Source organism: Algoriphagus vanfongensis DSM 17529 (assembly GCF_000429465.1).
Lineage (GTDB): Bacteria > Bacteroidota > Bacteroidia > Cytophagales > Cyclobacteriaceae > Algoriphagus > Algoriphagus vanfongensis.
This window is the reverse complement of sequence record NZ_AUBX01000011.1, coordinates 115,344-172,671: the sequence shown is the minus strand read 5'-3', so window position 1 is coordinate 172,671 and position 57,328 is coordinate 115,344. Positions and strand designations below refer to the sequence as shown.

Sequence of the window (57,328 nt, the reverse complement as noted above, 5' to 3'; positions counted from 1 at the left end):
GTCTGCTTTTGAAGCGAGGTCTATCTTCCATCACATTCAGGTCATCTTCGGACACTCTTTTGACACTTTCGATTGTATAAAATGCCCGCTCGTCTACTTCTTTGACTTTGGTGACAAACTCCTTCAGGTTCTCTCTTTTCATTACCGTGAAAAGCAAATTCACCTTACCATAGCGTCCTTCCGCACCCACATTGGTGAAGCGGTAGTTTTTCTCTTTCATAAAATCCAAGAGCTCAACCTGTGGCTTGGGAGTGATCACGCGGACCAAAACCCGACCCAAAGCAAGCTTTTCTTCGAAATACATCCCGACATAAGTGCCCGTCCCAAAGCCCGCCGCATAAGCGATGTAGCTGAGAGGATTGTCTATATTTTGAAAAATCTGTCCTATCGCCATCAGCCAGATCAAGGCCTCAAAGAAGCCCAGAATCGGAGCGATATTTCGCTTGCCATTCATCATGAGCATGATCCGCAGGGTATTGATGGAGACATCACCTATCCTGGCAAAGAAAATCAATGCCGGCATGATCACATAGTTGAAAAGCTGGGGAGAAACCCCTAACTCTAAGAGGAAATCTTGCATTTTCTTCAGGTCAAATTTTCACTGCAAAGGTAAGCCAAAGCTCTGAGTTCTGCGGTATCTAATTCAACACTCTCAAATCTTCTTGTCTCTACCAGCAGGGATTCCAAAAATCAAAAACATTCCCGCCATAAGAATTAAAAACCAGATCAATAAATCCCAGTTTCCGATCAGATCCAATGAAATCCCAAAAAGCAATGGCCCTATTGCAGCAAGGATATATCCAGCGGACTGAACCATCCCAGATAGCCGGGCAGTGGTCTGATCATCTGCAGTCCGTAGCGAAATCAGCATGTACGCCATACTAAGACTCGCTCCACTACCTATTCCGATGATCGTCAGCGCTACGAAGGCGGCAGTGTCCAACTGGACAAAAAGCAACCCAAAACCCAAAAAATAGGATAATCCAATAACTAGTATGACTCCTGATTGGCTCCTGAGTTTTTCGAGAAATCCCGGGATGAAAAACGTCCCCAGCAAAGAAATAAGCTGCATATAGGATAGTGCCAACCCTGCCAAAACTGGACTCATCCCTCTAGAGATAAGCAAGTCAGGAATCCAAGTAATCATCGTAAAATACATCACTGACTGAGAGCCCATGAATAGAGTCACCTGCCAGGCCAAAGGAGATTTCCAGACATTTTCACCTCGACCCATCGCCCTCTGAGCAGCAGTTGGCCGAGGTCCCATCTGGGGAATCCATACGAGTAAGGCTAATATCATGACACTGGCCCAAGAGAGTAAGGAGCCCCTCCAGCCAAGTCCAAGATCCACTGCCAGCGGCACACTCAGGCCCGAAGCAATAGCCGCAAATAGGGACATGCCCGTTGACAATATCGCCGTCATAAGTCCCAAACGCTCTGGAATCCTTGCTTTGAAAAAAGGAATCATCAACACATTGGCGATGACAATCCCTACTCCTGTCAGCGCCGTCCCTACAAAGAGTAGTTCGACTCCACCCAAAACTCGGATCACAACACCTGCGATCAAGAGTACTATCCCGAGAAAAATCGCTCTTCCAGTCCCCAAATTTCTCCCAATAGTAGGAGCAAAAAGAGAAAAACACGCAAAAGTCAATAAGGTCAAAGTGGTCAGGAATCCGGCAAGTCCGTTGGAAATACCCAAGTCTTCCCGAATAAACGGAATCAAAGGTCCGACAGAAGCAATGGAAGTCCGGAGATTGACCGAAATCAAAATCACTCCCAAAATCAGCCAAAAATGTGTATCCTTTTTCAATCGACTTATATTCTCTTGGTAACAAAATCAAAAAAGGAAGAGAATTCCCCTCTTCCTTTTAGTCAAATCGGGTCGTCTCTATCAGGAATGGCTCACTACCAAATCCTCCACACAGGAGACCCAGGTATCATTGGAGTTTAAGCTGGGCACCAAGTCCCATTGCTCTCCTCCCAACTCCATAAATACTTCCTTGTACTCTTCGCCTACCTCTACCGTGGTTTCCAAACAGTCGGCCACAAATGCCGGAGAAAAAGCCAAAACCTTTTTGGCACCCTGAGCTGCCAGTTCTTTGATCACATCTTCTGTGTAAGGCCTCACCCAAGGATCATTGCCAAGTCTGGACTGAAAGCATGTTTTTACTTTCTCCTCAGGTAAATTCATTTTTTCGGCCAGCAGTCTCGTTGTCTGGTAGCATTGGGCACGATAGCAAAACTGATTCTTGCTGTGATATTTGTTGCAGCAGGCGCCTAGCTGGCAATAATGATCGACTGCGCCTTTCATGATTTGCCGCTCGGGCAAGCCATGGTAGGAAAAAATGTAGTAATCATAATCCGCCTTTTTGATCATTTCTTGCCCCATCTCAACCCAAGCCTTGATAAATAGCGGGTGCTCTATGAAATTGGAAATGAAAGACATCTCCGGGATAATCTGCCATTCGCGGACGATCTCCATGACCCTATCGATAACAGATCCATTGGTCGCTGATGCATATTGAGGAAAAAGCGGCAGCACGATGATTTTACTGACATTGGCTTTTTGCAACTTCTCAAGACCCGACTGAATACTGGGACTCTGATACCGCATCCCGATAGCCACTTCATAGCTGGAGGAATCCAGTTTTTCGGCTAGTTTTTGTTCCAAATCCTGGGTATGAAAAAGCAAGGGAGATCCTCGGTCCGTCCAAAGTTTCTGATATTCATGCGCTGATTTGGGAGCTCTAAACGGGGCTATGATCAGATTGACCAGCATCCACCTGGAAAACCAAGGGATGTCAATCACCCTTCCATCCATTAGAAATTCCCGCAGGTATTTTCTTACATCCGCAGTTTTGGTGCTATCGGGTGTACCCAAATTGACCAGCAAAACGCCAATTTTTCCGGTTTTCGCCATCTTTTACCTTTTCGTTGATTTGGTTGAATTTTCAATCACAACTCAAAATTAACCCAGAAAGTTAACTTCAGCCAATTGATCTATTGGATGAGTGATTGATAAAATCATTCATAGCTTCAATTTCCCAGCCCATCCCATCAAAGGTCCTGAGGCAATAGACGACACCAAGGCCAAGATAACCAAGCCAATAAAGAGCGAATCAGAGACCAGCCCATACTCCAGTGCGATCAAGCCCAAAATAATATCCATACTCCCTCTAGTACTCAGTCCAAAACCAGTAATTATCGATTCTTTTCGTCCCACGTTGGCAAGTCGTCCACCCAGATAGGCTCCATAAAACTTGGTAAGCAATCCCACTATCACTACTACTCCCGTGACTCCCAAGTCAAAGCTTTCGATAAAATTGACTTTCAAGCCTATCGAAACAAAAAATATGGGAGCAAAGATATTATTGATAAACTGATGCAAAATCTCTTTGGCCTTCTCCGTCAGGTACTCCGAATCTCCCAGAGCCACACCAATGATAAATGCTCCAAAAATAGCGTGGATGCCTATAAACTCAGTAAAGGAAGCCGCCAGAAAGCAAGTCGCCAAAGAGAGGGAAAGCAAGCCTCCAGGCCAGGCCATTTTCTTGTTGACCCAGGGAAGGGTACGATTGATCAGCCCCTTGCCGGCTGTGAGCATGATCAGGGTAAATGCCAGTGTCAAGCCTATCGTCGGCCATACTCCCAGCCCTCCACTTCCAGACTCCGAAAGAGACAGTATCACAGAGAAAACAATCCAACCCAACACATCTACAATCATTGCTGCAGCGATGATGAGAAGGCCCGTTTGCGTCTTGAAAAGATTCAGGTCCATTAAGACTCTCGCCACTACTGCCAAAGCGGTAATACTGATCGCCAAACCGAAAAAGGTAGAAGCCACTATCCGGTCATTGATATTGACTCCCAAAAATTCGGGAAAGGCATAAGCGACTACGAAACCGGCAATAATTGGCAGCACCATCGAAGCCACTGCTATCCTCAGTGCATTTTTGCCCTGACTCCAGACAATCTGTAGCTCCACTTCCAGTCCTGCTATGAACAGCAGCAAAACCACTGAAATCTGCACAAATCCATCCAACGCAATATTGGACATCTCATGAGATCCAAATAGATACTCATGAAATCCGGGCATGAGTGAGCCCAAAATAGTAGGCCCCAAAACTATCCCTGCAAGGATCTCTCCCACGACTGCAGGCTGTTTGAGCTTTCTCGCTATTTCCGCAAAAATTCTGGCCATGATCAGCATGGCCGCAAGCTGGAGGAGGAGATTGATGACCTCCTTATGGTTGAGCGTTTCCATGGAGGTTTATTTTTTTACGATTAAAAGATTGCAAGGAAGTGTACTGAGCAACTCTTCCAAGTCATGAGGGAAAATGCGGTCAAAGAAATTCAATTTCCTTTCATCTCCTACCACCAAAAGTTTGGCATCCGTTTTTTCACAGAAGCGGGCCAATTCCACCGCCCATTTCCCTCCGGTCACTTTGATATTTATTTTCAAATTTCCTTTGTCAAGTTTATCTAAAATCTGCTCCACATAGTCTATCTCATTCTGCACAAGCTGCCTTCTGGTCTGCGCTATCTCCTCCTCCGAATCCTCACTGGCAGTCCCCATCTGAAGACCATACATTTTTATTTCATTCAGGATAGACACCTGATCTGCCAGGATGACCTGCGAAAACTTCAGCCCATGACGGATCACATCCGGTGTGATTTCCAGCTGCGTACCATTGATGACTACCCTGACAAACTCCGAAGTCTCCACTTTTGGTTCAATCAAGGTCAGTACCGAGCAGGGAGCTTTTCGAATGATCTTCCTCCCCACAGAGCCCATGTAGTATTTGAACAGTCCCTCTCGCTTGAGTGCGCCAGCCACAAGCAGATCCACTTTTTCCTCACGACAGGCTTGCAGGATCATTTTCACAGGTTTCCCTTCTTTCCAGAGTACCTTGACGCGTGGCTGATCGCAGTCATGCTTTGCCAGCAACTCAGCTAATTTTTTTTCCAATTCCGGGGTTTTGATCCCGACATGGATCAGCACCAATTCCGAATCAAAGGCCGTCACCAGTCGTTTGACCTCCGAAATGAGCGCTTCTATCCTCGGGGAAAAAGCAATGGCCAGGGCTATTTTAGTATACATAGGACTTCTTGGGTTCCCCTGAAATAAGTGAAATTTCGTAAGCTGTCCAACTAAAATTTTGTCCGGGCCACTTATCCAAGCTGGCCTCCATTTAAGCACAAATTGTACTTTCAGAAAAACAGACGCTCTATTTCTGCAGAAATTTTAATAAAATTCATGTATCCGATTTTGAAAAAAATCAACGAATCACAATTTCATAAAAACCAACCACCTATGAAAAAAACCTTACTTGGCTTTCTGTTGACAGCGAGTATGGGATGGTCGACGGCGGGATTTGCCCAGTCTGACTACCCTACACTCAGTCAACTCAATCAGCGACTCCAGCGAGTCAGTTCCGATGCATCGGCCACCCTCACCTCCCTCACCAAAACTGCCGGAGGAAAGGATATCTGGGCACTCAAAATCGGCACCGGAAATCTCGATTATAAACCAGCCATCGCCGTGGTAGGTGGAGTCGAGGGCTACGACGTGCTCAGCGTAGAGCTGGCCACACAGTTTGCAGAAAAACTCATCGCTGACCATTCGGAGGCATTGGAAAACACCACTTTTTACATTTTCCCCAATATGTCACCCGATGCATACGAGCAGTACCATGCATCTCTCAAATATGAAAGAAGAGGAAATGCTATCTCCGTGGATCATGACCGTGATGGAAGCCCGGGAGACAATGGCTATACTGACCTGAATGGCGACGGATTTATCACCCTCATGCGAGTAGAAGATCCCATGGGAGCATACACTATCTCCAAAGAAGACGAGCGGGTATTGGTCAAAGCAGACAGATCCAAAGGTGAAGCGGGACAGTATAGTCTCTATCCAGAAAGCCGGGACGATGACAAGGACGGCAAGTTTGCAGAAGACCTCAAAGAAGGCATCGCCTTCAATAAATCCCTAACTTATAAATTTCCGGTTTTTGAGCCTTTGGCAGGAGATATCCCAGTTTCTCAGCTAGAATCAAGGGCTCTATTGGACTATCTATTTGAGCAGTGGAACATCTTTGCTTTTGTCACTTTCTCTCCGGCAAACAACCTCTCATCTCCCCTAAAGTACAATGCTGGCAACGCCAGAAAACGGGTGGTCACTTCTATTCTGGAGCAAGATCAAGCGATCAATGCCATGGTCTCTGACATCTATAATGAGACGATCTCAGCCAAAGCCTACGAACAAACCAATCAGGGCACAGACGGGGACTTTTTCCAGTGGGCTTATTTCCATTTTGCTAGGTTGAGCTTCAGCACACCGGGCTACTGGACACCTGATTTCAAAGGAAAAACAGACAGTCAAGCTAATTTCTTGGCATGGGCAGACTCTTTGGGACAAGAAGATGTATTCATTCCTTGGACAGAGGTTTCCCATCCAGACTTTCCCGGGAAAAAAGTGGAAGTAGGCGGCATCAAGCCTTTTGCCATGAGCAATCCTCCCTATGAGCAAGTGGCGGAAATCGCCAACGAACATACCGAGTTCATTCTCAAACTGGCAGCTATCCAACCTTCACTGGAAGTTCAAAATCTAAAAATCGAATCAATAGGCAATGGCTTGACCCGCATTAGCTTGGATCTATTCAACAATTCCCCGCTACCGACTCATTCGGAAATGGGAGAGAGATCCAGATGGCTACGCAAAATCAGAGTCGATCTGGATGCTTCGGAAGATCGCCTGATCTCAGGTGAAAAAATCCAATTGATCGACGTGATTCCTGCCTATGGCAAAGAAAGCCTCAGCTGGATCATCAAAGGAAAAGGAGATGTGAAGCTAAAAGCAGGTGCATCTCATGCAGGTATCATCAATGCAACCTTTAAACTCTAAGCCAACGCCATGAAACTATTGACAAAAAAGAAAACCGTGCTAGCCTTGGCGATCAGTGCATTGAGCTTGGGTAGCCTCGAGACAAATGCCCAAGACAAGTTTTTCAAAGCGGTCGGCACACCGCATCTACCCAAAGTAGAAACAGCCTGGAATCGTTATCATACGTATGAAGGAATCGTCGATGTGATGCAAAAAATCGCAAAGGCATACCCTGAACTCACCAAAATCGAATCTATCGGTAAATCCTATGAAGGAAGAGACATCATGACTCTGACGATTACGGATTTCTCTACGGGTAAAGATACCGACAAACCAGGAATGTGGATCGATGGAAACATCCATTCCAATGAAGTACAAGGAGGAGAATTTGCACTCTACACGGCTTGGTACTTGACCGAAATGCACGCAGATACCAAATTCATCCAAGAACTACTCCGTGACAAAGCTTTCTATATCACTCCAACCATCAATCCAGATGCGCGGAATGATTTTTTCTTGGAGCCCAACACCGCCAATACTCCACGATCCGGCATGATCAAACTGGATAACGATGGGGATGGACTGGCCGGAGAGGATGAAATGGACGATCTAGACGGAGACGGACATATCACCATGATGATCCGCAAGTCGCCTACAGGTAGATTTATCAAAAATCCATTGGACCCGAGAAGGCTGATGCCTGTAGGACCTGATCAAGTCGGCGAATACGAAATGCTCGGGCAGGAAGGAACCGATCTAGACGGAGACGGTAGAGTCAATGACGATGACGTTGGCTACTATGATCCCAATAGAGACTGGGGCTGGAACTGGCAGCCAGATTACATTCAGCGAGGAGCGATGCGCTATCCATTTACACTACCGGAAAACCGTTCTGTCATGGAGTTTGTCGTCAAGCATCCAAATATCGCAGGAGCTCAAAGCTATCACAACAGTGGCGGAATGATCCTCAGAGGACCTGGCGCAGAAGAGGATGCCGACACCTACAATCGGGATGATATTCGCATCTATGACGCCATCGCCAAAACTGGCGAAGAGATGATGCCGGGCTATCGCTACCTGACTGTTTACAAAGACATGTATTCTGTCTTTGGAGGCGAACTGGATTGGTTCTATGGAAATAGAGGGATCTTTACTTACTCCAATGAACTGATGACTCCCTATTTGTATTTCCATCAAAATAGTGGCGGAAGAGGTCAGGACGATATGTACAAAGTCGATCAGCTTCTGACATTTGGAGATGCATTTGTCGAGTGGCACACCTATGATCACCCACAATACGGAGAAGTCGAAATCGGAGGGTTCAAAAAGACATTTGGACGGGCTCACCCTGGATTCCTCTTGGAGCAGGATGCGCATCGCAATGCCGCTTTCACGATCTATCATGCTTATCACACACCGAAGCTTTCTATCATTGACGTCAAAGAGGAAGATCTAGGAGGTGGTCTTAAAGCTATCACAGCCACCATTTTCAATGAACGCTTGATGCCTACTCACTCCTCTCAAGATGTAAAGCACAAAATAGAGCGACCAGACTACGTTTCTATTTCCGGAGCCAATGTGGTCGCTGGTTTTATCGTGGAAGACGAAGACTTCAAAAGATATGAGGAGCAAGTTCACTCTCCTGAGAAGATGGCTCTATCTAATATCCCAGGTATGGAAGGCGTGAAAGTACGCTGGATCGTCTCTGGCGGCAACAACTACAGCATCACCGTAGACTCTGCCAAAGGAGGCAAAGCCAGCTGGAAAAAGTAAAATCACCTCACTCAGACACATCAAAACCGACTCTTCTTTCAGGGTCGGTTTTATTTTTACCCATCACGTTTATACCTTTTCCTTATGAAAAAGAACTTCCTGATAGTCGCTTTCCTACTCCTCAGCTCCAGTATCTTAGCACAGCAGCCTAAAACAATATTGGTCGTCTACTATTCTTCATCTGGCAATACGCAACTCATGGCAGAGGCTATTGCAGAAGGGGCAACATCAGTTGAGGACGTGAAGGTCAAACTCTTAAGGACGGATGAAGCCTCAGAAAAAGACATTCTGGATGCGGATGCGATCATCATCGGATCCCCGGTTTACAATGCCTCCGTAGCTCCAGCTGTGATGGAGTATATCAACTCCTGGCCATTTGAGGGAAAACCACTCAAAAACAAGCTTGGAGCGGCATTTTCAACCGGAGGAGGCATTTCCATTGGTGAAGAATTAGTGCTGCAGCAATTGATCCAAGCGATGTTAATTCAAGGCATGATCATCGTCGGAGGAGATCAAACTGAGTCTGCATTCGGTGCTTCCGGCATTACTGGCGAAGCTCCATTTGACAAGGGAAAGCTTGCTCCCATTTTTTTGGAAAAGGGATTCGGTCTTGGGAAGAGAGTCGCCGAAGTGACTAAAAAATTCAATCCTTAGGATCTATTCAAAAAAGGCAAAAAAATAACCCCGCCTCAGACCAAGCGGGGTTACATTTTATAATTGGTTTAGTCTCAAAGGGCAGTGACAAATCTGTCGAAACCTTCAGCAGTAGAAACCTTGAAGCTGATGTTTGCTCCTGGCTTTTTGATGCTGTAGATTTTATGAAGTCCTTGAGGATTGTTTACTTTCTCAGTATGGATCAAGTGGTCTCCGTCAAAAATAGAAACTGTGATGTCTTTTGCATCTAGGTTGCTTACTAGCAATCTATATTGATTGTCGGAGATTTTAGATACTCTAGAGTATACAGTTGGAGCTTCAGCCACATAGTTTTCGAAAGTAGCTGTTCTCAATACACCAGACTGATCCAAAACTTCTACAGAATAAGTTCCTTTAGGAAGAGCAGTCAAATCATATCTTTTAGCAAAAGCTTCTTCTTTGACGATTCTGTCTCTTAGGACCAATCTGTTTTCATTGTCCGTGATTTTGACAATCACAGTACCTTGTGGCGCTTCAGATACAGCCACAGTTACTTTGGTAGGCTCAGACTGTCTGATTTCTACAGTCTTCTCTGTTCCTGTTGCAAAAGCTCCAGCTGCCATCCCGGCAACGAAAAGCAATGTCAATAATTTTTTCATAATAAATTGGTTTAATAGGTTCTTAGCAATTTGAAAGTGTAACCCAAAAAGGCATTTCCTTTTTTGGGGATATTTTGGGCTACAGGGTCCATCGGGTCTGATGGATTAGGTATTAATTACATTACAAAGGTAGCTTACGGAAGCTGAATTGCAAATGTTTCAATGAAATAATTGATTTATTTGATAATCATCAATGATAACGAGTATTTATTGAAAATATAACAATTTACTTCCGCTATCGATTGCGAAACACTAGTTATTATGCATACAATCGATTGATCAAAATATTATTTTGTAGAAAAAGCAAGCGCAGAATATTAAAAATATGAACTAGATTTTTATCCAGAGATCGCAATCGATTGTATGGGTGAAAAAAATTTTAAAATTTTTCAAAAAAATCAGAATGAGGGTTCAAAAAATACCTCAAAAACAAAAAAAGCGACCATTACAGCCGCTTCCAGTTCAAATATCCCCCGATTAATTCCTGCCCTTATCAATTGCTTTGGCTACCACCTGCTGATCAAAGGCACCCTTGAGCTCTACCACCATCAAGTCACCATCTTTGCCCCCTACCATGACTACAAGATCTGATATTTTCTTTCCTCCTTTGGAGAAAACCAGAATATCTCCTTCATCACTCATCTCCATCAAGAGATCATAGCGCTCTTTTTCCAAGCCCTTCTGCAAAGCCTTAAACTCCAACCGCCCCTCGTCCGCATGATCAGGTAATGTAAAAAAATTCAGACGCTCAATAGACTTGGCTACTGTGGCCATATCATCCTCGTCAATATCGATCTTAAACCCCTCAGCAAAATTCATGAAGTTGCCACCCAATTCAAGATGGAAGAAATCATCATCCCCTTTGTATTTCTCATAGAGTGTTTTCACGGATTTACTTTGTGCCTGGGCCGTGAATACAAAACCCAACATGGCAATCACAAACAATAGCTTTTTCATTTCTTTTATGGTTTAGTTTATTTATTTCTTCCCTTTTGGACCTTTCGACCCCTTACCGTACTGCTCCATCCCCGGAATCTCGGTATGCTCTGCCAGGAGATTTAAATCGTCATAGGTAAAGCTCCCGAGCATAGATAAGAGTGTAAAGTCCCTTGACTCTCCCGATATCATAAGGAGTTCCTTGACCAAGCCTCCCTCCTCTCTCACCAAAAACTTGAGCTTTGTACCCTTATCTTGGACATCCATCAGCTCTTCATATTTATTTTTAGTCAAAGTACCATAAGCTTCATTGTAAAGCTTCATGCCATCGACCTCTTCCGAGGAGAGTATTCGTATTCCCTTCACCTTTTGCAAGAGCACTCCCAAATCCTCAGACTCCTGCTCTTCTGCATTGCTTTTGAGGAAACCTCCCGCCATCTGCATCATTTTGGACGAGATATAAACTCGGCTAAACCTATCATCATCCATGTAGTTGGAGAAAAACTTCTGGATCGCATCATCTTGTGCCTGCACCTTTATTATAAAGGCGAACAACACCATCGGTATCAGGATTAACTTTTTCATAGCTCTTACTTTTCTTTCTTTTCAAATAAATCACCCGGAGTGCTGAGATACTTAAAATCACTCATCTTATCCATTTCTTGCTGCCCCTTGGACCAATTCTCCTGAATCAGAGAAAGCGCAGCCACTACTTCTTGGTATGCTTGCTCCTGCTGATGTCTTTCGTAAGCCCTCCAGCCCACAAAAGTGCCGATCAAAATTGCAACGGAAGCAGCCCAATTGAGCCAGGCAAACTTTCTCACCTTGGCAGATCTTCGAGGCATTTTCATCTGAGTTTCCTCGGAGGCATAGGCATCTATGACCCCAAACAGTTTCTTTTCAGCCTCAAAGCCCTCTGTCTGACTGAGCAAACCTCTCAACTCCTTCTCTTCCTCCAGGCTACTTTCAGCCTCCCAGTATTTATCCAATAATTGGTTCAATCTCGACTTCATGCTGTTGTTTGGTTGATTAATTGGTTGCGAATAGACTTCCTCGCCCGGTGCAAATTGACTTTTACCTGCTCCAGGCTGATCTCCAGATAGTCGGCTATTTCCTCATAGCTCAATCCTTCTACTTCTCTCAACTGAAATATTTCCTGCTGTTTCAGAGGAAGATTCTTCAAGAGCAGAAAGACTTGCGAAACGCGATCCTCCACTTCCTCAGAGACAGTTTCCGGGACCGGCACTGCCTCGAGACCATCCAACGTCAAGGTCTGACCCGACTTTCTGAAATACATCATGGCCTCGTTTTTCAGGCTTTTGACTAGCCACCCTACCAGATTGGGATGCTGCTGAAGCTCAGTTTCTCTTTCAAAAGAACGCTCGAAGACATTTTGGAGCACATCCTCCGCTATATCGCGGTCTTTGACCCAAAGCAATACCATCCGGTACATTTTGTTTCTGAGAGGCCAGATATGTCCTTCGAAAAATGACTTCATTCAGGTAGATGATGCAGTGACAAACGGAATGTTACACAATCTTGAGTTTTTTTTCAATTAATTAAAAAATCAGAAGCCGTGAGCCAGCCAGAGCGATTGCTTTCAAGCACTTAGGGTGGGGAACGATAAAATTCGAGAGAAAAATAGTATGCATGCAGACTATTTCTTACTTTGCATCAAGTAATTTTGAAATCAATGAAAGCAATCGAAATAAAAATAGAACGCATAAAAAAAGCCCTGAATTTCTTCAGGGCTTGTGGTGATGAGTGGACTCGAACCACCGACTCACGGATTTTCAGTCCGATGCTCTACCAACTGAGCTACATCACCGTTTCGTAAAGTGATGCAAAGGTAGGTATTAGACGTTTCGAACCAAATCATTTGCAGAAAAAAAATTCAATAAAATAGAAACAATTCGCTAATCTCATCACTATGAGCTTTTTACCTCAACTCGTATTTTTGATCATTTTAGGAGCGGCGAGCTACATATTGACCAAAAGGGTCATATTCCTGAAAAGAAATATTCTATTGGGAAAAGCCGAAACCCGAAATGACCAACCTGACAACCGGTGGAAGACCATGCTACTGGTGGCCTTTGGGCAAAAGAAGATGTTCAAAAGACTGATTCCGGCCGTGCTCCACCTCTTCATTTATGTGGGCTTTGTCGTGATCAATCTGGAAGTCTTGGAGTTTGTTTTAGACGGACTCTTTGGATCCCACAGATTGTTTGCGCCTATCTTGGGATCTGCCTATACCCTAGCGATGAACGTATTTGAGTTTCTTGCTGTGGCAGTTTTACTTGCCTGCCTCGTATTCCTAATCAGAAGAAACATCCTAAAAGTCGAACGATTCCAAAAGCCCGAAATGAAAGGATGGCCAGCGATGGACGGGAACCTGATCTTGGTCATCGAGTGCATTCTGATGGCAGCGATTTTGACTATGAATGCCACAGACCAAATCTTAGCTGCCAGGGGAATCGAGCATTACACGCTTTTAGGAACCCTGGCATTCAGCGCTCCGCTCCATGGGATATTTGACGGCATGTCCGACGGAACCTTGATTTTCATAGAGCGATTTGCATGGTGGTTTCATATCATTGGCATCCTAGCTTTTGCTATCTATGTCACCTATTCAAAGCACCTGCACATCTTCTTAGCCTTCCCAAACACGTGGTATACCAACCTCAAGCCTAAGGGTGAAATGGCCAACATGCCGGAAGTAACCAATGAAGTCAATATGATGCTGGGAATCCCATCGGAGACTTCTACTGATCCTCCCGCAGAGATCGGAAGATTTGGAGCCAAAGACATCAATGACCTCTCCTGGGTCAATGTCCTCAATGCCTACTCCTGTACAGAATGTGGCAGATGTACGGCAGAATGCCCTGCCAACCTGACCGGAAAACAGCTTTCTCCACGGAAAATCATGATGGACGTAAGGGACCGTGCGGAAGAGGTAGGTAAAAGTATGGATGCCGGTGGTCCTGGATTGGAAGACGGCAAATCACTTTTGGGAGACTATATTTCAAAAGAGGAAATCAATGCCTGTACCTCTTGCAACGCCTGCGTAGAAGCCTGCCCTGTCAATATCGACCCCTTGTCCATCATCTTGCAGATGCGCCGATATGTAGCCATGGAGGAATCCGGCTCACCAGCACAATGGAATGCCATGTTCCAAAATATGGAGACGAGCTTCTCCCCTTGGAAATTCAGTCCACAGGATCGCTTCAACTGGGCAGAATCTGTCAAAGAAGAAGAAATGAAGTGATTTCAGATAAAGAGCCTGACTCCACACATCAGGTTTCAATTTGATGAAAAAAAATAGTTAATAATATGTCAAGCTATACAGTCCCAACAATGGCCGAAATGGCCTCAAAAGGTGAAAGTCCAGAAGTTTTATTTTGGGTAGGTTGTGCAGGGTCTTTTGATGAGCGATACAAAGCTGTCACCCAAGCTTTCGTTAAAATATTGAACAAGGTCGGCGTTTCATTTGCCGTATTAGGACCAGAAGAAACCTGCACCGGTGATCCTGCGCGAAGAGCCGGGAATGAATTCCTCTTTCAGATGCAGGCTGTCGCCAATATCCAAGTCATGAATGGCTACGAGGTAAAAAAGGTCGTCACGGCTTGCCCTCACTGCTTCAATACCATAAAAAATGAATACCCAGCCCTAGGCGGAAACTACGAGGTGATTCACCATTCACAGTTCCTTCAGCAGCTGATCAACGAGGGCAAAGTAGCTCTCCAAGGTGGTGGTGAATTCAAAGGCAAGAAAATCACCTTTCATGATTCCTGCTATCTCGGCCGAGCCAACAATGTCTATGAAGCTCCCCGTGAGGTGATCAAAGCCCTCGATGTAGAATTGGTAGAAATGAAGCGCTGCCGTACCAAGGGACTATGCTGTGGGGCCGGTGGAGCCCAGATGTTCAAAGAACCAGAGCCCGGCAAAAAAGACATCAATGTAGAAAGAACTGAAGAGGCCCTGTCTACTGGCGCTTCAGCGATTGCGGTGGGGTGCCCTTTCTGTCTCACCATGATGACTGACGGAGTCAAAAACAAAGAAAAAGAAAACGAGGTCAAAGTCTATGATTTGGCAGAAATGATCGCCAAAGACATGGGAATTTGATCAAAATAAATTGAATCAATTAGACCCTTTTTGCCGTTAGGTAGAAAGGGTTTTTCTTTACCTAAAATTTCATTCATGTTTGTACCCTTTTCCTCAATGCCCGAATCCAGCCGAGTTTGGCTGTATCAATCCGAAAGAAAATTTCGTCCTGACGAAGTCGATTTCATCGTTGACAAATTGACTAGATTCTGCGAAGGCTGGAATGTACACGGCAATCCCCTTCCCACATCCTTTGATGTACTGGATGGACAGTTGATTGTACTTGCAGTGGACGAAACGCAGGCAGGAGCCTCTGGCTGCTCGATCGACAGCTCCGTCAGAACTCTCCGCGAAATCGAGAGTCAGCTTCAGATCGACTTGACCAATAGTGGAAAAGTCAGCTTCAAATCTTCAGAAGGATCCATTGAGGTCACTCCTGCTCTAGGGATCAAGTCAAAAGTGTTAGCGGGTGAAATTCAGGCAGAAACACCAATCATCAATCCGATGATACAGACCAAAGCGGATCTTTCAACCATTTGGATTTCCGCCGGAAATAGTTGGTTAAACAAATTCTTTCCAAATTAATTAGTAATATTCAGGATAGATCATTTCAGCGACCCGATGAAAAACAATTTTTTATGGACCATCATTTCAGTCACCTTTCTTTTAGGCTCATGCAAAAGCCTACAAGAGAAAGGAAATGACCAGTTTCTCTCAGGCCAATACCAGTATGCGATCGGCACCTTCTCTCAAATTCTGGATGAGGATCCAGAAAATCAGGAAGCCAATCGGATCGTTGCAGAAAGTTATCGCCTCTCCAATCGGGTCGAGCTCGCTTCTCCCTATTACGAAAAACTAGTTGAGGAAAGCCCTTCCTTTCAAAATTACTTCCACCTAGGCCAAAGCTTAAAAGCCCAGCAAAAAGACGAAGAAGCTAGAGCTGCTTTTGAAAAAGCCAAAGACTATACGCAAGATGAAAGCCTCCTTGCACAAACTCAGCGACAAATCGAGGCAATCAATCTTGCAGCAGGAATCGAAGAATACTGGCCCTATCATGAGCTAGTCAATTACAAAGATCTTAATACTGCTGGAGATGACTATGCTCCCATCGTCAGCGAAAATTTCTTCTATTTCACGAGTGCCAGACAAGCCTCAGGAATCTACGCAGCCACGGGCACTCCCTATACCAAGCTGTTCCGCGCCAGAGCTGAAGACCTCCGTGTGGATGTGAGTGGGATATCCGCTCTTCCGGAATTCCAAAACGAAGAAGGACTAAATCAAGCCGCAATGGCAATCAGTCCTGACGGCAATACGATTATCTATTCCAGAGGAAATTCCACTTCCCCCAAAGATTTGCCAGAAACAGCCCTGTTTGTCTCCTATTTCAGAGGAGGCGGATTTACGCAGCCTATCTGGATGCCAGTGAATGAAGATGAGTTTTGGTGGAACTCCACCCCTGCTTTCAGTCCAGATGGGGAAGCTCTGTATTTTGCATCCAACAGACCTGGGGGATACGGCGGAATCGACCTCTACAAAGCTACCAAACTTGCGAATGGAGACTTTGGAAATGCAGTCAACCTTGGCCCTACCATCAATACCCCAGGCAATGAATTATTCCCAAGAATGGCTCCTGATGGCAAATTTTTCTTCGCTTCGGATGGACATCCGGGCTATGGTAAGTTGGATATTTTCGTGGCTGAATCTGGAGAAAATGGTCAGCAAAAAATCATCAACCTGGGAGAGAATATCAATAGCATGGCAGATGATTTTGGAATTTTCTTCACCAATTACCCAAAAGAAGGATTTCTATCTTCCAACCGGGAAGGTGGTCAGGGAAATGATGATATTTACTCATTTGAGGACAAAACTCCCAAGCCGAAAATCATCAACGTATTGCTGACAGTGACTACCAAAGAGCGGGTAGCAGGCGAGCCAGATCAGATTTTGGAACAAGCCAGAGTGGTGCTTTATGATGGAAACAACAAACAAATCGGAGGTGATTTCTCCAACTCTACCGGGCGTGTCCGATTCACCATGGAGCCTCAGGCAGATTATACGATTATCGCTTCCAAAAACGGTTATTTCTCCAAATCCATTCCTTACACCACACGTGGCAAGACTCCTGATCCAGCGACTTTGGTGCAGGATGTGACCAATGTGTCTCTGGACACTACCTTGGTCTTGGATCAATTGATTTTAGACAAATCCATCATTTTGGAAAACATCTACTACGATCTAGACAAAGCGGATATCCGAGCTGATGCAGCGGTAGAACTGGACAAACTAGTCCAAATCCTAAAAGACAATCCGGCCATTCGCATCGAGTTGAGCTCCCATACGGACGATAGGTCTTCCGACGAATACAATCAAAACTTGTCCCAAAGAAGGGCTCAATCTGCGGTAGATTACATAGTCTCTCAAGGTATCGCTGCCGATCGTTTGGTAGCCAAAGGCTACGGCGAGTCTCAGCTGATCATCCAAAATGCCACTACAGAAGAGGAGCACCAAGTCAATCGTAGAACCGAGTTTAAGGTGATTGAGATTAAGGAGTAGTAGTTATGCCCCATGTCCGATGCTTGGGCACTAAATTTTGGACGGAAGCCCGGAGACGGGAGACTGAAGAGATTGTGCTTGATTCCCGTTGACCGAAGTCGGATGCTTGGTACTTTGTACATTGTACCTGGTACTATTTCCTAGACGGAAGACCGAAGCGGGGACCAATATCAAAGGTTGGTAAACAAAAATATCAGGAATACTTCCTCCTCGTTTCAATCTTCTGTTTTTGACGATCCCAAAGTGCTCGAGCGAGGTCGGAAGAGACCATTTCTGGATCAGACTCATTTAGGATTTTCTTTAGCTTTCCTTCTCCCAAGTCTATGCGATAGCAGATCTGAAGCAACCGCTCAAAATCCCGATTGAGCATCATTTCTATTGCTTTGGAAAGTATACGGACATAGTCATCCTCTGAAGTACCTACGTCCACTTGCGGCAATTCTACTTCCTTTTGAAACAACTCAAACGCCGCCTGGGATACTGGCGTCACTTCCTTCTTTTCTTCCATAAGATCAAAAAAGCCCCGAATCAGTCGGGGCTTTCATTTTAAGATTCTTTTTCTTCTGATTCTTCAGAAGACTCATCTGACTCCTGCAAGACTTCCGGAGCCTGAACGCGGATGATTTTGTACCAAGAGATCAGCTTCTTGATATCTGAGGTGTATACTCTATCCTCATCTACATCAGGTAGGACGTGCTTCATAAATGCCCGAAGCTCGGTATCATCTGGATTGGCATCTAGCCCCAAGTCACCTTCAAATTCCGTTTCAATTTTCTGCATTACCGCTTCCAAAGGCTCTGCTCCCTCTTCAGTCAGCGTGTAGATCGAAATATCGCTTAAGATGGAAACCCGATGAGACATCCCCGCCACCAATTTGGCTTTTTTGGAATCCATGCTCTCTAGGATCACGCCTGTTCTCGAAGGCTTCAATACTTTGTACAATCCGGGCTTGCCGGATACTGTCGCTATGTCTTTAAAATTCATTCTACTTTAATTTTCAGCTTGCAAATATAGAATTTGAGATCAAATTCGCTCTTCATTTTCATATTCATTCACCAGCCCTTCCAAGAAGGCCAGCAACTCCTCCTTCCCTTCACCTGTCTCAGAGCTGGTTATGAAAAAGTCCGGAGTCTCCTCAAATACCTCCCGCATCTTTTTGAGAAATTTCTGGATATTCTGCTGGGTCTTATTCTTGGACTGCTTATCTGCTTTGGTAAAAACAATCGCAGTGGGCACTCCCTCGGTCCCGCACCACAGCAAAAATTCCAAATCAATGCGCTGAGGCTCCAGACGGCTGTCGATCAGGACAAAGACACCGCAGAGATTTTCACGTTTGGTCAGGTACGTACTGATCATCTGCTCCCAACCCTGCTTGACTTTGACATTTACTTTGGCGAAGCCATAGCCTGGCAAATCCACCAAAAACCAACGGTCATCTATTTTGAAATGATTGATCAATTGAGTTTTTCCAGGCTTTTGAGAGGTCTTGGCCAATTCCTTTTTGTTGCACAGCATATTGATCAGGGAGCTTTTGCCGACATTGGATCTGCCGATGAAGGCGATCTCTGCCCGATCAGGTTTGGGGCAATTTCCTGGATTGGTATTGGAGACTACAAATTCTGCTTTGTGGATCATGATTTTTGAGTTCGGCACAAAAATAAGGCTTTATTCTTTGACATTCGACTAGGGAAGCTTCCCAACATTTTTCGATTCCTCGGGTTTCTTGAGTAATATTGCATCCCATTAGATCGAAAAGTGATGTCTGTCGTCCCCTACAAAGATAAAGAAGACCCTAAAAAAGCCCAGGTGGCTGAGATGTTCAATAACATCAGCCCGAAGTATGATTTGCTCAATCATGTACTCAGCATGGGCATCGATATCATCTGGAGAAAAAAAGCGATCAAGATGCTTCAAAAGCATCAGCCTAAGCTGATTTTAGATATCGCAACTGGAACAGGTGACTTTGCAATCGAAGCTTTGGCGCTGAATCCTGACAAAATCATCGGTGTAGATATTTCCGAAGGGATGCTTTCCGAAGGCAGAAAAAAAATGGAAAAACGAGGTCTCCAGGACAAAATCGAAATGCAGCTTGGAGATTCCGAAGGATTGCTTTTTGAGGATAATAAGTTTGATGCAGTCATCGTTTCTTTTGGTGTCAGAAACTTCGAAAATTTGGAAAAAGGCCTTGCGGATATGTACCGAGTCCTGAAGCCAGGAGGTAAGACTGTCATTCTGGAATTCAGCAAACCCAAAGCCTTCCCGATGAAGCAAGCTTACTCCTTTTATTCCAACACCATTTTGCCTCAAGTAGGAAAGATTGTATCCAAGGACAATTCTGCGTATACTTATCTTCCCGAATCCGTACAGGCATTTCCAGATGGACAGGATTTTCTGGCGGTATTGAAAAAGGTAGGATTTCACAGCACTGTATGCAAACCACTCACTTTTGGAATCAGCTCGATCTATGTAGGGGAAAAATAATCCCCCTACTCTTCGTAGCTTTTCTTGGCACTTCCAGCTATTCTTTTGGACAGGGACTTTTTGGGCTGACCAGTACTTCTGGCTCGGACCATAAGACGATTTCCTACGGTTTCTTTTTAGCAGGACACAATAGCACCTACCGCATCGAATACACCGATGCCTTCATGGATGCCAATAATCCTGCATCCCCAAATGTCCGAGCGATTTTCCCCAAATATTCTCCGGGGTTTTCACTAGGTTTCATCGGTATGCTCCGCTTTCACGACCAGATGCAATTGCTCTTCACTCCGAAAATCGGATTCTATGAGTTCAATACGGAAGTGGAGTATTTCAATGATCAGATAGATTTAGAAATAGTAGGTGGAGATCTCGTAGTAGGTCAGGAAAACCTAGGTAAAACCATTAATTACACCTCTGAGGCGACGCTAATCGAGCTCCCGCTACTTTTCAAATATCGCTCAGTCCGATTCAACAATACCCGGATGTATTTGTTGGGGGGAGGTAGCTATCAGTTTCGCACCAAAACCCAAGAGGAAGCCAATCTGGAAGACATAGTGACCACCGGACAGGATTTCACTATTGAGATGGGGATGGGATTTGAGATCTATTTCAAGTTTTTCAAGTTTGCTCCAGAGATTCGTTTTTCACATGGGCTCAACAACCTCTACCAGGCTGAAAACACCCATCCGGACATCCAAAACGCAATCGAATCTATCCGAAGAAAAACAATCACCATCTACCTGAATTTCCAGTAAGCGGGATTTTTGAAGGGAATTAGATTCACCCGAACTTCCGTCTTCTTTCTTCTCTCCCTCAAAACAAAGGGAAGAGGGATTGTGGGACAAAAACACTCAATTCTGTTTAAGTTTTCTCTTTTCCTGTAACTTCAACACATGGAAAGAAAAATAGCAATGGTCACCGGAGCGACTTCAGGAATAGGAAAAGCCTGTGCGCTTATCTTGGCCAAGAATGGATATCATATCATCGCCACGGGGAGAAGGTCCGATCGCCTCGACGGACTGAAGAGTGAGGTTCCTGATGGAATCGAAGTTCTTCCCCTTGTGTTTGATGTGAGAGACAAAGAAGCCGTTTTCAAGTTGATCGAAAACCTTCCTGATTCGTGGAAAAATATTGACCTCCTCATCAATAATGCAGGAAATGCACACGGCATGGACCCGATCCAAACGGGAAGTCTGGACGATTGGGATGCTATGATGGACATCAATGTCAAAGGTCTTCTGTATGTTTCCAAAGCGGTGATCCCCGGTATGACAGCCCGCAAATCTGGCATGATCATCAATATAGGCTCTATTGCCGGCAAGGAAGTCTATCCCAACGGAAATGTGTATTGCGGCTCCAAACATGCTGTAGACGCGATCACCAAAGGCATGCGGATTGACCTCAATCCTTACGGGATCAAAGTCATCGGAATCCACCCTGGCTTAGTAGAGACTGAGTTTTCTGTGGTAAGATTCAAAGGAGATGAAGAACGTGCCGAAAAAGTCTATCAAGGCTTTGAGCCACTGCTTGCGCAAGACATAGCGGAAATCGTAGAGTTCTGCGTCAATCGGCCTTCTCACGTAGTATTGGCAGACATTCTCGTACTTCCTACCGCTCAAGCGACTGCTACTACAGTCCATAAAAATCTGTAAAATGAAAAATTTACTGTTCCCCGCCCTCCTTCTGACCCTAGCTTGTTCTTCCCCCAAAAGCGAACAAGAGATTTTTTCAGAACAGCAACGCGAAGTATTGGACCCTATCAAAAAACCAGATCTCGAGCCGACACTTTCTGCCTTAGAGCAGCAATTGATCGATCAAGGGATGACAAATGTAAAAGACGCCATCCCAGGGATCATGGTTGAGCTCAAATACTCCACTACTGACAATTTTTTTGGCATGGATGTCTATGGTGATCTCACCGAGGCTTATCTGCAGCCCATCGTAGTGGAGCAGCTCAAAAAAGCCCAGGAAATGCTTCAATCAGAACATCCAACCTACACCTTACTCATCTACGACGGAGTCAGACCCCGATCTGTGCAGCAGATCCTTTGGGACAACCTCGACAAGCCAGATAGTCTCAAGCCTCTCTATGTCGCCAACCCAGAAGAAGGAAGTCTTCACAATTTCGGAGTTGCCATCGATTTGACTATCTATGACACAGCGGCAGATAGCACACTGGATATGGGGACGACTTATGACTTCTTTGGATATCCGGCCTATCCTGACCGGGAGGAGCAGATGCTTTTGGAGAAAAAGCTGCAACTAAAGCACATCGCCAATAGAAGCATTCTTCGCAAAGTCATGAAAGCGAATGGTTTTTCCGGAATCGGCTCGGAATGGTGGCATTTCAATGCCTATTCCCGAAAAGAAGCCGGTGAGAAATTTAAAATTGTAGAATAGAGGCAGGAAGTTGGAGCTTTGGAAGCTGGAAGATGAAAAAGCCTAAACGACTCTAAATGAAAAAACCTCCCGACAGCATCGGGAGGTTTTTGGTGGTTAGTGGTAGTTAAAATTTATACGACACGCTCAAGCGGGCATTTCTTGGTGGATCAGTCTGCCAGTTGTAGGCATTGAGCCAAGCATAATAAGAACCGCTGTACAAGTACTCATCCAGTAGGTTGAATACATTCAGATTTACCTTGAAATTGCCTTTGCCATAGAATACTCCTGCATCGACTTTGGTGTATGTAGGCAACACCTGCTCAGGATCTGGTGATGGATCCCAGTAGGTTTCTCTTCCTCCCATGACAGTCAGCCCTGCCGAGAATCCCAAGCCTTCCAAAACTCCATCTTGGATGCTGTATCCCAGCCAAGTATTGAATACATGTTTGGCATAACCCGGAATGATATCTCCTTCTTCAATGATCTCCACTCCTGGAGTCACATCTGTGACACGAGAGTCTGTATAAGCATAATTCAAAACGGTATTCAAGCCAGGAAGAATGGTCCCTTTCAGGTCAAATTCAAAACCTTTGGCCGTCTTCTCTCCCAATTCAACACTCAAGCCGGAATTAGGCGGGCTATTGGGATCTGCTGTCAATTCATTTCTCTTCACGATTTGATAGATTGCTACAGTGGTATTCCATTTCTTGTCAAACCAATCACGCTTGATTCCCAATTCCATATTGTTTCCCGTAATGGGTTTCACATCATCCCCACTTGCGAGAGTGCCAGACTGTGGATTGAAAGCCTGATCATACAAGGCATACACCGAGGTATTAGGAGTGACAGATGCACTCAAGCCGATTCTTGGAGAAAATCTACTGGCAGTATTTGGCGCTCCACCATAGGCCGCTTGAGAAATATCCGTATAGCGACCTGCTAGTGTCAGTCTTATTTTGTCCTGTATGAAAGCCAACTCATCCTGCAAATAGAAGGAGCTATATCGCTGATCGATGGTACTCGCTCTCTGCTCGATCGGAGTGCTATAGTCAAAGTTTGGATAGCCGTTGACAGGCGCGCCTAGGTATGGATTTAGCGGATCAAATTCAGCTCCGACAGAATCTAGCATATGGTATTGGTTCCAGTCAGCCCAATAGGCTTTATTGGACATATCTAAGCCGGTGAGGATTTTGTGTCTGACTCCTCCCGTGTGAAATTCACCATTCAAAAACACCTGTGCCATGGTCATTTTACTCAATGCTTCCCAGCTGGATACAGCACGGAGCATAGTTCCATCAGGATTTACTGAAGCTGGCCACATCGAGGAGCCTTCTTGATTGTAGAGCATATGGGAAGCCTGTGCGGTCAATTTCCAATTCGGTGAAAAATCGTGCTGTAGATTCACCAAGAAACTGTGGTCGTTGATTTTCGTACCTGGCATCCCTACAGGAAGTTGGGTAGACTCTACGGGCAATGTCCCAAAACCAAATGGGGAAAAGACATAATAAGACCCCACATCACTCATATTGGCACGCTGGTAGACGTATTCAAAAGTCACCAATGTACTCGGCTGTACACGGTAGCTGATTACCGGAGCGATGGTATATCTATTATTGTACTCATTGGCACGATGCGATTTCTTTTGCTGACCAGCGACATTGAGGCGATAGAGGAGCTTGCCATCCTGACTCAACTTCCCATCCAAATCCACGGCTGTTCTGTACAGATCAAAACTACCGACCGTAAACGAAACCTCACCCTGCGTCTGACCAGTTGGTTTTTTGGTCACGACATTGTAGAGTCCACTTCCATCTCCAGAAGAAAGCATAAAACCTGCCGGTCCCTTGACAAACTCAATCCGCTCTACAAAACTCATATCCTCGGTCAATGGCCCCCAATACGATGTCACGATATTGAAGCCATTTCTCATAGCCTGAATCTGCGATCCTCTTGCTGAAATATTGGTATACAAATCTCCCCAGTGCTCCATCCTAACGGCGCCACTGACATTTCTGACCAGTCCATCACTCATGCTGATCACCTGCTGATCATGAAGCAAGTCTCCATTGATGACCTGAATATTTTGAGGTACTTCGATGAGAGGTGAATTGACCCTCAAGGAAGAGGACACTCTCGTCTCATTGTAGTTTTCACGAGCTCCCGAAACCAAGATCTCTTCCAAGTCTCCTGAGCTTTCTGACAAGCTGAAATTGACTACCGCCGCTTGCCCAGCTGTGACAGTCACATTTTTCTCTTGGGTATCCAAGCCCACAAAAGAAGCCACTACGGTGTAAGAGCCTGGATTCAAACCGCCGATTTCAAAGCCTCCCGAAGAATTGGTGATGGATCCTTTGGAAGTTCCTTTGAGCAATACACTGACGAATTCGACGGGATTGCCGTCTGCAGTTTCTACTTTTCCTTGGATTTTACCCTTGCTTTGCGCTAATATTGCCTCGCAAACCAGCAGGAAAATCAAAACCGATGAGTATATTTTTCTCATGTCTGTTTGGTGTTTTTATTTAGATTGAATACAAATAACAAAAATCGACAGCAAAGATGGGGGTGGATTTTTAAAAATCAAATGACTGTTTAGAATTTTTCTAAATAATGTTAAAAATTCGATTCTTCTCAGCCGAGTGCACCGATTCAGCTTTTCCCTCAGCTATTTTATCCCAAGTATTTCATGTCATTGACCAAGTATTTTACTTTTTATCTCCTAGTCATCACTTTAGGTCTAATAAGCTCTTGCATCAGTAAGACGAAGATTTTCCCCAAAATCAACTGTCATGTCTGCATGAGTCAAACCGACGGAATCCTTCTGCTTCCCCTGAGCTGGGAGCCAAGTTTCAGAACACTCAGTATAGCACAGCAAAATGAATTGGAAGAAATGATCCTCTCCAATCTCCGGGAGCAGGGTTTTGAAAAAGTAGAACTGCTGGACCGACTGGACTACGAGCTACTCAAAGCAGGCATCAAAGATCTCAATGATCCCGTTCAGAGAGCCGAACTTCATACAGGCTTAGGATATCCCTATCTCCTGGGATTGAGTTTGGGCGAAGCAGAATGGAATGGGCAATGGCAGCTTCAAGACAAAAATGACTTAAACTCTCCTACCTATTGGGAAAGCGATGAGTCAGTTTCTGCCTTCCTCAGGCTCGCACTGATCGATACACATAGTGCCGATATTTTGGCAGATTATGTCATCCAAACTACTCAAAACGGAATACCCATTCCTATCGGAGATGAAGAATCAATGGACCTCAATTTCGGTTCGATTTCCCAAGCCATCACCATTGCCACCCGCAAAGGCATGCGTCATCTGATAGAGGATTGTGGTTGCTGATTTAGCCTTGCCATAAGCTCAATTTCCGACGGGAATATTACCTTTGCATTTGGACAAAAAATCAAGCGCATCGTGTACAAATCCCTGCTCAAACCTCTCTTTTTTCTAAAGAAACCGGAGGACGCTCATCATTTTACTGTAGATCTGACCAGGTTTTCTTTCAATTTTCCGATTGTTTCTTCTATCGTAAGAGCGAGCTTCAAATTGGATGATCCCAGATTGGAAAGGGAAGTTTTCGGACTGAAATTTAAAAACCCCGTTGGCTTAGCAGCAGGATTTGACAAGGATGCCAAACTGATCGACGAGATGGCCATGCTAGGTTTCGGTTTTATCGAAATCGGCACTTTGACACCCAAACCACAAGATGGCAATCCAAAACCAAGATTGTTCAGGCTCCCTCAGGATGAAGCTTTGATCAACCGAATGGGCTTCAACAACGGTGGAGTCTTAGCTGCCGTCGAAAGGCTCAAAAAGCGAAAATCAGATGTGCTAGTTGGCGGAAACATCGGCAAAAACAAAAACACTCCCAACGAAAAAGCAGTAGATGACTACCTGATCTGCCTCGATGCGTTACATCCCTATGTCGACTATTTTGTGGTCAATGTCAGCTCGCCAAACACTCCCAACCTGAGAGATCTCCAAGAGAAAGAACCACTCAAAGCGCTTTTGACTGCTGTAAAGACAGCCAATGACTCCAAAAGTCACCCAAAACCAATCCTGCTCAAAATCGCCCCTGACTTGACAGATGGCCAGCTCGATGATATCATAGAAATCGTGCGTGAAACCAACATCGACGGAGTGATCGCAACCAACACCACCATTGACCGGAGTCAACTGCAAACGGACAAAAATGAAGTAGAAGCCATCGGTGCAGGAGGAGTGAGTGGCAAAGTTCTGAAAAAAAGAAGCACTGAAGTAATCCGCTATTTATCAGAAAAGTCCAACAAAGCCTTTCCCATCATCGGCGTGGGAGGAATCTACTCCCCAGAGGATGCCATCGAAAAATTAGAAGCAGGCGCCAGCTTGGTACAAGTTTATTCAGGCATGATTTATGAAGGACCAGGACTGATCAAGCGCATCAAAAAGGGATTATTGGCTTATTTTTCAAGGTAATTAGCCTAAATTCCCCATTAGCCTTAACTATTCATCGGATCTAGACTTCATACATGGCCACCAATTCACCCAGGACCAATACTTTTAGGAAAAAAGGAGAAAAAACAAAAAAAACTAGCTCCGCCAAGACTAGCTGGAAGTCATCTTTCGGTGGATTCAAAAGCTCCAAACTAGTCCTGACGCTAGGCATCATCTTGATGTCTGCTGGTATTTTCTTGTTTATAGCCTTTGTCAGCTACCTTCTGAATGGGCCATCGGATCAAAGTCTCGTCATGAACAATCCCTCGGAAGAAATCCGGGAAACAGCCAGAGAGTCCAGAAATTGGCTAGGATACTTAGGAGCTCAGGCAGGACACTGGATGATCTATAGATGGTTTGGCCTAGCGGCATTTCTCTTTCCTCCACTCCTCTTTATTTTGGGTTTCAGATGGGCATTTAAGATCTCTATCGTATCGCTCACCAGATACTCTACTTTCGCCTTATTTTTCACCTTTTGGCTGGGCCTGCTGACTGGCTACATTGTGATTTTGGTGCAAGGCTACTCTTATTGGAGCTTTCTGTCTGGAGGTTTTGGCTATGAACTGGCCAAGCTATCCTCTGATTTCTTGGGATGGGGCACCTTTATCCTGATCGGAGGAGCTCTTCTGATCTTTGTAATTTTCTTCTTTGACATTGACAAACTGGATTGGTTCAGTTTGAAAAACACCGGAGATGACATCCCTTACGAAGAGGATGAGGAACTCAAGGAAGACATGGCTATCAAGCCCACTGGAAAAAATGAAGACCCATTCAACCAAGAGGAGGAAGAAGATTTGGAAGACGATGGATCTGACTGGGTAGTCTCCGGCAATGATGAACCTATCCCTCTCCAGCCAGAAAAAACAAAGGTGGTCGAAGAGCCAGAGGAAGATCCTTTTGCCCTCAATCAGGTGAATCTTTTGGCTGAAAAATCCAAATCAGAAAACCCTAAACCGGTAGAGGAAAAACAATTTTCGGTGACAAAACCTGTCCAGGAAGAGAAAACTGCCGAAGAAGTCGAAAATCTCGATCCCTATGATCCTACATTAGATTTACCTAAATACCAATACCCATCTTTGGACCTTCTGAATGAATACGATGTCCAAAAGGTCACAGTGACACGCTCCGAACTTGAGGAAAACAAAAATAAAATCGTAGAGACTCTCGAGAATTTCAAAATAGGAATTCAAGAGATCAAAGCGACAATCGGACCGACTGTAACACTCTATGAAATCGTCCCAGAACCAGGAGTCAAAATTTCCAAAATCAAGAACCTGGAAGACGACATCGCCTTGAGTTTGGCAGCTTTGGGGATCAGAATCATCGCGCCTATCCCAGGGAAAGGAACCATCGGTATTGAAGTACCAAACAAAAACAGGGAACTCGTTCCTGCCAGAGCAGTATTGGGCACCGAGAAGTTTATGCGCTCGGACAAGGATCTGCCAGTTGCTTTGGGCAAAACGATTTCCAATGAAGTCTTTGTAGTAGACTTGGCAAAAATGCCTCACCTACTCATGGCTGGTGCCACAGGGCAGGGTAAATCCGTCGGCTTAAACATGATCTTGGCTTCATTGATTTACAAAAAGCATCCAGCCCAGCTGAAGTTTGTCCTAGTCGATCCGAAAAAGGTAGAATTGACGCTTTTCAACAAAATCGAGCGACACTTTTTGGCCAAACTACCGGGATCAGAAGAAGCTATTATCACCGATACGAAGAAGGTAATTTACACCTTGAACTCCCTCTGTATCGAGATGGACAATCGCTACAACCTCCTCAAGGATGCTGGTGCCAGAAACCTGAAGGAGTACAATGGGAAATTCATAGCCAGAAAGCTCAATCCTGAGAAAGGCCATCGTTTCATGCCTTACATTGTCTTGGTAATCGATGAATTGGCAGATTTGATGATGACCGCTGGGAAAGAAATCGAAGCGCCAATTGCCCGGCTAGCACAGCTGGCCAGAGCCATCGGGATTCACTTGGTAGTAGCCACTCAGAGACCATCTGTCAATGTGATCACGGGGATTATCAAAGCCAACTTCCCAGCAAGACTTTCTTTCAGAGTGACTTCCAAAATAGACTCCCGTACCATCCTAGATGCCGGTGGCGCAGATCAATTGATCGGTATGGGTGACATGCTGCTTTCACATGGATCTGATATGACGCGCCTTCAATGCGCATTCTTGGATACCCCAGAGGTGGATGCCATCTGTGACTGGATCGGTGAGCAAAAAGGATATTCAGACGCCTACCTACTTCCAGAGTTTGAAGGCGAAGACGGGGATAGCAACATCGGTGAAGTAGATCTTTCAGATCGTGATCCGCTCTTTGATGATGCCGCTAGACTGATCGTGATGCATCAGCAAGGCAGTACTTCCCTGATCCAACGAAAACTGAAGCTCGGCTATAATAGAGCTGGCAGGATCGTAGACCAGCTGGAGGCCGCCGGAGTCGTAGGACCTTTCGAAGGATCCAAGGCTAGAGAGGTATTGATTCAAGACGAGGCTAGTTTGGAACAGTTATTGAACAGCCTGTAAGTGCCGATTTCGAATACTTTCGGCAGCAATACAATGAACAAACAAGCCCTGGTTTTCACCATTATATTCTCTTTCCTATTGGCATTTTCATCCTTTGCACAAAAGGATCCAAAGGCTAAAACTGTCTTGGATGCAATGAGCCAAAAATTCCAAAGCATGAATGGTTTCACTGCCGAATTTGACTTTGTGTATCAAGATGATGCCGGTGCCAGCGACCGTCAAAGCGGAGAAATCGCCGTGAAAGGAGAGCAATACCGACTCAAATTACCCGAACAGGAAATCTACAATGACGGGAAGACTGTATGGACTTTTATCCAAGCCGACGGATACAAGGAAGTCACTATCAATGACGTGACCCAAATGGAAGGAGAACTGACCCCATCCAATATCTATAAGATGTATCAGTCTGGATTTGACTACAGGCTGATCGGAGAAAAGCAATATCAAGGCAAAGCCGTACAGGTTGTAGAGCTCATTGCTACTTCTGGAAGTCGTCCTTTTGACAGTGTCAAGCTCATGATCGACAAGATCAGCAAAGACCTACTCGGCTGGGAAATGTATGATGGTCAGGGAGGAATGTTTTCTTACACTTTCAAAAACCTGAAGCAAAACTCCAGTTTACCGTCCACCTATTTCGCATTTGACACCAAAAAATATCCAGGAATCGAGGTGATTGATTTGAGGTAAAAGCTGGAAGTTGGAGGTTGGATGCGGGAAGTTGAATGAATTTTTAAGGAAAAAGCCTCAACCAAGCCTGAATCAGTTCCAATCCAAATTCAGTCAACAAAGCTTCCGGATGATACTGAACGCCCACTATCGGCAAGGAATCATGCTGAAATGCCATCACTTCCTTTCCCTCCGTTTCCAAAATAATAGGAAGGCAATCAGGTAAACCTGCCAGCTGGAGTGAGTGATATCGAGTAACTTGAAAACTAGGAGGAAAATCCCTCAAGCATGCCGGATCGCCTACTTTTCGTACTTCACGGACCTTGCCATGAGTAGGACTTGCATTCGGGACAATCTTCGCTCCGAAAAATTCTCCAATCGCCTGATGTCCCAGGCACACTCCCAAAACAGGCACTTTTTGATAATAGGCTTCGAAAATTGCCATTAAATTTCCGGCTTGTCTTGGAAGCCCAGGTCCGGGAGAGAGAATCAATCCATCAAACGAAATGGCCTCCATTTCTTCTAGCGAAATATCATTTCGGACAACCAATAGCTCTCGACCAGTCTGTCTAATCAAATCGGCGAGGATATGGCTAAAGGAGTCAAAATTATCTATCAGTAGCAGCATCTTTGACCTTCTCCACTAGCTCTTCCAACTTACTTTTGGTGGACTCCACCTCTGGCACAAATGGCTCCACAAAATCAATGATAGCAGGAGCCCAAGGCTCTACATAGGAGATGAGTTCGGATTCTCTCTCCCATTTCTTAGGAAGATCGAGATCAAACTCTTTGGTAAACCATAAAAATAGACTGAGGAAAAAACCCGCTTTCACCACTCCAAATAGAATCCCTGCAAAAGAGTCAAAAGTCCCCAAAATCGTCAAATCCATTATTTTTTTAAGGAGCCACCCGACTACATTGATCAAAAGACTCGCAAGGATGAAAATCAAAAAGAACCCGATGAGAGGATAAGAAATATTGACCGAGTCTACATTTTCTCCGAGCCATGTAGCCATTGGATCCATGAAATAAAAACCCAAGATCACCGCTATCACAAACCCAAAAAGTCCGAGGATCCCCAGCAGGAATCCTCGCTTATATCCTTCGTATGCTCCCAATAGCAGACAGCATACGATCACAATATCTACAATGGACTTGATCTCCAATTTAACTATTCAATAGAGTTTTTACTTTATCCGCGATCGCTTTGCCATCGGCCTTTCCTGCCAACTGCTTGCTGGCTACTCCCATCACTTTTCCCATATCCTTGGGACTGGATGCACCAGTCTGAGCGATGATATCCTGAATAGCTTGTGTCAATTCTTCATCAGACATGGCTTCAGGCAAAAATTCCTGAATGACTTTCAGCTCGGCCATTTCCACTTCCAAAAGATCAAATCGTCCCTGCTGCTCATAGATATCCGCAGAGTCCTTACGCTGCTTGGCAGCTTTGGTCAAAAGCTTCATTTCATCTTCGGCAGAAAGGTCTGCTTTAGCACCACCCTTGGTCTCTTCCAGCAAAATCAGCGACTTCACAGCCCTCAAGGCAGTCAATCTGCTTTTGTCTTTGGCGATCATTGCCGATTTAATTTCACTTTCTATCTTCTGCTTTAAACTCATTACTCCTAAGTTTGTGTTATACGATTGTTATTTTGACAAAAATACCTTTTTGACTCATTTATGACTAAGCTAAGCGTAAATATTAACAAAATCGCTACGATCAGAAATGCGCGTGGCGCCAATAATCCGAATCTGGTACAAGTGGCACTGGATGCAGAAAGATTCGGAGCTCAGGGCATCACAGTTCACCCGCGTCCCGATGAAAGACACATCCGCTATCAAGATGTACTGGACCTTTCCAAAGTAGTCACCACCGAGTTCAACATCGAGGGATACCCTGACAAACGCTATCTAGAGATGGTAAAACTGGTCAAGCCAGCCCAAGCTACTCTAGTCCCGGATCCACCGGAGGCCATCACTTCCAATACCGGATGGGACACGATAGCCCATCAAAGCATGCTCCAAGATATCGTGGCTGAACTGAAGGAGTCTGGTTGCCGGGTATCTATTTTCATCAATCCGGAAATCAAGTATTTCGAACCTGCCAAGGAAACTGGCGCAGATCGCGTCGAACTCTATACCGAGCCCTATGCTTCCCAATATCCCTCAGATAGAGAAAAAGCAGTCAAGCCGTATGTCGAAGTGGCCAACCTAGCCAAAGAACTGGGTTTGGGACTGAACGCCGGACATGATCTGGATCTGGAAAATCTGGCGTTTTTGAAGCATAGCATCCCCTTCTTGGACGAGGTTTCTATTGGCCATGCATTGGTTTGTGATGCCCTCTATTATGGATTGGAAAATACGATTCAGATGTATAGAAGGAGGCTGGAGTTGTAAAGATTAGAAAATTTGAACATTGAAAAATTGGCACTCATGATCTGGTAGAGTCGATAAATTTTCGAATGTCCTCAAATTAACCCTTGAGATTCGAAGCTCGTACTTATTTAAAATTGTCATGGACATTGCTTTAACTTGGTGCTTCATTTTTACCTCATCGGCCCTTAAATCGTAATTCATAAATCGTATATCGAATGAAATTAAATTTTAAAAAAACCGGATCTGGAGAACCTTTGATCATCCTCCACGGATTATTTGGTTCGGCAGACAACTGGTTTAGCATTGCCAAAGAACTGGAAAAAAACTTCACCCTATACCTCGTGGATCAGCGAAATCACGGTGATTCGCCTCAGTCCGATGAGTGGAACTACGACGTGATGGTAGAAGACCTTCTGGAGCTTGCAGATGCAGAAGGCTTAAACAAGTTCTACCTCATGGGACATTCTATGGGAGGAAAAACGGCAATGAAATTTGCGGTGGAGCATCCCAGTCGGGTCGCAAAATTAATTGTGGCAGACATTGCCCCAAGATATTATCCCATCCATCATCAAACCATCTTGGCGGGGCTCAACTCCATCAAACTAGATCAAATCAAGTCCAGAAAGGAGGCCGATGACCAGCTGGCTCAGTTTATTTCAGAGTTGGGCATCCGTCAGTTTCTTCTCAAAAGTCTAAGCCGGGACAGCAATGGTTTCGTCTGGAAAATCAACCTGCCAGTAATCACAGAAAAAATAGAAGAAGTAGGCAAAGCGCTAGACTCAGATGACCGATTCGAAGGCCCAACTCTCTTTTTAGCAGGTGCCAACTCCAACTATATCCAGCAAAGTGATCTGGAGGACATTCACGAACATTTCCCTGAGTACGAAATCGAGTTTCTCTCCAATGCCGGACATTGGCTACACGCCGAGCAGCCAGCGGCTGTTATTCAGGAAGTCAAGAAGTTTTTGAAATAATCAAAAGCTATGCTTTATTTCATTCTTTTGCTAACATTCATTCAACCAGCCGATTGCCAAAAAAAGCTCGACGAAATCAACACATCCTATCAGAATTGTCTAGATGAAGGAAAGATTATGGTAAACTGCTCCCAGACCTTTCTATCAGAAATGGATCAACTGTTGTATGAGGTTCTAACTGATATTAAAGAAAGCTTTACCAATGAACAAGTCGACTCTCTACTTCAAAATCAGAAAGATTGGGAGCTTAGGAGGGAGCATCAATCCAACTTACTTAACAATCGGTTAGACTCTTTAGCTAAAGTAGATGGAATGGTAAGTCAAGATGATCGAATGTTTACTTATAATGAAAAAGCTCTTTTCATTGAGAAGCGAATTCAGGAGTTAATTCTACACTTGAAATAAACCTTCTCCTGAATTAATGAAGCAATTCAACTGATATCAAAACACCAGAATTGCACAAAAGAAAAATAGGGATACGAGGATTAGCTTTAACTTCGTAATTCAAAAATCAATTAAAAATGCCTCACGGAAAACTCTTTCTAATCCCCAATATTCTTGCTGAAAATACCGCCGATGCCGTGATCACTCCCCAAGTGAGGGAAGTCATCCAGCACACTAAAGTATTTTTGGTAGAAAATATGAGGACTACCAGACGCTATATTTCCAGTCTGAAATTGGGAGTCAATCTAGAGGAAGTTCATATGGAGATTTTGGATAAAAACACTTCTCCTGAATCCATGAACAGACTGCTCCAGCCTCTTTTCAAAGGTGCAGACGTCGGCATCATTTCTGAAGCGGGCTGCCCGGGAATCGCTGATCCGGGAGCATTGGCAGTGGCCCATGCCCATACACGCGGTATCCAAGTCGTTCCTCTCTCAGGACCCAGCTCCATGTTTATGGCTTTGATGGGATCCGGATTTTCAGGCCAATCCTTTGCATTTCATGGCTATCTTCCGATTGATAAAAAGGAAAGATCTCAGGCATTGCGAAAGCTGGAATCGGAATCGCTCAAAGAGCAACGGGCACAGATTTTTATGGAAACCCCCTTTCGCAACAATCAACTGCTTCAGGATGTGATCCAAAGCTTGAATCCACAGACCAAACTTTGCATCGCTAAAAATATCACTGCAAAAGACGAACTGATCCAAACCAAAACAGTCCAGGATTGGAAGAAGTCAAGCATTGATCTACACAAAATCCCTACAGTCTTCATCCTCCAAAGTTTTTGACCATGTTTACAATCGATGCCCATTTGGACTTGAGCATGAATGCGCTTGAGTGGAACCGTGATTTGACAAAACCCGTCTCCGAAATCAACTCGAGAGAGAAAGGCTTGACTGACAAGCCTGATCGTGCCAAAGCGGTCGTTTCGCTTCCAGAGCTCCGAAAAGGCAATATCGGATTAGTGGTCGCTACCCAAATCGCCCGATATGTGGCCCCAGACAACTCACTCCCAGGTTGGCATTCTCCCGAGCAGGCTTGGGCCCAAACCCAAGGGCAATTGGCTTGGTATCAGGTCATGGTCGAAATAGGTGAAATGGCCCAGATCAAAAATGGGGAGGATTTGAAAAATCACTTGGCGCTTTGGATGGATGGAAAGGACAATGACACCAAACCTGTAGGCTTCATCCTATCACTCGAAGGAGCTGATTCCATTGTCAATCTTGACTATCTAGACAAGGCCTACGAAAGTGGACTTCGCGCCCTAGGCCCTGCTCACTATGGACCGGGTCGCTATGCGCATGGCACGGATGCATCTGCCCCACTCAATCCCCAAGGAAAGGAGCTCGTCAAGAAAATGGATGAGTTGGGAATCATACTCGACGCCACCCATTTATGTGATTTGGCTTTTTGGGATGCTTTGGAGATTTACCAGGGTCCGGTATGGGCCAGTCACAATAATTGCCGTAGCATTGTGGATCACAATCGCCAATTTTCTGATGACATGATCAAAGCATTGATAGAGCGAGGCGCCGTCATCGGGGGAGCTTTTGATGCATGGATGCTCAGCCCCAATTGGGAAAGAGGGAAGAGCACTCCCAAAGAAAGGGATGTCCAAATCGCCACTGTTTTAGATCACCTAGACCACATTTGTCAGCTTGCTGGCAATGCCAATCATATTGGAATCGGCTCAGATTTGGATGGAGCATTCGGAAGAGAACAGTGCCCTTGGGACCTAGAAACCATCGCTGATCTCCAAAAAATCCCGCATCTCTTGGCAAAGAGAGGTTATTCCGAATCAGATGTCCAGAAGGTCATGCATGGAAATTGGTTGAATTTTTTAAAGAATCACTGGACTGATTTTACTTGATTTTGTACAAATCAATCTGTGAAAGGGTTGCATAAATAATTCGAATTGAATTATTTGCGTACCTCATTTGCCAACCCATTACTTATGAATTATAGACCTTTACTCTCCCTTTGGGTGCTGGGACTTTTTGTTGTTTCTGCCCACGCTCAAAAATTACAAATCACTGCCAACCATTCCGACGCCAAATTCATCCTTCTCAATGATTATGATGACTCTGACATGCAGGAGCTAGGCACAGGCACGATCGAGTACAAACTCGAAAAAAACTCCAAAAACAGAATCAAAATCACCAAGCCTGGCTACCAGCCAGTGATCAAAGAGTACAACAAAGACCTCAAGTGGGACAAAGACCAGCGAGTGTCATTGGACTCCAGAAGAGTAGAAATAGCGGCTGAGCCCTACGATGCAGAAATCTTTGTTGACGGAAGAAGTATCGGTACCAAGGGCATCTACTTGGTCATCGAAAAAGATAGATTTCATACCATCGAAATCAAAAAATCAGGATACGCACCTATTACCAAAACATACTACAACTCTCCAGACCGGGAAACACCACCCTTCAAAGACTTCTTTAAACTAGAAGACAGGCAAGTAAGACTGGAAGTATTGCCAGCGGATGGCAATGTGACAGCCAATGGAATCTCTGTGGGAAGAGGGAATCAAGACATCAATGTCCCACTCGGAGAATGCGTCACGGTGACCGTCAATAAAGATGGATATGTGGAATACACGAAGGTATTTTGCAACAAACCTGACACAGATCCTGAACCTCCAGTAAGAGAGCAGGCAAAACTTGAAGACCGACTGGTCAAAATCACGACCAACCCGAGTGATGCTTTGGTACAGATCAATGGCAAAACAGTCGGTACGGGATCTTATGATCTCAAAGTTCCTCTAAATGGTAGCGTGGAGATCAGAGTTCTCAAAGATGGCTACGTGCGCTATGCCAAAACATATTTTAACCAAGCAAATATGCAAGAGCCACCTGCGACTGATTTCATCGAGATGGCAGTCGATGAAGCCTACACATCTTCTGTTTCTTCCGACCTAGCCAATGTACGAATCACAGTTCCGGTAAATTCCGCGCACAGCTCCGAAGAGGCCTGGAGAATCTTATCTTCTATCGTTACCAGATACTTCGACATCCTCGAAACTGTAGATTACAACACGGGCTACTTGACCACCTCTTGGCAAGTGGAAAATTTCGCTTCCAGCGTAATTCGTACTAGGGTAATTGTCAGTAGCGGAGGCAATTCAGATCAGTTGGCTTATGCTGTCAAACTGATCAGCCAGGAAGCTTTTCTGGATGGTCAAAACTCAGTCACGGTAAAAGACGATGAGAAATTTGAAGATTGGTCACGTATCCTCAAAAAATACGAAGGACTCGTCCAGGAAATTCAGGCGAGACTTCAATAAGCAAATACCAAACAATCAACTTAAACCTCAAGGCAACCCCTTGAGGTTTTCTTTTTTTGGGGTTTCTAATCGTACGTTTGAAAGCGACCAAGGCTCTCCCCGTTGGATCAGGACTAGATATAAAGTCAAAATCCTTATCTTAAAAAGCTTAGTCCAAATCCTGTTTTTCAGGGTATTACTTTTAAAATTTAACCCAAAATGAAACCTATTGTACAAATATCCCTAGACCTTACCAATATTGATGAAGCGCTCGAAACTGCCGCAATGGCAATGCGGGCCGGAGTGGATTGGCTGGAGGCGGGAACCCCATTAATTCTTGCAGAAGGCCTCCACGGAGTCCGAAAATTAAGAGAAGCTTTTCCCGGTATTCCAATAGTAGCCGACCTGAAGACCATGGATGGGGGCTATCTCGAAGCTGAAATGATGGCTAAAGCCGGAGCGACTCATGTCGTGGTGATGGCGAGAGCTCATGCTGAAACCATCAAATGTGTAGTCCAGGCTGGAAAAGACTTCGGAGCCAAAGTAATGGGTGACAATATGGTCTGTCCAGACATGGTCGCAGGCGCAAAATTTTTAGAAGATCTAGGTTGTGACTATGTCATACACCATATCGGATACGATGAAAGAAGAGGAATTGCGGCTGCTGGTCATCGCATGCCCAGCCCTCTTGATCAATTAAGAGAAGTTGTTACGGCTGTTGACATTCCAGTTCAAGCGGTAGGTGGACTATCCCTTGAGCAGGCTATTCAATGCCCACAATATGGGGCTCCTTTGGTGGTTTTGGGAGCTCCACTTACCATTGATGCGGACTCCTTCAAGACCGCAAGCGGAGATCTGGAAAGTTCCCTCCGTATGATTTGTGAAGCGATTCACAGCCAAGAAACAGTAATCCCATCCAAATCCTAATTCATGTCTAAATCAGCAGCAGTTGTAAATTTTTCAGAGGAAAAATATTCTGTAGAAATACGCGAAATCCCGGTTCCGGAAATTGGTCCCGATGATATTTTATTGGAAGTAGAAAACGTAGGTGTCTGCGGATCGGATCTCCACCAATGGACCTCTGACCATAGTTGGCCTGTCAATTACCCCGTGGTATTGGGACATGAATTTGGAGGTAAAATAGCCTCTTTGGGCTCCAATGTTTCCACTTGGAAAGTAGGCGATAGAGTGGTGAGTGAAACCGCCGCCATCATTGATCCGATGAACCCCATGAGTAAAGTGGGGCTTTATAACCTGGATCCAACCCGAAAAGGATTCGGCTATGGAGTAAATGGGGCCATGACCAGATTTGTGCGTGTTCCAGCAAGATGCCTACACAGCGTGCCTGAGACTTTGTCATTCGAGGAAGCTTGCCTGACAGAACCTTGCTGTGTTGCTTACAATGCAGTTGTCGGAAATTCCTCCATCAAACCCGGTGACCGCGTGATTGTGATAGGTCCTGGAACTATTGGAATCCTTTGTGCAGCAGTGGCAAAAATCTGTGGAGCAGAAGTCGGAATAGTTGGTCTGGAAGCGGATAAAGGCAGGTTGGGAATAGCCCAACAAGCCTATGGCTGTGATCCTTTAGTCGGAGAAGATGCCACAGAAACCTGGGCTAGAAAACGGGACGGTATGGGCGCAGACCTGATTATTGATGCTGCCGGAGTTAGCGCCACCCTTCAAATGGCCATGAAACTAGTTCGCCCAAATGGTCAAATTACCAAAGTAGGCTGGGGACCAAAACCTTTGAATTTTTCCATAGACCCCATCGTCCAAAAAAATGTAAGACTACAGGGGAGCTTTAGCCACAATTGGCCGACTTGGGAAAGGGTTTTGGCTCTTTTGACCTCTGGAGCTTTGAATGTCAAACCAATTATTGGCGGTGTGTGGCCGATTACAGAATGGAAAGAAGCTTTTGAAAAAATGCATCATGGAGATGTAGTGAAATCAGTTTTGAAACCTGTCTAAAGATGAGACTCGAAAATAAAGTCATCATCGTCACGGGGAGCACAACCGGGATTGGAAAAGCCATTGCCAAGCGATGTGTACGCGAAGGAGCCAAAGTCGTTTTAACCGGGTTGGAAGAAAATCTGGGAAAGGAAGTTTTAGCAGAAATTGGAGAAGCTAATGCCATTTTCCATGCGGAAGATATTTCCGCAATAGGTTGTGCAGACCGATTGGTTACGCTTGCCAAAAAAAGCTTTGGAAAATTAGACGCAATCGTCAACAATGCCGCATGGGTTGTTTCTTCAGATATTCAAACCACAGATAAAACATTACTTCAAAAAGTAATAGACGTCAACACAATTGCACCATTCCTTTTGATCCAAGCTGGATTGGAAGAATTGCAAAAATCAAGAGGATGTGTACTCAATATCGGCTCTGTTAACGCCTATAGTGGCGAGCCCAATTTGCTCGGATATAGCATTTCCAAAGGTGGATTGATGACCATGACACGAAATCTGGGTGATGCCTTGATGCGGGACTATGGAGTCCGGGTCAATCAAATCAATCCAGGCTGGGTTTTAACTGAGCGGGAAAGAGAAAGGAAAAAGCAACATGGACTTTCCGAAACTTGGTATGAAAAACTCCCTGCCATGTATGCTCCATCCGGAAGAATTCTATGGCCTGAGGAAATTGCGTCCGCAGCGATTTATTGGATTAGCGATGAAAGTGGCCCAATCAGCGGTCAAGTCGTGGATCTCGAGCAGCACCCCATGATTGGCAGAAATGCCCCAAAAGACACTAGTACCATAATCTAACAACAATGCCCAAACTCGCAGCTTTTCCCAAAGCATTTATGCAGGCCCTCTGCAAAGACGGAAGTATGAAAATTTCCGAATGGATCCAACTCGCAGCCCCTCTTGAAATCGAAGGATTGGAGTGGTATGCAGGATTTTTAGAAATGGAAGACGAAAAGAACTGGCCACTTTTTCGCCGAATGGCAGAAGATGAAGGCATGGTCATTCCCATGATGTGCTGTTCTCCTGATTTCACGCATCGGGACAAAAAATTCCGAGAAAAAGAAATCCAAAAACAGAAGCGATGGATCGAAATGACCGATGTTTTGGGAGGCTCCTATTGCCGAGTTCTTTCCGGTCAGTACAGACCTGAACTTTCGGTAGAAGAGGGAATTCAATTAGCTAAAGAATGCATCGAGTCTTGCCTTCCCTATGCGCAATCGCTCGGGATCACTTTGATCATCGAAAATCATTACAAAGATGACTTCTGGGAATACCCTGAGTTTGCACAGAAAAGAGCCATATTCACTCAGCTAGTCAATAGCATCCATCATCCGAATTTTGGAGTCAATTATGATCCAAGTAATACCTTTTTGGCAGGAGAAGATCCTTTGGATTTGTTGTATGATGTGTCTGAAAGAGTAGTCACCATGCATGCGAGTGACAGGTTCTTGAAATATGGAACCATCGAAGACCTTCGCAAAGAAGAAGGAGGTGCACAAGGATATGCAAAGCGACTCAGTCATGGTGAAATCGGAAAAGGGATGAACGATTATGATGCGATTTTCACAGAGCTCAAAAGAGTCGGTTTTGACTCATGGATCAGTATTGAAGATGGTGTTGACGGCATGGATCAATTGGAACGCAGCGTGGCCTTTTTGAAGAAAAAAATCGCTCAATATTGGCATTAATGAAATGAGAATTAGGGCCATACTAATAGTCTTTGAGGTTAGTGTACCCTCGAAGTTTTATCAAGGAATTCATTCCTAAACAAAAATTATAAACCTTACCACTTTGCAACCTTTTAACCTTACCTCTTTCCCATCTCAATGCTTCCTTGGGGAAGGTCCCATTTGGATTGCCAAGCATCAATCCTTTTTCTGGGTGGATATTGAAAGCGGTACCCTTTTTCAAATGGTGTGGCCTTCTCAAACTATAACCACCAAGAAATTTCCTGGAAGATTAGCAGTCGTGCTAGAGGGAAAAGAAAATGAATTGATTTTGGGATTAGACCGAAGTTTGATTCGTTTTGATCTCGAAACTGGAAAGCAGGAAACATTACTAGAAGTGGAACATGAATTTCCTCTACACCGATTCAATGATGGAAAAGTAGATCCAAGAGGGCGAATCTGGATAGGAACTTTAAGCACTTTGTTTACCGAAGGGGCCGGTTCTTTATACCGTATTTCTGAAGATTTGATTATTGAAAAGAAATTGGAAAACCTGACGATTTCCAACGGAATGGCTTGGACCGAGGATCAATCGAGTTTTTATTTTATTGACTCGCCTACCCAAAAAGTGCAAGAATTTGGCTTTGATGTGGTATCGGGTGAAATCAGTTTTAAAAGAATTGCTATAAATGTCCCTAAAGAAATCGGAACTCCTGATGGCATGTGTATCGATCAGGAAGGAATGCTATGGATAGCCCATTATGGTGGATCTGGAGTCTACCGCTGGAATCCCAAATCCGGGAATCTTCTGGATAAAATTGACCTCCCTGTACCTCATGTGACTTCTTGCGCTTTTGGTGGTCCTAATCTGGATCAACTTCTAATTACAACTGCTCAAGAAAATCTTAGCCCTGAATTGCTCATGCAATTTCCGGAGAGCGGGAATGTTTTTCTGGTGAAAGTCGAAGTGGGCGGGACGGCTACAAACCAAGCCCACATAGAGCCACAAAACCCTTAGATGAAAGAGAGTTGAAAACATTTTAATTCAAACGATTTGAATTTTTAGGGTATTTGGACTAATTACGTGACTCGATCTTCAATCATATACATGCGCGCATTTTCTTTATCCAAATCAAGCATCATTACATTCCTTTTTTTAATTCTTTGTATATCTGCCTGTTCAAAAAACAGGTCTACCCCTCCAAATATCATTATTATCTATGCCGATGACATGGGCTATGGAGATTTGGCTATCCAAAACCCTAACTCCAAAATCCCTACCCCAAATCTCGACAGGTTGGCCAGAGAGGGAATGCGATTTTCGGATGCGCATAGTTCTTCAGGAATCTGCTCTCCAAGTAGATATGCACTTTTGACGGGGACCTATCACTGGAGGAGGCAGTTCGGTATAGTGGGAGCTTTTGGGGAACCGTTTTTCGCAGAAACTGACATCACCTTACCTCAACTTCTACAAACTGAAGGCTATTCTACCGCCATTATCGGTAAGTGGCATTTGGGTTGGGACTGGGAGTTCAAAAATCAACCCACTGCTGAGGTAGAACAATGGGAAAATAAAACCAAGTACTATCTCCCTGAGGATATCGACTGGAGCAAGCCTGTCAAAGGAGGTCCTTTGGACAGAGGTTTTGATTACTATTTCGGCGATGGCACCATCAATTTCCCTCCCTATGCATGGGTAGAAAATGACCGAATCGTCCAAGCTCCAACCGAAACCATGGATATCCACAACATCGGGTTTGAAGTAAAGGAAGGAAGTTGGGAATTCAGACCGGGACCAAAAGTCAAGGACTGGAATCCTTATGAAGTATTGCCCACTTTGGCTCAGAAAACCAAGGAATGGATCAAAAACCAAGATAAAAACAAACCTTTCTTTTTATACTTTGCTTTGCCTTCGCCACACGCTCCAATTATTCCAAATGATGAATTTGACGGGAAATCACAGGCCGGAGCATATGGAGATTTTATGGTTCAAACGGACTGGGTGATTGGTGAAGTATTGGCTACCCTCAAGGATCGTGGCTTGGAAGAAAACACTATCGTCATTTTCAGTGCAGACAATGGCCCAGAGCATTATGCATGGGAAAGAGCGGAAAAGTTTGATCACTTCAGTATGGGTGATTTTCGAGGTTTAAAAAGGGATGTTTGGGAAGGAGGACATCATGTGCCATTCATTGTCAAATGGCCAGGGCACATTCAGGCTGAGACCGTTTCCCACGAACTGATTTCTCAAATAGATATCATGGCAACCATTGCCAATATTGTGGGGATAGAACTACCAGAAAAAGCAGCTCCAGACAGTTATGATTTCACTGCTGTTTTCACTGGAAAAGAATATAACTCACCTCTCAGAGATGCTACCATACACAATACGAATCCAAAAATCTGGGGAATCAGAAAAGGCAATTGGCTCTATATCAATGATTCGACAGGAGGACTTAGACCTTTGCCAGAATCATTCAAAGAATTGACCGGATATACTGATTTCAATACGCCAGGTCTCCTCTTTGATATGAAAAAAGATCCGGAGCAGAGAGCCAATTTATTTGAGCAAAATCCCGAAAAAGTCGCGGAGTTAAAAACCCTTTTGGAGGATTACAGAACGAGTGAATCAACAGTAAAAAGAGGGAAGTGAGTGATCAAATTAAGTAAACGACAGGCCAAGAAGGCTGATTTTTTAAGTCTTGACTAGTAAAATAGCCCCGCCAAGAATCGAACTTGGATCTAGCGTTTAGGAAACGCTTGTTCTATCCGTTGAACTACGAGGCCAGAACCTGAAAATCAAATTTCTTTAAATTTGTAACAAATCAGGGTCTCAAGAATAAGGAAATACTCATTTTCCTGCAAATAATTTACAGCCAACTTATGGCATTACAGGGAATTAACCTATCTTTGCACTCCAAATTTAGGATGGACGGGTTCCATCCGCTTAACAAACACAGATAAATTATGGCAGTTAAAATCAGATTAGCACGTAGAGGTAGAAAGAAAATGGCTATCTATGACGTGGTTATCGCAGATGCTAGAGCTCCACGTGATGGACGCTTCATCGAGAAAATCGGAACTTACAATCCGAACACAAACCCTGCATCCATCAACATCAACAATGAGCGCGCTCTACAGTGGTTGTTGAACGGAGCTCAGCCTACCGACACTGTGAAAGCTATGCTTTCTTACAGAGGTGTCATGCTGAAAAAACACCTTCAAATCGGTGTGGTAAAAGGTGCTATCACTCAAGAACAAGCTGATGCGAAATTCGAAGCGTGGTTGACCGAAAAAGAAACCAAAATCGCTGGTAAAGTTGATTCTATCGGTAAGGCGAAAGACGAAGCTCGTAAGAAAGCTTTGGAAGCTGAGACCGCTAAAAATCAGGCTCGTCTGGACGCTATCAAAGCAAGAGAAGAAGAAGCAAAAGCTGCTGCTGCAGCCGCTGAAGCTGAAGCTGCTGCTGAAAATGCACCAGAAGAGGCTGCTCCTGAGGCTTCCGCAGAAGGCGACGAAGCTCAAGCTTAATAGATATTCTCCCCATGAACAAGGAGCAATGCTTTCAATTGGGCTATGTAGCCAAGGTTCATGGACTTCGTGGTGAACTAGTCATCGTATTGGATGTAGATTATCCAGAAGAGTACGAAGACCTAGAACATCTTTTCTTAGATCAAAAAGGCCGAATGGTTCCTTTCTTTTTGGAACACTTCGTTCTGCAGCCGGGAAATAAAGTACTGGCGAAATTTGAAGAGTTGGATTCTCTCGAGCAAGTAGAAAGCCTAGTGGGATCGGAAGTCTTTCTTCCTCTCACGGCACTTCCCAAGCTCGAAGAAGATCAATACTACTACCACGAACTAGTTGGGTTTGAAGTAGAAGATGAATCCAGAGGTCTCATCGGACCCGTGGAAGTCATCTACGATCTGGAAACCCAAGATCTCCTCGGAGTCAAACACCAAGAGAAAGAAGTTCTCATTCCGATTCAGGACGGGATCATTCTCAAGGTGGACAAGGCAGCAAAGAAAGTTTTCTGCCGACTACCCGAAGGTTTACTTGACATTTATCTGGAAGACTGAGCATGCATATTGACATCATCAGCGTAGTACCCGGATTGCTGGAAGGTCCCTTTTCACATTCGATTATCAAAAGAGCCGAAGAAAAAGGGCTGGCCACAGTCAGAGTGCACAACTTACGCGATTATGCCACAGGCAAGCAAAAGCAAGTGGATGATTATGCCTTTGGAGGTGGAGCCGGAATGGTCCTAATGATTGAGCCGATTTCACTTTGCATCGAAACGCTACAGCAGGAAAGAACATATGATGAGATCATCTATATGACTCCTGATGGTGAGACTTTTGATCAACCCATGTCCAATGCCCTTTCTATGAATCAAAATCTCCTGATCCTCTGTGGTCACTACAAAGGAGTGGATGAACGAATCAGAAAGCGCTATATCACCAAAGAGATCAGTATTGGGGACTTTGTCCTATCCGGAGGAGAATTGGCAGCCGCAGTAGTGGCTGATGCTTTGATCCGACTGATACCCGGAGTACTCAATGATGAGACCTCGGCACTGACTGACAGCTTCCAAGATCACCTGCTAGCACCTCCAGTGTATACAAGGCCTGCCGAATGGCAAGGAATGGAAGTACCGCCGGTATTGCTTTCAGGTCATGAAGCCAAGATCAACGAATGGAGATTTGAAGCATCGGTTCGCCGAACCCAAGAACGAAGGCCTGATTTGCTGGCCAAGTCAGGATTGGGGAAAAGCGAAACAAAATCGAACAAGAAGTAATTGAAAAAGCCACGCGTTGGCCAAACAGCGAAAGCATAAAATATAAAAGCTATGAGCGAACTATTGAAAATTGTAGAAGCGGAATACAGCGAAGCAAGAGCTAAATTCCCTTCATTCAAAGCTGGTGATACCATCAACGTACACGTACGTATCAAAGAAGGTAATAAGGAAAGAATCCAGCAGTTCCAAGGAACTGTGATCCAGCGTAAAAACCCGAACTCCAATGGTGAGACTTTCACAGTAAGAAAAATCTCCAATGGTATCGGTGTAGAGCGTATCTTCCCTATCCTTTCTCCATCTATCGAGCAAATCGACGTATTGAGACAAGGTAGAGTAAGAAGAGCTAGATTGTTCTACTTGAGAGGACGTCAAGGTAAAGCTGCTCGTATCAAGGAAAAAATCAGAGTGAAGCACTAAGAGTGCATACTCTTCCCCTAAAAAAGGAACTCAGCAATGGGTTCCTTTTTTTTATATCTGGCCTACATTTTTTCTATCAAAAAATATTTCTCCTCTCGCGTTCGTTTCACTTTTAGCCAATAGACACTTACTATCAGTCAATTAACCAGTTTTAAGACCGAAAAAATCTGAATTACAAATAGAAACTTGTAGCTTTAATCTAAACTTTTTGCCCATGAATACTCCCAGCATGCTCGATCCTGCCAAAAATTTGGCCACTGTTTTTATTACCATATTGCAAGTAGGGGCTGCCATTATTCTCTCTATTTCGATTTACATGGCGTATTTGGCCTATTTGGATCTTTTGACTGACTGGAGCCTCTCGATGAACCACCACTTCTTCCACTTCAGCCCAGAAGAAGGATCTCGTTTTTGGCACATGGTGTTTTTCTCAGTCCCCGGATTGGCTGCTATCGTAGGCTTTTTTGTTCTTGCCTTTCTCAAAAACCACATCAAAAAAGAATAGGCTTCCTCTACAGAATATTCTTTCATTGAAATTTCCCTTCCCTTACATTTCTCTATCTTTGCAGCTAAGATTTATGAATTGATGAGGCTTTGACCTCTTTAAGAAATACTAGCTAAGCATGAGTACAGAAGTTCGAGTACGGTTTGCCCCATCCCCGACAGGGCCACTGCATATCGGAGGCGTGAGAACCGCCCTTTACAATTACCTTTTTGCCAAAAAACTGGGAGGGAAATTCCTTCTTAGAATCGAGGACACTGATCAAACTCGCTTCGTACCCGGAGCAGAGGAATATATCAAAGAGTCCTTGGAGTGGCTGGGAATCAATCCAGACGAAAGCCCTTGGAATCCAGGTACTGTAGGACCATATCGTCAATCTGAGCGTAAGCCAGACTACATGCAGTACGCATTGGACCTAGTAGAAAAAGGTCATGCATACTATGCTTTTGACACTTCTGAGGAACTGGAAGCCATGAGAGAAAGGCTGACCGCCGCTCGCGTAGTTCAGCCTCAATACAATAGCATCACCAGGACTCAGATGAAAAACTCCCTGACACTTTCTGAAGAGGAAGTAAAAGAGAGATTGGCTTCTGGAGAGCCTTATGTCATCCGGGTGAAAATCCCCCGCAAAGAGGAAGTTCGTCTAAACGATATGATTCGTGGCTGGGTGATGGTTCATACTTCTACTTTGGATGATAAAGTTCTGATGAAATCAGACGGCATGCCTACCTATCACTTGGCGAATATCGTCGATGATCATTTGATGGGAATCACCCATGTGATCCGTGGCGAGGAATGGTTGCCATCCGCACCTTTGCACGTTTTGCTCTACAAATTCTTCGGCTGGGAAGACACCATGCCTCAATTTGCCCATTTACCTTTGCTTCTAAAGCCTGATGGAAATGGCAAACTATCCAAGCGTGATGGAGATAAATTAGGCTTTCCTGTATTCCCTCTCAACTGGGAAAACAAAGCCACTGGTGAAACAGCTGCAGGTTTCAGAGAGCAGGGTTACCTTCCTGATGCTTTCTTAAACTTCTTGGCATTCTTGGGATGGAATCCCGGCAATGATCAGGAGATTTTCTCCAAAGAAGAATTGGTTGAGGCTTTCTCAGTAGAACGAATCGGCAAGTCAGGTACTAAATTTGACATTGCGAAAGCCAAATGGTACAATGAGCAATATTTGAGATCCAAGCCAGATTCAGAATTGGCGGACTTCGTGGTAGCTGATGCCAAATCATCTGGCACTGAAATCTCTCAAGAATTAGCCGAAAATGTGGTGCGCTTGACCAAAGAGAGAGTGACCTTCCCTTCGGAATTTTGGAAAGACTATCACTACATTGTCATAGCTCCAGAGACATTTGACGAGCAAGTGGCTTCTAAAAAATGGAATGAGGACGCAGTCAAAGTATTAACTCACTACGCCGGGGTACTGGATATGCATAGCGGGACATTTGATGCAGAAACAGCCAAAACGCTATTGGGCGAATCAGCGGAAGCGGAAGAAATCAAGTTGGGCAAAGTGATGCAAGCTGTCCGTCTGGCTGTCACCGGAGTCGGTGGCGGACCGGATTTGATGGAGATATTTGCTATCTTGGGTACGGCCGAAGTAGCCAAACGCATCCGATTCGCCTTGGATACGTTACCTTTAGCGGGATAAAGACCAAAGCCATGAGCAAAAAGAAGAAAAAGAAGGACGAGGATCCAAAAGTACACGAAGAGTTGAAAGGCTTTAAAATGGAAATCAATTCCTTTGGTGAAATCAGTTCCTCCTTCCCTATCGACAAGATCAACGAATTTCTAAATCAAAATGTCGAAGATAAGAAGCTCAAAGATCGAGACGATTTGGATGATGTGAAAAAGTCATAAACAGTATAAAAAGCTCCTATTGAGGAGCTTTTATTTTTTCATACTAGAATTAATCTCTTATTTTTCAAGGATATATTCGGATAGCTTCACTTCTCAGCCTATGTTCTTTTTCTCGACATCCCATTCTACAAGAGGGATCAGCTTACTTTTAATTCTCTTTTCGATTCACTTTTCAGCATGGAGCCAAACTGCCGCTGTCAAAGGCACTATCAAAGATGCCGGAACAGGGGAAACGCTCCCTTACTGCAATGTATTCGTCAATAACACCACGATCTCGACTGTCACAGACATGGATGGCAATTACAGTCTTGAAGGATTGGAAGCAGGCCCTGTTGAATTGGGATTCTCGTTTATGGGCTATGAGGCCCAGACCAAATCTGTGACTTTGAATCCTGGCGGCACACTGACGGTCAACTTGAGCATGAAACCGCTTGAAACGGAGCTTTCTGATGTAGAGATCAAAGCCAAAAGGGACAAGTCCTGGGAAAGAGATTTAAGAAAATTTGAAAACCTCTTCCTTGGCAATGATGCCATCGCCGCCCAATCTGAAATCCTCAATCCGTGGGTAATTGACTTTCCGGAAGCCGAAGAAAAAGGGAGTTTCAAGGCAGAAGCTCAACTTCCAATCGAACTCGTCAACAACTATTTAGGCTATAAAATCACCTTTGACCTCAAAGAGTTTTTTGACACCCCTACCAACTATCGAATCGCAGGTGCCGCCCGCTTCGAAGAATTAAATCCTGAATCAGACTCGCAACGCAGCACTTGGGAGCAAAATAGAGCTGACACCTATCGTAAATCCCCTCAAAACATGTTTCGGGCGATGATTTCCGGTGACCATTTAAAAGAAGGGTTCTATCTCTATGGGGACAAGGCTGGCGGATCGCCTTCTATGAATATGCGCTCGGACATTTTTGCCAATGAGCTTGGGAGATCGGTAGTAGAATACAAACCTCAGGATCTTGTCACACCAGCAGATAAGTCAGGAGAATACCTGATCAATCTCAAAGGCAGAATCGAAATCCACTACCAAAAAGGTTACACCCAAGTAAACACCTACAAAGACGCCCCCTACCCGGTATCGTGGCTAGAGGTAAATAGTGGAAAAGTACGAGTCAAGGCAAACGGCTCCGTTCTCAACCCTCAGGATCTGGTATTTTCTGGTGATATGGATAGGAAAAGAATTTCTACACTCCTGCCATTGGATTATGATGCCGAGAAAGCGATCCAGCTACAAAATCTAGAACGAACTGCTCAGAATTTGCAAGAGAAAGTCTTTTTACACACAGACAAACCGTTTTACTATGCCGGAGACGAGGTGTTTTTCAAGGCCTTTCTCAACTATGGAAACCCGCTTCTTAACCAGGAGCTGAGTACCGTACTCTATGTAGAACTGATCAACGCCAACCGTGATTACATTATTGAAAAGAAATTCAAGATTTTTGACGGGGCAGTTGCGGGAAATTTCCACCTTCCCGACAGTCTTTCACAAGAAAATTACTTTTTAAGAGCTTACACCAATTGGAATCGAAACTATGGTCCTGAGCACCTCTACGTGCAGCCTCTTCAAGTGCTGGACTTATATACCCGAATTCAACCAACAGCATCTTCAGAATCCTCTTCACTCACTTCCGTCTACGCCGACCAAGTCAGCTACGAAGCACGCGAAAAAGTCACCCTAACGATATCAGCCAAAAATCAGGATCAAAAAGCGTTACAGACTATTCTATCTGTGTCGGTCCTGGATCAGACACAAGTACCTCTGATATCCTATCCAGTATCCATCGATAAACAGTTAACCTTGGATAAGATTTCAGACAAGGTCGACCTAAATCGCTTCGCCTATACCATCGAAAAAGGTATCACCCAAAAAGGAAAAACGGTGGATGAAAAAGGAAAAGGTGAAGAAGCCGAAATCACCATTTTCGTCAATGACTTTGAGGGAATGATTGACCTACAATCTGATAAGTCAGGAGAATTCATCCTCGAAGACATGGAGTTCTATGGACCTATGAAGCTGGCGATTCAAGCCATGGATAAAAAAGGAAAACCAGTCGCTTCTGTAGAGCTCACCGAGTCACTCAAAGCCCCAGTGGTCCTTCCTCCTAATCCTTCTTTTCCGAAAACATACAAGGTGGAAACATCAATCCGGCCTTTGGCACTAGTGCCTGACGACAATCCCAACGAAATGGAAGCCGAAGAGACCTCTCCAGACTCCCAATCTAAACAATCGATCTACGGGAGCCCTGACTATGTCGTCACCGGCGAAAAACTCATGGGAACCGGCAATACGGTAGACTTGGTCAATAGTCTAGCGGGAAATGTACCGGGAATGCGCGTCACAGTCGCTGGAGCATCCGGTCAGCAGCAGATACGCTTTAGAGGCTCCGGTTCTTTCTCTGGTTCACTCGAGCCTGTAGTCATGATCAATGGCTCCATCCGCCCTAGTACAGGCTCCACTACGGCTGCTGACAACCTACGAACTGTCAATCCCAACGATATAGATCGGGTAGAGATCGTGACCAGAACTGTCTCCATGCTGGGTGATCAAGGTGCAAACGGGGTGATCGCCGTCTATCTCAAAGAAGGTTCTTCTCCAGACAATCCACTTTCCAACACCCAAAGCATGAGTGTATTCACTCTGGAAGGATACCAGCCAGTTCAAAATTTCTACCAACTCGACTATGATCAGGAAGATGATCTAGAAGGTAAAGACTTGAGACAAACGTTATACTGGAACCCTACTCTAGTGACCGATGAGTCTGGCGAAGCTAGTATTTCCTTTTTCACCAACGACTCAGCAGGCCCGATGACGGTAGAGATCAGGGGACTTTCCGTTGACGGAAAGCCCGTTTCAGGTACTTTCACAATAAATCAAAAATAATCTCGTCCAGATTCCCTTATTTTGGATATGCGTATTACCCTCTTGGCTTTTCTCTTTCTGATCTGCGGATTTACGGCTTTCTCCCAAACCAGCATCGGTATCCGGGGTGGCTATACCACTAGCACCTATACCTATCGGCCAGCGGCCAATTCTAGGGGCGAAAAAGTTGAAAGCTTGGGTAATCCCACTTTTGCTCTGGTCATCGAGCACTTCAACTCCAAAAATGCCGGGATAGAAGCAAACTTCCAGTGGGTCACGATGGGTTTTGAACAGATACAAGAGGAAGTGGAGCCCACGGTATCCAATAGTACGGAGTTTAACTATCTCAAAATGCCATTGCTGGCTTCATTTTATGCCGGTAGATCCGGACGATTTCAGATCAAGGTAGGCCCCCATTTTGGATATTTGCTAAAGGCTACTGATGTGCGGCGGGAGTTCAGTGATGCGAGCCCAGTAGAAATCCCGACCTACGGTGGAGCTAGTGATGACCCAAAAAAATTCATGTATGGGCTGACAGCTGGAGCCGGTATTTCCAAGATTTTTGGAAAAAGCACGCTGGCAGGAGAGGTACGATTCTCTTATGATTTTTCAAATCCAGAGAGCCAAGACCGTATTTTTGACATGAACTCAACCGTACTGGAGTTTTCCTTAGCTTACTTATTCAAGATCAAAGATAAATAGGCTCAAAAGTTTGAAAGTGATAATTATCAAAGGATTACCTCTTTCCAGTTTTAAACTTTGTAAACTTTTCTAATCTCTTTGTCATATATTCTTCCATTAATCCGACTAAAGGATGTAAATGAATCGGACAGAGCTCGAACATATTCTCAAACAGTTTCATCGTGACGCCTATCTCTGGGCGAGGCAGTGCTGCCAGTTCGATGATGAGCTAGCCAAGGATATGCTACAGCAGTCTTATTTGAAAATTCTGGAAGGAAATGCCAAGCTAAAAAATCCGCAAAAGGCCAAAACATGGCTGTTCTCCATCATCCGGTACACCTGTATCGATGAGCTGCGGAAGTCTGGCAAAACAACCTCTCTGGACGAATCCTATGAACCTGTGGAGTTGGAGGAACATTTGGACTGCACAGACTATGAAGGCATCATCCGAAAGCTTCCAGAAATGCAAAAGGAGGTCATTCTAGCTGTGTTTTATCACCAAATGACAATCTCCGAAAGTGCAGAAATCCTACAAATCAGCGTAGGAACGGCCCGAACTCACTACGAGCGCGGTAAAAAGAAACTCAAAGAATTGATTCTCAAATCTCAACTGATCGAGCAAAATGGAAAATGACGAAATGCTCCAACGCTTTTTCTCAGACATGAAAAAACAGGATCAGGAGCTACCAGTACCACAATTTCCTGAGACACAAGTTAAATCCATCCATTGGTGGATCCCGACTGGCATCGCTGCTAGTTTGCTGCTGGGCTGCTTTTGGTTTATCAAGCTTTCCCAAGCACCTCAGGCTCCCTCGGAGGTGATCATCATCTCCTTGGAAACAAACGAGCAAAATGAGCAACAAATAACCATTGAGGAAAAAGCTTACATCGATACTTGGGAGCCGACTACCTCTTCCCTTTTGACTGATTTCTAAACCAACTTAACAATGAAAAACCTATTTCTAATCACCCTTTTTCTGCTTTCAAACCTAGCTTTGGGACAAATCGTAGTCAGCCCAAAGGTCGCCCAGGGGCAAGATATATTCAAAGAAAATCTCTACTCGGCTGACCGCATCATGGAGGCACGAAAAGAGCTCAAGTTGACAGATGCGCAGGCCGCCAAAATCAAAAAAATCCATGCAGACAATGCCGGTGAATTCTCTACACTGAAGTGGGATCTGGATGAGGCCAACAGCAAACTGAAACTAATGCTGGAGCAGACCAAAATAGATCAGACGGCAGTTTCCAAACAAATGGATGTCGTGCTAGAAATCGAAAATAAACTCAAAAAAAAGCAGCTAAACTCACTTGTCGCCATTAAAAACGAGCTCACCGCAGATCAGATCGACCAACTGGACAAGCCAGTCAAAGCGACAAGTGTCTACGGCTATGTGGCCAAGCCAAATACTGTAACAGGTGTCGGTTCTATCCGATCAGGGAGCACCGCAGTAGTCGGCTATCCTTCTTCCTCCTTCTATAGCTCTGGAGATGGACAAACTAAAGTGTATGTACAAGGCGCAAACTCCGACAAACAGCCATCATATTACGAGGTTTTGGAAAATGGGAAGCACAAAAAAATCGATCAGAAACAATTGAGCGAGATCAATCCAAAGGACATTGAAAGCATCTCTGTACTCAAAGACAAGTCTGCCACAGACCTCTTTGGGGAAGATGGAAAAAACGGGGTAATTCTGATCACTCTCAAGAAAAAGTAAATCCAGCTAAAATTAAAAAAGGAGACCACAATGGTCTCCTTTTTTGTTTTGCTCAATCCAAGAACTTCCAGCTAGCCTTATGGTTTTTATCCAGAGGTTTTCCTGTCACTTTGGCTCTGAGTATTTCTACAGGCATGGTGTTTTGCTGCATAATCAGATCGTGAAAGGCCTTCTCTTCCATTTTACCGCTTTCTACCATTTCTTGTCTGAGGGAGTAAAACTCCAAAGCTCCGATCATATAGGCAATTTGGTACAATGGACCATATCGACCTTCAAAAGAACGGCGAACTTCCGCCTCTGCATTGGCATATTCGTGCCCAACTTTATCCACCAATAGGTCAATACATTCCTGAGGACTCATCGTACCCAAGTGATAGCTCAAAGAGAAAATGATACGAGCACATCGGTGCATTCTCCAGAAAAGCATCCCTACTTTGTCTTTGGCATCTCTTGGAAAATCCCTGTCCCACAGCACAAATTCCCAATACAAAGCCCAGCCCTCAGTCCAAAAAGGAGTTCTGAACATTCTTCTGTGCGTATTGTAGCGCTGATTCATAAACTGCTGCAAATGGTGGCCTGGAATCAATTCGTGCTGCACAGTAGCTCTGGAAAAATGAGGATTATTACCACGCATAGACATCATCTTTTCCTCATGGCTCATCTCTGAGGTAGGGTAAGAAATCTGAATGACTTCGCCTCCCAAAAAGAAAGGACTTACTCGTTGTCTTTCGGCAGAAATCATGGTAGTTCTCCAAGTTTCCTTGGCCAAAGGCGGCACAGTGATCCAATCATTTTCTTCCATGATTCCTATTGCCTCTTCCCCAAGTCTGGCGACTTCTTCCGGCCAGGCTCCTGCAGGCAGGTATGTCTCTTTGACCATTTCCAAAGCAGCTTTCCAGTCATCCCCAAAGCCCAGTTCATTCGACGCTTTGAGCATTTCCTTCTCGCACCAGGCAAACTGCTTTTCTGCCTCTGCAATCAACTCCTCCGGACTATAAGCAATCATCTCAAAAGCCAGTTGATTCAGCAAGGCTTCGCGACCGATCGGCTTGCCGATAATCCCACTTCCATCATCTTTGACCGAATTGGTGTAGTGCTCACGCAATGCTTTGGCATAAGTCTTCATGCTTGCCTCGAGCTTTTTCCATGGCTCTGGCATCCACCAGGTGAATTCAGGATCATAGTCATAGTAAAATTCATAAGCTTCCTTTACTACTCCTGCCATGCTTTCGACTGACATGGCTGCCAGATCGGCTTTTTGCCAAGAAGTATACTTGCTTGTGGATGGGAGAGCGGCTAGCTGCTGGTCAATTTTTTTGGCCACCTCGTTCCAAGTAGCGGCAAGAGCTTTGGAGTCTGGCTCTTTGGCTCTTCTTCTAGCGACTACAAAATCATGAAGAGGTCCGCCAAATGCAACTACATTTTTCACCTCGTCAAAATCCCGCTTTTCAAGATTCAATTCAGCGAGCTGTGTCTCTAGATAGTTTCTGAACAACACATAATCGATCTTTCCATCTTCAGAAAAGGAATCATAATTATAGCTTTGCAATGCATCTAGATACTCTTGATTAAATGCTTGCATTCGCTGGAAGTATTCATCTGAGAGGCGATTGGTGTATAACCTAAACAAGGCTCCTCGATCAGCCTGATAAGTCTGGATCATAGTGACCAGCTCATTCGCCCAAGAAAATCCGAGCGTAAAACACAGCAAAAGTGTCAGGTATAATTTCTTCATAAGGTTGGTTAGTTAAAGAACAATTTGCAGGGATAAACTCCTGTTTTCTCTCCCAATCAGCCCATTTTTTGGGCACAATTGATAGAAATGATCTAGTTATAAAAAAAATATCACTTCCATCTACCCATTTGTAAAAATCCAAACATCACATGGGTACAAATAAAAAAAGAAGCCATTTCAACATGAAATGGCCTCTGTCCCAAATAACCTAAACCCAGCTACTATTTTTTCTTTCTCAAAAGGGCTACCAGTATGAGAATAAACACGGCTCCGCCGACTACCCATACCCATGGCTGTTCGTACCATTCAGGTTTGCCCAAATCTATATCGATATCCAATCCGCCATCTTGGGCGAAAATCTGTGAAGTGATCAGGAGTCCCAACAGAACTAATACCGTGATCTTGGATATTTTTTGATCTAAAATTTCTATCGCTTTCATCGTATGGTTGATTTTGATTATTTAAAGCGGATATTATAAGTCACGGCGACTCCGACAGCTTGTACATCCATCCCCGGATCAGATGTGAAGGCGTGATTGTAAAATCCGAAAATGTTCCAGTCATAATTGTGATAGCCGACCTGTGGTCTGATATAAGCCGCGCCACTTTCACTCATTCCCGAGCCTGTGTAAAAAGAATACCCAAGGTCAGTTCCTACAAATACCCCCGCTGGTTGAGGATAATATCTAAACATGGCTCCCAATGGAATCACACCAAAATCCTCCGCACCGGCTACATCAGATTTTTTGAAGTACTGCGTGTATCCTGATGCTACTCCCAATCCGAAATTGTCAGTTCTCATAAACTGCCCAGCTGCGTCCAGACCAAATGCAAAAGATGAATAATTGGAAATGTCGCCTACTGGCACGCCCATGTTGACGCCCAATTTCAGCCAAGAATTGTCTTCGTTGATCTCGTCCAATTCTCTTACATTTTGTTGTGAAAATGCACTCACCCCTACAAGGAGAAGAGCAAAAGTTGTGAGTAGTTTTTTCATAGTTTGTTAGAATGTTACTGATGCGTCTAAGGCCAATATTGATGCCTCAACGTCGCAGCAACGTTAACAAACCTTCACAAAAAATTAAATATCAGATACTTACAATACTAATTAGCTTAAAAAAGAAAAGATACACGCTACTGATATCTTGAGAAATACTGTCCCATTTGTGTAGAAAAAAAGTCACAATTCTCCGCTAATCAGCTTCAAGCACAAAGCCTTTTCTGAATTCCATCGGAGTTTTCCCAACAATACTTTTAAAATTCCTATTGAAATGGGAGAGGTTCTCGTACCCCACCTTAAAAGCAATCTCAGAAATATTCCACTCCGTCTCTTGGAGTAGCTTTTGAGCATCTGAGATGCGAAGCTGATTCACATATTGCGTAAATGTCTTCCGAGTCCTCAATTTGAAAAATCTGCAAAACGCCTCCTTGCTCATATGAGCGACACCTGCTACCTCATCCAAACTAAAGGCTCTGGATTTGTTTTCAAGTATAAATCGCAGGATCTGATCCATCCGGCTTCCATCCTTTTCCTTGAGCCCAATGAGCCCTTCGGTTTGATTGAGCGCTACTAGCTCACCCATCCCAGCCTCCAACTCTGCTAGCATTTCCATCCCTTTTTGAAATCGAAACAGCCCTGAAGCACCCTGAACCTCTTCAAAGAGCTGCTTGATTTTAGTCAGAGTAGCTCCTTGAAGCTGGTAGCAAGCTCCTTTCATTGCATGAAATTTTCGCAAAGCGGCCAGATCTTCTACTTCCCAAAAAGAATTTCCCATAGCCTGAAAATCAAAAAACAAGGTATCCCCGGCTATTTCCAAACCTGAGTTTTCTTCAAAATACTCCTCATCGCTTCTAAATACATGAGGCACATTTTCGCCCAAGAAGAATACATCTCCTGGCTCAAACCTCCCCATATAATCCCCACTCAAAAACTGTCCTCTCCCTGCCAAAATCACTGTCAACTGTAACTGTGGATGCTGA

General features: G+C 44.5%; 60 protein-coding genes and 2 tRNA genes (2 of these 62 only partly in view). 39 read left to right on the top strand and 23 right to left on the bottom strand.

Annotated elements, in window-relative coordinates; genetic code table 11:
* From G460_RS0109675 to G460_RS0109655, 5 genes are all read right to left on the bottom strand, one after another.
* Positions 1-580, bottom strand: the 5' portion of a protein-coding gene (locus G460_RS0109675; RefSeq protein WP_026955168.1) for a DUF2179 domain-containing protein. It extends 23 nt beyond the left edge of the window; only the first 580 of its 603 coding nucleotides appear in the window; its start codon is at positions 578-580; the stop codon falls past the left edge of the window.
* Positions 581-652: 72 nt separating this feature from the next.
* Positions 653-1,813, bottom strand: coding sequence for a CynX/NimT family MFS transporter (locus G460_RS0109670; protein WP_211226746.1), 1,161 nt, complete (start codon positions 1,811-1,813; stop codon positions 653-655).
* Between the two features lie 81 nt (positions 1,814-1,894).
* On the bottom strand, positions 1,895-2,923 hold the full coding sequence (hemH, locus tag G460_RS0109665) for a ferrochelatase (RefSeq protein WP_026955166.1): 1,029 nt from the start codon (positions 2,921-2,923) through the stop codon (positions 1,895-1,897).
* A 108-nt stretch (positions 2,924-3,031) separates the two neighbouring features.
* The gene (locus G460_RS0109660) at positions 3,032-4,267 is read right to left on the bottom strand and encodes a cation:proton antiporter (protein ID WP_026955165.1); all 1,236 of its coding nucleotides are present in this window, start codon (positions 4,265-4,267) and stop codon (positions 3,032-3,034) included.
* A 6-nt stretch (positions 4,268-4,273) separates the two neighbouring features.
* Complete coding sequence (locus G460_RS0109655; protein ID WP_026955164.1) at positions 4,274-5,104, bottom strand: universal stress protein; 831 nt, start codon at positions 5,102-5,104, stop codon at positions 4,274-4,276.
* Positions 5,105-5,317: 213 nt separating this feature from the next.
* On the opposite strand from G460_RS0109655, the gene G460_RS0109645 reads away from it, so the two are divergent.
* The 3 genes from G460_RS0109645 to G460_RS0109635 all read left to right on the top strand — a co-directional run bounded on the left by G460_RS0109645 (position 5,318) and on the right by G460_RS0109635 (position 9,316).
* Complete coding sequence (locus G460_RS0109645; RefSeq protein ID WP_026955163.1) at positions 5,318-6,910, top strand: M14 family metallopeptidase; 1,593 nt, start codon at positions 5,318-5,320, stop codon at positions 6,908-6,910.
* Positions 6,911-6,919: 9 nt separating this feature from the next.
* A complete protein-coding gene (locus tag G460_RS0109640) occupies positions 6,920-8,662 on the top strand; it encodes a M14 family metallopeptidase (protein ID WP_035464281.1) in 1,743 nt (580 codons plus the stop codon).
* Between the two features lie 84 nt (positions 8,663-8,746).
* Positions 8,747-9,316 (top strand): flavodoxin family protein, encoded by a 570-nt coding sequence (locus G460_RS0109635; RefSeq protein WP_035464279.1) that lies wholly within the window; start codon positions 8,747-8,749, stop codon positions 9,314-9,316.
* Between the two features lie 74 nt (positions 9,317-9,390).
* Here G460_RS0109635 and G460_RS21710 read toward each other — a convergent pair whose 3' ends face one another.
* The 6 genes from G460_RS21710 to G460_RS0109595 form a co-directional block, all read right to left on the bottom strand.
* Positions 9,391-9,954, bottom strand: coding sequence for a hypothetical protein (locus G460_RS21710; protein WP_051315996.1), 564 nt, complete (start codon positions 9,952-9,954; stop codon positions 9,391-9,393).
* A 477-nt stretch (positions 9,955-10,431) separates the two neighbouring features.
* A complete protein-coding gene (locus tag G460_RS0109620; protein WP_026955160.1) occupies positions 10,432-10,911 on the bottom strand; it encodes a DUF4252 domain-containing protein in 480 nt (159 codons plus the stop codon).
* 21 nt (positions 10,912-10,932) lie between these two features.
* Entirely contained in the window at positions 10,933-11,475 is a 543-nt protein-coding gene (locus tag G460_RS0109615; RefSeq protein WP_026955159.1) for a DUF4252 domain-containing protein, read from the bottom strand.
* Positions 11,476-11,480: 5 nt separating this feature from the next.
* Positions 11,481-11,903 carry a hypothetical protein gene (locus G460_RS0109610; protein ID WP_026955158.1) on the bottom strand — a complete coding sequence of 141 codons (423 nt, stop codon included), beginning with the start codon at positions 11,901-11,903 and terminating at the stop codon, positions 11,481-11,483.
* Positions 11,900-12,388: an RNA polymerase sigma factor gene (locus tag G460_RS0109605; protein WP_026955157.1), complete on the bottom strand. Its 489-nt coding sequence runs from the start codon at positions 12,386-12,388 to the stop codon at positions 11,900-11,902. The genes G460_RS0109610 and G460_RS0109605 overlap by 4 nt, the downstream gene beginning before the upstream one ends.
* 257 nt (positions 12,389-12,645) lie before the next feature.
* A tRNA-Phe gene (locus tag G460_RS0109595) sits at positions 12,646-12,718 on the bottom strand.
* 102 nt (positions 12,719-12,820) lie between these two features.
* Between G460_RS0109595 and G460_RS0109590 the strand changes: the two genes are divergently transcribed.
* The 4 genes from G460_RS0109590 to G460_RS0109575 all read left to right on the top strand — a co-directional run bounded on the left by G460_RS0109590 (position 12,821) and on the right by G460_RS0109575 (position 17,544).
* A complete protein-coding gene (locus G460_RS0109590) occupies positions 12,821-14,155 on the top strand; it encodes a 4Fe-4S dicluster domain-containing protein (RefSeq protein WP_026955156.1) in 1,335 nt (444 codons plus the stop codon).
* Between the two features lie 65 nt (positions 14,156-14,220).
* Positions 14,221-15,012, top strand: a complete 792-nt coding sequence (locus tag G460_RS0109585; protein WP_026955155.1) for a (Fe-S)-binding protein — start codon at positions 14,221-14,223, stop codon at positions 15,010-15,012.
* A 75-nt stretch (positions 15,013-15,087) separates the two neighbouring features.
* Positions 15,088-15,576 (top strand): hypothetical protein, encoded by a 489-nt coding sequence (locus tag G460_RS0109580; RefSeq protein WP_026955154.1) that lies wholly within the window; start codon positions 15,088-15,090, stop codon positions 15,574-15,576.
* Positions 15,577-15,612: 36 nt separating this feature from the next.
* Positions 15,613-17,544: a CHU_0125 family OmpA-like outer membrane integrity protein gene (locus tag G460_RS0109575; RefSeq protein ID WP_026955153.1), complete on the top strand. Its 1,932-nt coding sequence runs from the start codon at positions 15,613-15,615 to the stop codon at positions 17,542-17,544.
* A gap of 193 nt (positions 17,545-17,737) precedes the next feature.
* Here the strand turns inward: G460_RS0109575 and G460_RS0109570 are convergent, their stop codons facing one another.
* From G460_RS0109570 to yihA, 3 genes are read right to left on the bottom strand one after another with little or no spacing between them, the layout of a single operon-like run.
* Positions 17,738-18,052, bottom strand: coding sequence for a hypothetical protein (locus tag G460_RS0109570; RefSeq protein ID WP_026955152.1), 315 nt, complete (start codon positions 18,050-18,052; stop codon positions 17,738-17,740).
* 38 nt (positions 18,053-18,090) lie between these two features.
* Positions 18,091-18,528: a DUF5606 family protein gene (locus tag G460_RS0109565; RefSeq protein ID WP_026955151.1), complete on the bottom strand. Its 438-nt coding sequence runs from the start codon at positions 18,526-18,528 to the stop codon at positions 18,091-18,093.
* A gap of 39 nt (positions 18,529-18,567) precedes the next feature.
* Complete coding sequence (gene yihA, locus G460_RS0109560; protein ID WP_026955150.1) at positions 18,568-19,179, bottom strand: ribosome biogenesis GTP-binding protein YihA/YsxC; 612 nt, start codon at positions 19,177-19,179, stop codon at positions 18,568-18,570.
* 123 nt (positions 19,180-19,302) lie between these two features.
* On the opposite strand from yihA, the gene ubiE reads away from it, so the two are divergent.
* From ubiE to G460_RS0109540, 4 genes are all read left to right on the top strand, one after another.
* Positions 19,303-20,025 (top strand): bifunctional demethylmenaquinone methyltransferase/2-methoxy-6-polyprenyl-1,4-benzoquinol methylase UbiE, encoded by a 723-nt coding sequence (gene ubiE / locus G460_RS0109555; RefSeq protein WP_026955149.1) that lies wholly within the window; start codon positions 19,303-19,305, stop codon positions 20,023-20,025.
* Complete coding sequence (gene porT / locus G460_RS0109550; RefSeq protein WP_026955148.1) at positions 19,974-20,780, top strand: type IX secretion/gliding motility protein PorT/SprT; 807 nt, start codon at positions 19,974-19,976, stop codon at positions 20,778-20,780. Before ubiE ends, porT begins: the two co-directional genes overlap by 52 nt.
* 138 nt (positions 20,781-20,918) lie before the next feature.
* Positions 20,919-21,677, top strand: coding sequence for an SDR family NAD(P)-dependent oxidoreductase (locus G460_RS0109545; protein ID WP_026955147.1), 759 nt, complete (start codon positions 20,919-20,921; stop codon positions 21,675-21,677).
* A gap of 1 nt (position 21,678) precedes the next feature.
* The gene (locus tag G460_RS0109540) at positions 21,679-22,425 is read left to right on the top strand and encodes a M15 family metallopeptidase (protein WP_026955146.1); all 747 of its coding nucleotides are present in this window, start codon (positions 21,679-21,681) and stop codon (positions 22,423-22,425) included.
* A gap of 106 nt (positions 22,426-22,531) precedes the next feature.
* Here the strand turns inward: G460_RS0109540 and G460_RS0109535 are convergent, their stop codons facing one another.
* Complete coding sequence (locus G460_RS0109535) at positions 22,532-24,907, bottom strand: TonB-dependent receptor (RefSeq protein ID WP_026955145.1); 2,376 nt, start codon at positions 24,905-24,907, stop codon at positions 22,532-22,534.
* A 294-nt stretch (positions 24,908-25,201) separates the two neighbouring features.
* Between G460_RS0109535 and G460_RS0109530 the strand changes: the two genes are divergently transcribed.
* From G460_RS0109530 to lolA1, 4 genes are all read left to right on the top strand, one after another.
* The gene (locus tag G460_RS0109530) at positions 25,202-25,750 is read left to right on the top strand and encodes a hypothetical protein (protein ID WP_026955144.1); all 549 of its coding nucleotides are present in this window, start codon (positions 25,202-25,204) and stop codon (positions 25,748-25,750) included.
* A 72-nt stretch (positions 25,751-25,822) separates the two neighbouring features.
* On the top strand, positions 25,823-26,863 hold the full coding sequence (locus tag G460_RS0109525; RefSeq protein ID WP_026955143.1) for a quinone-dependent dihydroorotate dehydrogenase: 1,041 nt from the start codon (positions 25,823-25,825) through the stop codon (positions 26,861-26,863).
* Positions 26,864-26,916: 53 nt separating this feature from the next.
* Positions 26,917-29,415 (top strand): FtsK/SpoIIIE family DNA translocase, encoded by a 2,499-nt coding sequence (locus G460_RS0109520; protein WP_026955142.1) that lies wholly within the window; start codon positions 26,917-26,919, stop codon positions 29,413-29,415.
* A gap of 33 nt (positions 29,416-29,448) precedes the next feature.
* The gene (gene lolA1, locus G460_RS0109515; protein WP_026955141.1) at positions 29,449-30,102 is read left to right on the top strand and encodes an outer membrane lipoprotein periplasmic chaperone LolA1; all 654 of its coding nucleotides are present in this window, start codon (positions 29,449-29,451) and stop codon (positions 30,100-30,102) included.
* 43 nt (positions 30,103-30,145) lie between these two features.
* On the opposite strand, the gene G460_RS0109510 is transcribed toward lolA1, so the two are convergent.
* The 3 genes from G460_RS0109510 to G460_RS0109500 are packed head-to-tail and all read right to left on the bottom strand — an operon-like array spanning position 30,146 to position 31,701.
* On the bottom strand, positions 30,146-30,709 hold the full coding sequence (locus G460_RS0109510; RefSeq protein WP_026955140.1) for an anthranilate synthase component II: 564 nt from the start codon (positions 30,707-30,709) through the stop codon (positions 30,146-30,148).
* Positions 30,690-31,247, bottom strand: coding sequence for a CvpA family protein (locus G460_RS0109505; protein WP_051315995.1), 558 nt, complete (start codon positions 31,245-31,247; stop codon positions 30,690-30,692). The genes G460_RS0109510 and G460_RS0109505 overlap by 20 nt, the downstream gene beginning before the upstream one ends.
* A gap of 1 nt (position 31,248) precedes the next feature.
* Complete coding sequence (locus G460_RS0109500; protein ID WP_026955138.1) at positions 31,249-31,701, bottom strand: GatB/YqeY domain-containing protein; 453 nt, start codon at positions 31,699-31,701, stop codon at positions 31,249-31,251.
* 60 nt (positions 31,702-31,761) lie between these two features.
* Here G460_RS0109500 and G460_RS0109495 point away from each other — a divergent pair, with 60 nt between their 5' ends.
* The 12 genes from G460_RS0109495 (at position 31,762) to G460_RS0109435 (ending at position 43,424) form a co-directional block, all read left to right on the top strand.
* Positions 31,762-32,478 carry a pyridoxine 5'-phosphate synthase gene (locus G460_RS0109495; RefSeq protein ID WP_026955137.1) on the top strand — a complete coding sequence of 239 codons (717 nt, stop codon included), beginning with the start codon at positions 31,762-31,764 and terminating at the stop codon, positions 32,476-32,478.
* 194 nt (positions 32,479-32,672) lie between these two features.
* Complete coding sequence (locus G460_RS0109485; RefSeq protein ID WP_026955136.1) at positions 32,673-33,431, top strand: alpha/beta fold hydrolase; 759 nt, start codon at positions 32,673-32,675, stop codon at positions 33,429-33,431.
* A 9-nt stretch (positions 33,432-33,440) separates the two neighbouring features.
* Positions 33,441-33,836 (top strand): hypothetical protein, encoded by a 396-nt coding sequence (locus G460_RS23320; RefSeq protein WP_026955135.1) that lies wholly within the window; start codon positions 33,441-33,443, stop codon positions 33,834-33,836.
* A 116-nt stretch (positions 33,837-33,952) separates the two neighbouring features.
* On the top strand, positions 33,953-34,663 hold the full coding sequence (locus G460_RS0109475; protein ID WP_026955134.1) for an SAM-dependent methyltransferase: 711 nt from the start codon (positions 33,953-33,955) through the stop codon (positions 34,661-34,663).
* A gap of 2 nt (positions 34,664-34,665) precedes the next feature.
* Positions 34,666-35,745: a dipeptidase gene (locus tag G460_RS0109470; protein WP_026955133.1), complete on the top strand. Its 1,080-nt coding sequence runs from the start codon at positions 34,666-34,668 to the stop codon at positions 35,743-35,745.
* 84 nt (positions 35,746-35,829) lie between these two features.
* Complete coding sequence (locus G460_RS0109465; RefSeq protein ID WP_026955132.1) at positions 35,830-37,161, top strand: PEGA domain-containing protein; 1,332 nt, start codon at positions 35,830-35,832, stop codon at positions 37,159-37,161.
* 198 nt (positions 37,162-37,359) lie between these two features.
* Positions 37,360-38,067 (top strand): orotidine 5'-phosphate decarboxylase / HUMPS family protein, encoded by a 708-nt coding sequence (locus G460_RS0109460; protein ID WP_026955131.1) that lies wholly within the window; start codon positions 37,360-37,362, stop codon positions 38,065-38,067.
* Positions 38,068-38,070: 3 nt separating this feature from the next.
* Positions 38,071-39,108: a zinc-binding dehydrogenase gene (locus G460_RS0109455; RefSeq protein WP_026955130.1), complete on the top strand. Its 1,038-nt coding sequence runs from the start codon at positions 38,071-38,073 to the stop codon at positions 39,106-39,108.
* A 2-nt stretch (positions 39,109-39,110) separates the two neighbouring features.
* Positions 39,111-39,902, top strand: a complete 792-nt coding sequence (locus G460_RS0109450) for an SDR family oxidoreductase (protein WP_026955129.1) — start codon at positions 39,111-39,113, stop codon at positions 39,900-39,902.
* A 5-nt stretch (positions 39,903-39,907) separates the two neighbouring features.
* Complete coding sequence (locus G460_RS0109445) at positions 39,908-40,792, top strand: sugar phosphate isomerase/epimerase family protein (protein WP_026955128.1); 885 nt, start codon at positions 39,908-39,910, stop codon at positions 40,790-40,792.
* A 103-nt stretch (positions 40,793-40,895) separates the two neighbouring features.
* Positions 40,896-41,789, top strand: a complete 894-nt coding sequence (locus tag G460_RS0109440; protein ID WP_026955127.1) for an SMP-30/gluconolactonase/LRE family protein — start codon at positions 40,896-40,898, stop codon at positions 41,787-41,789.
* A 90-nt stretch (positions 41,790-41,879) separates the two neighbouring features.
* On the top strand, positions 41,880-43,424 hold the full coding sequence (locus G460_RS0109435) for a sulfatase family protein (protein ID WP_026955126.1): 1,545 nt from the start codon (positions 41,880-41,882) through the stop codon (positions 43,422-43,424).
* Between the two features lie 62 nt (positions 43,425-43,486).
* Here G460_RS0109435 and G460_RS0109430 read toward each other — a convergent pair.
* Positions 43,487-43,558, bottom strand: a tRNA-Arg gene (locus G460_RS0109430).
* Positions 43,559-43,738: 180 nt separating this feature from the next.
* Here G460_RS0109430 and G460_RS0109425 point away from each other — a divergent pair.
* From G460_RS0109425 to G460_RS0109370, 12 genes are all read left to right on the top strand, one after another.
* A complete protein-coding gene (locus G460_RS0109425; RefSeq protein ID WP_026955125.1) occupies positions 43,739-44,302 on the top strand; it encodes a 30S ribosomal protein S16 in 564 nt (187 codons plus the stop codon).
* 14 nt (positions 44,303-44,316) lie between these two features.
* Positions 44,317-44,847, top strand: a complete 531-nt coding sequence (gene rimM / locus G460_RS0109420) for a ribosome maturation factor RimM (protein ID WP_026955124.1) — start codon at positions 44,317-44,319, stop codon at positions 44,845-44,847.
* A gap of 2 nt (positions 44,848-44,849) precedes the next feature.
* Positions 44,850-45,566 (top strand): tRNA (guanosine(37)-N1)-methyltransferase TrmD, encoded by a 717-nt coding sequence (gene trmD, locus G460_RS0109415; protein ID WP_026955123.1) that lies wholly within the window; start codon positions 44,850-44,852, stop codon positions 45,564-45,566.
* A 51-nt stretch (positions 45,567-45,617) separates the two neighbouring features.
* Positions 45,618-45,983: a 50S ribosomal protein L19 gene (gene rplS / locus G460_RS0109410; protein ID WP_026955122.1), complete on the top strand. Its 366-nt coding sequence runs from the start codon at positions 45,618-45,620 to the stop codon at positions 45,981-45,983.
* A 214-nt stretch (positions 45,984-46,197) separates the two neighbouring features.
* Positions 46,198-46,488 carry a hypothetical protein gene (locus tag G460_RS0109405; RefSeq protein ID WP_026955121.1) on the top strand — a complete coding sequence of 97 codons (291 nt, stop codon included), beginning with the start codon at positions 46,198-46,200 and terminating at the stop codon, positions 46,486-46,488.
* 118 nt (positions 46,489-46,606) lie between these two features.
* A complete protein-coding gene (gene gltX / locus G460_RS0109400; protein ID WP_026955120.1) occupies positions 46,607-48,145 on the top strand; it encodes a glutamate--tRNA ligase in 1,539 nt (512 codons plus the stop codon).
* 11 nt (positions 48,146-48,156) lie between these two features.
* Entirely contained in the window at positions 48,157-48,354 is a 198-nt protein-coding gene (locus G460_RS0109395) for a hypothetical protein (protein ID WP_035464276.1), read from the top strand.
* 100 nt (positions 48,355-48,454) lie between these two features.
* On the top strand, positions 48,455-51,238 hold the full coding sequence (locus G460_RS0109390) for a TonB-dependent receptor (protein ID WP_051315994.1): 2,784 nt from the start codon (positions 48,455-48,457) through the stop codon (positions 51,236-51,238).
* A gap of 27 nt (positions 51,239-51,265) precedes the next feature.
* Positions 51,266-51,919: a porin family protein gene (locus G460_RS0109385; RefSeq protein WP_026955117.1), complete on the top strand. Its 654-nt coding sequence runs from the start codon at positions 51,266-51,268 to the stop codon at positions 51,917-51,919.
* A 118-nt stretch (positions 51,920-52,037) separates the two neighbouring features.
* Complete coding sequence (locus G460_RS0109380; protein WP_026955116.1) at positions 52,038-52,532, top strand: RNA polymerase sigma factor; 495 nt, start codon at positions 52,038-52,040, stop codon at positions 52,530-52,532.
* The gene (locus G460_RS0109375) at positions 52,522-52,833 is read left to right on the top strand and encodes a hypothetical protein (RefSeq protein WP_026955115.1); all 312 of its coding nucleotides are present in this window, start codon (positions 52,522-52,524) and stop codon (positions 52,831-52,833) included. The genes G460_RS0109380 and G460_RS0109375 overlap by 11 nt, the downstream gene beginning before the upstream one ends.
* Before the next feature lie 12 nt (positions 52,834-52,845).
* Positions 52,846-53,613 carry a TonB-dependent receptor plug domain-containing protein gene (locus G460_RS0109370; protein ID WP_026955114.1) on the top strand — a complete coding sequence of 256 codons (768 nt, stop codon included), beginning with the start codon at positions 52,846-52,848 and terminating at the stop codon, positions 53,611-53,613.
* 52 nt (positions 53,614-53,665) lie between these two features.
* Here G460_RS0109370 and G460_RS0109365 read toward each other — a convergent pair whose 3' ends face one another.
* The 4 genes from G460_RS0109365 to G460_RS0109350 form a co-directional block, all read right to left on the bottom strand.
* Positions 53,666-55,348, bottom strand: coding sequence for a DUF885 family protein (locus G460_RS0109365; RefSeq protein ID WP_026955113.1), 1,683 nt, complete (start codon positions 55,346-55,348; stop codon positions 53,666-53,668).
* A 221-nt stretch (positions 55,349-55,569) separates the two neighbouring features.
* Complete coding sequence (locus tag G460_RS0109360; RefSeq protein WP_026955112.1) at positions 55,570-55,788, bottom strand: hypothetical protein; 219 nt, start codon at positions 55,786-55,788, stop codon at positions 55,570-55,572.
* A gap of 17 nt (positions 55,789-55,805) precedes the next feature.
* On the bottom strand, positions 55,806-56,345 hold the full coding sequence (locus G460_RS0109355; protein ID WP_026955111.1) for a hypothetical protein: 540 nt from the start codon (positions 56,343-56,345) through the stop codon (positions 55,806-55,808).
* Positions 56,346-56,541: 196 nt separating this feature from the next.
* Positions 56,542-57,328, bottom strand: the 3' portion of a protein-coding gene (locus G460_RS0109350) for an AraC family transcriptional regulator (protein ID WP_026955110.1). The gene runs 95 nt beyond the window's last position; the window shows 787 of its 882 coding nt (coding positions 96-882); the start codon falls outside the window, past its right edge; its stop codon occupies positions 56,542-56,544.

Coding starts and splice junctions, on each gene's coding strand:
- hemH (WP_026955166.1), bottom strand. CDS start 2,923: ATGGCGAAAACCGGAAAAATTGGCGTTTTGCTGGTCAATTTGGGTACA.
- G460_RS0109660 (WP_026955165.1), bottom strand. CDS start 4,267: ATGGAAACGCTCAACCATAAGGAGGTCATCAATCTCCTCCTCCAGCTT.
- G460_RS0109655 (WP_026955164.1), bottom strand. CDS start 5,104: ATGTATACTAAAATAGCCCTGGCCATTGCTTTTTCCCCGAGGATAGAA.
- G460_RS0109645 (WP_026955163.1), top strand. CDS start 5,318: ATGAAAAAAACCTTACTTGGCTTTCTGTTGACAGCGAGTATGGGATGG.
- G460_RS0109640 (WP_035464281.1), top strand. CDS start 6,920: ATGAAACTATTGACAAAAAAGAAAACCGTGCTAGCCTTGGCGATCAGT.
- G460_RS0109635 (WP_035464279.1), top strand. CDS start 8,747: ATGAAAAAGAACTTCCTGATAGTCGCTTTCCTACTCCTCAGCTCCAGT.
- G460_RS21710 (WP_051315996.1), bottom strand. CDS start 9,954: ATGAAAAAATTATTGACATTGCTTTTCGTTGCCGGGATGGCAGCTGGA.
- G460_RS0109620 (WP_026955160.1), bottom strand. CDS start 10,911: ATGAAAAAGCTATTGTTTGTGATTGCCATGTTGGGTTTTGTATTCACG.
- G460_RS0109615 (WP_026955159.1), bottom strand. CDS start 11,475: ATGAAAAAGTTAATCCTGATACCGATGGTGTTGTTCGCCTTTATAATA.
- G460_RS0109610 (WP_026955158.1), bottom strand. CDS start 11,903: ATGAAGTCGAGATTGAACCAATTATTGGATAAATACTGGGAGGCTGAA.
- G460_RS0109605 (WP_026955157.1), bottom strand. CDS start 12,388: ATGAAGTCATTTTTCGAAGGACATATCTGGCCTCTCAGAAACAAAATG.
- G460_RS0109590 (WP_026955156.1), top strand. CDS start 12,821: ATGAGCTTTTTACCTCAACTCGTATTTTTGATCATTTTAGGAGCGGCG.
- G460_RS0109585 (WP_026955155.1), top strand. CDS start 14,221: ATGTCAAGCTATACAGTCCCAACAATGGCCGAAATGGCCTCAAAAGGT.
- G460_RS0109580 (WP_026955154.1), top strand. CDS start 15,088: ATGTTTGTACCCTTTTCCTCAATGCCCGAATCCAGCCGAGTTTGGCTG.
- G460_RS0109575 (WP_026955153.1), top strand. CDS start 15,613: ATGAAAAACAATTTTTTATGGACCATCATTTCAGTCACCTTTCTTTTA.
- G460_RS0109570 (WP_026955152.1), bottom strand. CDS start 18,052: ATGGAAGAAAAGAAGGAAGTGACGCCAGTATCCCAGGCGGCGTTTGAG.
- G460_RS0109565 (WP_026955151.1), bottom strand. CDS start 18,528: ATGAATTTTAAAGACATAGCGACAGTATCCGGCAAGCCCGGATTGTAC.
- yihA (WP_026955150.1), bottom strand. CDS start 19,179: ATGATCCACAAAGCAGAATTTGTAGTCTCCAATACCAATCCAGGAAAT.
- ubiE (WP_026955149.1), top strand. CDS start 19,303: ATGTCTGTCGTCCCCTACAAAGATAAAGAAGACCCTAAAAAAGCCCAG.
- porT (WP_026955148.1), top strand. CDS start 19,974: ATGCAAACCACTCACTTTTGGAATCAGCTCGATCTATGTAGGGGAAAA.
- G460_RS0109545 (WP_026955147.1), top strand. CDS start 20,919: ATGGAAAGAAAAATAGCAATGGTCACCGGAGCGACTTCAGGAATAGGA.
- G460_RS0109540 (WP_026955146.1), top strand. CDS start 21,679: ATGAAAAATTTACTGTTCCCCGCCCTCCTTCTGACCCTAGCTTGTTCT.
- G460_RS0109535 (WP_026955145.1), bottom strand. CDS start 24,907: ATGAGAAAAATATACTCATCGGTTTTGATTTTCCTGCTGGTTTGCGAG.
- G460_RS0109530 (WP_026955144.1), top strand. CDS start 25,202: ATGAGTCAAACCGACGGAATCCTTCTGCTTCCCCTGAGCTGGGAGCCA.
- G460_RS0109520 (WP_026955142.1), top strand. CDS start 26,917: ATGGCCACCAATTCACCCAGGACCAATACTTTTAGGAAAAAAGGAGAA.
- lolA1 (WP_026955141.1), top strand. CDS start 29,449: ATGAACAAACAAGCCCTGGTTTTCACCATTATATTCTCTTTCCTATTG.
- G460_RS0109510 (WP_026955140.1), bottom strand. CDS start 30,709: ATGCTGCTACTGATAGATAATTTTGACTCCTTTAGCCATATCCTCGCC.
- G460_RS0109500 (WP_026955138.1), bottom strand. CDS start 31,701: ATGAGTTTAAAGCAGAAGATAGAAAGTGAAATTAAATCGGCAATGATC.
- G460_RS0109495 (WP_026955137.1), top strand. CDS start 31,762: ATGACTAAGCTAAGCGTAAATATTAACAAAATCGCTACGATCAGAAAT.
- G460_RS0109485 (WP_026955136.1), top strand. CDS start 32,673: ATGAAATTAAATTTTAAAAAAACCGGATCTGGAGAACCTTTGATCATC.
- G460_RS23320 (WP_026955135.1), top strand. CDS start 33,441: ATGCTTTATTTCATTCTTTTGCTAACATTCATTCAACCAGCCGATTGC.
- G460_RS0109475 (WP_026955134.1), top strand. CDS start 33,953: ATGCCTCACGGAAAACTCTTTCTAATCCCCAATATTCTTGCTGAAAAT.
- G460_RS0109470 (WP_026955133.1), top strand. CDS start 34,666: ATGTTTACAATCGATGCCCATTTGGACTTGAGCATGAATGCGCTTGAG.
- G460_RS0109465 (WP_026955132.1), top strand. CDS start 35,830: ATGAATTATAGACCTTTACTCTCCCTTTGGGTGCTGGGACTTTTTGTT.
- G460_RS0109460 (WP_026955131.1), top strand. CDS start 37,360: ATGAAACCTATTGTACAAATATCCCTAGACCTTACCAATATTGATGAA.
- G460_RS0109455 (WP_026955130.1), top strand. CDS start 38,071: ATGTCTAAATCAGCAGCAGTTGTAAATTTTTCAGAGGAAAAATATTCT.
- G460_RS0109450 (WP_026955129.1), top strand. CDS start 39,111: ATGAGACTCGAAAATAAAGTCATCATCGTCACGGGGAGCACAACCGGG.
- G460_RS0109445 (WP_026955128.1), top strand. CDS start 39,908: ATGCCCAAACTCGCAGCTTTTCCCAAAGCATTTATGCAGGCCCTCTGC.
- G460_RS0109435 (WP_026955126.1), top strand. CDS start 41,880: ATGCGCGCATTTTCTTTATCCAAATCAAGCATCATTACATTCCTTTTT.
- G460_RS0109425 (WP_026955125.1), top strand. CDS start 43,739: ATGGCAGTTAAAATCAGATTAGCACGTAGAGGTAGAAAGAAAATGGCT.
- rimM (WP_026955124.1), top strand. CDS start 44,317: ATGAACAAGGAGCAATGCTTTCAATTGGGCTATGTAGCCAAGGTTCAT.
- trmD (WP_026955123.1), top strand. CDS start 44,850: ATGCATATTGACATCATCAGCGTAGTACCCGGATTGCTGGAAGGTCCC.
- rplS (WP_026955122.1), top strand. CDS start 45,618: ATGAGCGAACTATTGAAAATTGTAGAAGCGGAATACAGCGAAGCAAGA.
- G460_RS0109405 (WP_026955121.1), top strand. CDS start 46,198: ATGAATACTCCCAGCATGCTCGATCCTGCCAAAAATTTGGCCACTGTT.
- gltX (WP_026955120.1), top strand. CDS start 46,607: ATGAGTACAGAAGTTCGAGTACGGTTTGCCCCATCCCCGACAGGGCCA.
- G460_RS0109395 (WP_035464276.1), top strand. CDS start 48,157: ATGAGCAAAAAGAAGAAAAAGAAGGACGAGGATCCAAAAGTACACGAA.
- G460_RS0109390 (WP_051315994.1), top strand. CDS start 48,455: ATGTTCTTTTTCTCGACATCCCATTCTACAAGAGGGATCAGCTTACTT.
- G460_RS0109385 (WP_026955117.1), top strand. CDS start 51,266: ATGCGTATTACCCTCTTGGCTTTTCTCTTTCTGATCTGCGGATTTACG.
- G460_RS0109380 (WP_026955116.1), top strand. CDS start 52,038: ATGAATCGGACAGAGCTCGAACATATTCTCAAACAGTTTCATCGTGAC.
- G460_RS0109375 (WP_026955115.1), top strand. CDS start 52,522: ATGGAAAATGACGAAATGCTCCAACGCTTTTTCTCAGACATGAAAAAA.
- G460_RS0109370 (WP_026955114.1), top strand. CDS start 52,846: ATGAAAAACCTATTTCTAATCACCCTTTTTCTGCTTTCAAACCTAGCT.
- G460_RS0109365 (WP_026955113.1), bottom strand. CDS start 55,348: ATGAAGAAATTATACCTGACACTTTTGCTGTGTTTTACGCTCGGATTT.
- G460_RS0109360 (WP_026955112.1), bottom strand. CDS start 55,788: ATGAAAGCGATAGAAATTTTAGATCAAAAAATATCCAAGATCACGGTA.
- G460_RS0109355 (WP_026955111.1), bottom strand. CDS start 56,345: ATGAAAAAACTACTCACAACTTTTGCTCTTCTCCTTGTAGGGGTGAGT.